Annotated in this window: 57 protein-coding genes and 4 pseudogenes (1 of these 61 running past the window's edge); 17 read left to right on the forward strand and 44 right to left on the reverse strand. The window is 30.1% G+C overall.

The annotated features are described in order from the left end of the window. Positions 1–303: 303 nt before the first annotated feature. Positions 304–549: an Rpn family recombination-promoting nuclease/putative transposase gene (locus ACREV6_RS15455; protein WP_431578943.1), complete on the forward strand. Its 246-nt coding sequence runs from the start codon at positions 304–306 to the stop codon at positions 547–549. A 68-nt stretch (positions 550–617) separates the two neighbouring features. Here the strand turns inward: ACREV6_RS15455 and ACREV6_RS15460 are convergent, their stop codons facing one another. From ACREV6_RS15460 to ACREV6_RS15485, 6 genes are all read right to left on the reverse strand, one after another. Further along, a complete protein-coding gene (locus ACREV6_RS15460; protein ID WP_431578944.1) occupies positions 618–1,199 on the reverse strand; it encodes a DUF4878 domain-containing protein in 582 nt (193 codons plus the stop codon). A 316-nt stretch (positions 1,200–1,515) separates the two neighbouring features. After that, positions 1,516–1,692, reverse strand: coding sequence for a hypothetical protein (locus ACREV6_RS15465; RefSeq protein WP_431578945.1), 177 nt, complete (start codon positions 1,690–1,692; stop codon positions 1,516–1,518). Positions 1,693–1,864: 172 nt separating this feature from the next. Beyond that, positions 1,865–2,032, reverse strand: coding sequence for a hypothetical protein (locus ACREV6_RS15470; protein WP_431578946.1), 168 nt, complete (start codon positions 2,030–2,032; stop codon positions 1,865–1,867). Positions 2,033–2,209: 177 nt separating this feature from the next. Then, complete coding sequence (locus tag ACREV6_RS15475) at positions 2,210–3,079, reverse strand: DUF7713 domain-containing protein (protein ID WP_431578947.1); 870 nt, start codon at positions 3,077–3,079, stop codon at positions 2,210–2,212. A gap of 340 nt (positions 3,080–3,419) precedes the next feature. Further along, complete coding sequence (gene fmt / locus ACREV6_RS15480; RefSeq protein WP_431578948.1) at positions 3,420–4,373, reverse strand: methionyl-tRNA formyltransferase; 954 nt, start codon at positions 4,371–4,373, stop codon at positions 3,420–3,422. 66 nt (positions 4,374–4,439) lie between these two features. Next, positions 4,440–5,288 carry an MBL fold metallo-hydrolase gene (locus ACREV6_RS15485; protein ID WP_431578949.1) on the reverse strand — a complete coding sequence of 283 codons (849 nt, stop codon included), beginning with the start codon at positions 5,286–5,288 and terminating at the stop codon, positions 4,440–4,442. A 351-nt stretch (positions 5,289–5,639) separates the two neighbouring features. Between ACREV6_RS15485 and ACREV6_RS15490 the strand changes: the two genes are divergently transcribed. Next, entirely contained in the window at positions 5,640–6,632 is a 993-nt protein-coding gene (locus tag ACREV6_RS15490; RefSeq protein ID WP_431578950.1) for an Rpn family recombination-promoting nuclease/putative transposase, read from the forward strand. A 299-nt stretch (positions 6,633–6,931) separates the two neighbouring features. Here ACREV6_RS15490 and ACREV6_RS15495 read toward each other — a convergent pair whose 3' ends face one another. The 23 genes from ACREV6_RS15495 to murQ form a co-directional block, all read right to left on the reverse strand. Beyond that, complete coding sequence (locus ACREV6_RS15495) at positions 6,932–7,093, reverse strand: hypothetical protein (protein ID WP_431578951.1); 162 nt, start codon at positions 7,091–7,093, stop codon at positions 6,932–6,934. Between the two features lie 157 nt (positions 7,094–7,250). After that, the gene (locus ACREV6_RS15500; protein WP_431578952.1) at positions 7,251–7,820 is read right to left on the reverse strand and encodes a DJ-1 family glyoxalase III; all 570 of its coding nucleotides are present in this window, start codon (positions 7,818–7,820) and stop codon (positions 7,251–7,253) included. 37 nt (positions 7,821–7,857) lie between these two features. Then, entirely contained in the window at positions 7,858–8,010 is a 153-nt protein-coding gene (locus tag ACREV6_RS15505) for a hypothetical protein (RefSeq protein WP_431578953.1), read from the reverse strand. A gap of 210 nt (positions 8,011–8,220) precedes the next feature. Further along, positions 8,221–10,998: a calcium-translocating P-type ATPase, PMCA-type gene (locus tag ACREV6_RS15510; RefSeq protein WP_431579049.1), complete on the reverse strand. Its 2,778-nt coding sequence runs from the start codon at positions 10,996–10,998 to the stop codon at positions 8,221–8,223. A gap of 323 nt (positions 10,999–11,321) precedes the next feature. Next, complete coding sequence (locus tag ACREV6_RS15515; RefSeq protein WP_431578954.1) at positions 11,322–12,290, reverse strand: sensor histidine kinase; 969 nt, start codon at positions 12,288–12,290, stop codon at positions 11,322–11,324. Between the two features lie 33 nt (positions 12,291–12,323). Then, on the reverse strand, positions 12,324–13,100 hold the full coding sequence (locus ACREV6_RS15520; protein ID WP_431578955.1) for an ABC transporter permease: 777 nt from the start codon (positions 13,098–13,100) through the stop codon (positions 12,324–12,326). Then, positions 13,097–14,023, reverse strand: a complete 927-nt coding sequence (locus ACREV6_RS15525; protein WP_431578956.1) for an ABC transporter ATP-binding protein — start codon at positions 14,021–14,023, stop codon at positions 13,097–13,099. The genes ACREV6_RS15520 and ACREV6_RS15525 overlap by 4 nt, the downstream gene beginning before the upstream one ends. 120 nt (positions 14,024–14,143) lie before the next feature. Beyond that, positions 14,144–14,833: a response regulator transcription factor gene (locus ACREV6_RS15530; protein WP_431578957.1), complete on the reverse strand. Its 690-nt coding sequence runs from the start codon at positions 14,831–14,833 to the stop codon at positions 14,144–14,146. Positions 14,834–14,841: 8 nt separating this feature from the next. After that, entirely contained in the window at positions 14,842–15,102 is a 261-nt protein-coding gene (locus ACREV6_RS15535; RefSeq protein WP_431578958.1) for a hypothetical protein, read from the reverse strand. A gap of 617 nt (positions 15,103–15,719) precedes the next feature. Beyond that, positions 15,720–16,250 (reverse strand): DUF2500 family protein, encoded by a 531-nt coding sequence (locus ACREV6_RS15540; protein WP_431578959.1) that lies wholly within the window; start codon positions 16,248–16,250, stop codon positions 15,720–15,722. Positions 16,251–16,273: 23 nt separating this feature from the next. Continuing rightward, positions 16,274–16,705 (reverse strand): hypothetical protein, encoded by a 432-nt coding sequence (locus tag ACREV6_RS15545; RefSeq protein ID WP_431578960.1) that lies wholly within the window; start codon positions 16,703–16,705, stop codon positions 16,274–16,276. Positions 16,706–16,764: 59 nt separating this feature from the next. Beyond that, positions 16,765–17,055: a hypothetical protein gene (locus tag ACREV6_RS15550; RefSeq protein ID WP_431578961.1), complete on the reverse strand. Its 291-nt coding sequence runs from the start codon at positions 17,053–17,055 to the stop codon at positions 16,765–16,767. A 36-nt stretch (positions 17,056–17,091) separates the two neighbouring features. Beyond that, positions 17,092–17,847: a PD-(D/E)XK nuclease family protein gene (locus ACREV6_RS15555; RefSeq protein ID WP_431578962.1), complete on the reverse strand. Its 756-nt coding sequence runs from the start codon at positions 17,845–17,847 to the stop codon at positions 17,092–17,094. After that, positions 17,834–20,074 carry an ATP-dependent helicase gene (locus ACREV6_RS15560; protein WP_431578963.1) on the reverse strand — a complete coding sequence of 747 codons (2,241 nt, stop codon included), beginning with the start codon at positions 20,072–20,074 and terminating at the stop codon, positions 17,834–17,836. The genes ACREV6_RS15555 and ACREV6_RS15560 overlap by 14 nt, the downstream gene beginning before the upstream one ends. Further along, complete coding sequence (locus tag ACREV6_RS15565; RefSeq protein WP_431578964.1) at positions 20,067–21,056, reverse strand: hypothetical protein; 990 nt, start codon at positions 21,054–21,056, stop codon at positions 20,067–20,069. The genes ACREV6_RS15560 and ACREV6_RS15565 overlap by 8 nt, the downstream gene beginning before the upstream one ends. Before the next feature lie 11 nt (positions 21,057–21,067). Next, complete coding sequence (locus tag ACREV6_RS15570; protein WP_431578965.1) at positions 21,068–22,132, reverse strand: hypothetical protein; 1,065 nt, start codon at positions 22,130–22,132, stop codon at positions 21,068–21,070. A gap of 58 nt (positions 22,133–22,190) precedes the next feature. Next, positions 22,191–22,469 carry a hypothetical protein gene (locus ACREV6_RS15575; protein WP_431578966.1) on the reverse strand — a complete coding sequence of 93 codons (279 nt, stop codon included), beginning with the start codon at positions 22,467–22,469 and terminating at the stop codon, positions 22,191–22,193. Next, on the reverse strand, positions 22,441–22,998 hold the full coding sequence (locus tag ACREV6_RS15580) for a gamma-glutamylcyclotransferase family protein (RefSeq protein WP_431578967.1): 558 nt from the start codon (positions 22,996–22,998) through the stop codon (positions 22,441–22,443). Before ACREV6_RS15580 ends, ACREV6_RS15575 begins: the two co-directional genes overlap by 29 nt. 263 nt (positions 22,999–23,261) lie before the next feature. Continuing rightward, the gene (locus tag ACREV6_RS15585; protein WP_431578968.1) at positions 23,262–23,720 is read right to left on the reverse strand and encodes a GNAT family N-acetyltransferase; all 459 of its coding nucleotides are present in this window, start codon (positions 23,718–23,720) and stop codon (positions 23,262–23,264) included. A gap of 317 nt (positions 23,721–24,037) precedes the next feature. Then, complete coding sequence (locus ACREV6_RS15590) at positions 24,038–24,892, reverse strand: MurR/RpiR family transcriptional regulator (protein ID WP_431578969.1); 855 nt, start codon at positions 24,890–24,892, stop codon at positions 24,038–24,040. Positions 24,893–24,989: 97 nt separating this feature from the next. Beyond that, positions 24,990–25,838, reverse strand: a complete 849-nt coding sequence (locus tag ACREV6_RS15595; protein WP_431578970.1) for a PHP domain-containing protein — start codon at positions 25,836–25,838, stop codon at positions 24,990–24,992. 15 nt (positions 25,839–25,853) lie between these two features. Further along, a complete protein-coding gene (locus ACREV6_RS15600; RefSeq protein WP_431578971.1) occupies positions 25,854–27,254 on the reverse strand; it encodes a PTS transporter subunit EIIC in 1,401 nt (466 codons plus the stop codon). 300 nt (positions 27,255–27,554) lie between these two features. After that, on the reverse strand, positions 27,555–28,463 hold the full coding sequence (gene murQ, locus ACREV6_RS15605; RefSeq protein ID WP_431578972.1) for an N-acetylmuramic acid 6-phosphate etherase: 909 nt from the start codon (positions 28,461–28,463) through the stop codon (positions 27,555–27,557). 264 nt (positions 28,464–28,727) lie between these two features. On the opposite strand from murQ, the pseudogene ACREV6_RS15610 reads away from it, so the two are divergent. Both ACREV6_RS15610 and ACREV6_RS15615 read left to right on the forward strand, forming a co-directional pair. Continuing rightward, a pseudogene (locus tag ACREV6_RS15610) lies at positions 28,728–29,230 on the forward strand (peptide deformylase). Positions 29,231–29,594: 364 nt separating this feature from the next. Further along, a complete protein-coding gene (locus ACREV6_RS15615; protein ID WP_431576893.1) occupies positions 29,595–29,768 on the forward strand; it encodes a hypothetical protein in 174 nt (57 codons plus the stop codon). Positions 29,769–29,883: 115 nt separating this feature from the next. Here the strand turns inward: ACREV6_RS15615 and ACREV6_RS15620 are convergent, their stop codons facing one another. Beyond that, a complete protein-coding gene (locus ACREV6_RS15620; protein WP_431578973.1) occupies positions 29,884–30,012 on the reverse strand; it encodes a hypothetical protein in 129 nt (42 codons plus the stop codon). 588 nt (positions 30,013–30,600) lie between these two features. On the opposite strand from ACREV6_RS15620, the gene ACREV6_RS15625 reads away from it, so the two are divergent. Next, positions 30,601–31,011 carry an NUDIX hydrolase gene (locus tag ACREV6_RS15625; protein WP_431579050.1) on the forward strand — a complete coding sequence of 137 codons (411 nt, stop codon included), beginning with the start codon at positions 30,601–30,603 and terminating at the stop codon, positions 31,009–31,011. Positions 31,012–31,200: 189 nt separating this feature from the next. Here the strand turns inward: ACREV6_RS15625 and ACREV6_RS15630 are convergent, their stop codons facing one another. From ACREV6_RS15630 to ACREV6_RS15660, 7 genes and pseudogenes are all read right to left on the reverse strand, one after another. Beyond that, on the reverse strand, positions 31,201–31,851 hold the full coding sequence (locus ACREV6_RS15630; RefSeq protein ID WP_431578974.1) for a hypothetical protein: 651 nt from the start codon (positions 31,849–31,851) through the stop codon (positions 31,201–31,203). Beyond that, positions 31,838–32,344 carry a hypothetical protein gene (locus ACREV6_RS15635; RefSeq protein WP_431578975.1) on the reverse strand — a complete coding sequence of 169 codons (507 nt, stop codon included), beginning with the start codon at positions 32,342–32,344 and terminating at the stop codon, positions 31,838–31,840. Before ACREV6_RS15635 ends, ACREV6_RS15630 begins: the two co-directional genes overlap by 14 nt. 16 nt (positions 32,345–32,360) lie before the next feature. Continuing rightward, the gene (locus ACREV6_RS15640; protein ID WP_431578976.1) at positions 32,361–35,867 is read right to left on the reverse strand and encodes an AAA family ATPase; all 3,507 of its coding nucleotides are present in this window, start codon (positions 35,865–35,867) and stop codon (positions 32,361–32,363) included. Between the two features lie 649 nt (positions 35,868–36,516). Further along, positions 36,517–36,903, reverse strand: a pseudogene (locus tag ACREV6_RS15645) (HIT family protein); the annotation flags it as partial. 23 nt (positions 36,904–36,926) lie between these two features. Further along, on the reverse strand, positions 36,927–38,315 hold the full coding sequence (locus ACREV6_RS15650) for an MATE family efflux transporter (RefSeq protein WP_431578977.1): 1,389 nt from the start codon (positions 38,313–38,315) through the stop codon (positions 36,927–36,929). Positions 38,316–38,430: 115 nt separating this feature from the next. Then, positions 38,431–38,961 carry a hypothetical protein gene (locus ACREV6_RS15655; RefSeq protein ID WP_431578978.1) on the reverse strand — a complete coding sequence of 177 codons (531 nt, stop codon included), beginning with the start codon at positions 38,959–38,961 and terminating at the stop codon, positions 38,431–38,433. A gap of 298 nt (positions 38,962–39,259) precedes the next feature. Then, entirely contained in the window at positions 39,260–39,511 is a 252-nt protein-coding gene (locus ACREV6_RS15660) for a hypothetical protein (protein WP_431578979.1), read from the reverse strand. A 231-nt stretch (positions 39,512–39,742) separates the two neighbouring features. Here ACREV6_RS15660 and ACREV6_RS15665 point away from each other — a divergent pair, with 231 nt between their 5' ends. Next, positions 39,743–40,405: a helix-turn-helix transcriptional regulator gene (locus ACREV6_RS15665; RefSeq protein ID WP_431578980.1), complete on the forward strand. Its 663-nt coding sequence runs from the start codon at positions 39,743–39,745 to the stop codon at positions 40,403–40,405. A 48-nt stretch (positions 40,406–40,453) separates the two neighbouring features. Here the strand turns inward: ACREV6_RS15665 and cls are convergent, their stop codons facing one another. Further along, positions 40,454–41,935, reverse strand: a complete 1,482-nt coding sequence (gene cls / locus ACREV6_RS15670) for a cardiolipin synthase (protein ID WP_431578981.1) — start codon at positions 41,933–41,935, stop codon at positions 40,454–40,456. 533 nt (positions 41,936–42,468) lie between these two features. Between cls and ACREV6_RS15675 the strand changes: the two genes are divergently transcribed. Next, entirely contained in the window at positions 42,469–42,696 is a 228-nt protein-coding gene (locus ACREV6_RS15675) for a hypothetical protein (RefSeq protein WP_431578982.1), read from the forward strand. A 253-nt stretch (positions 42,697–42,949) separates the two neighbouring features. Next, entirely contained in the window at positions 42,950–43,324 is a 375-nt protein-coding gene (locus tag ACREV6_RS15680) for a hypothetical protein (protein WP_431578983.1), read from the forward strand. A gap of 49 nt (positions 43,325–43,373) precedes the next feature. On the opposite strand, the gene ACREV6_RS15685 is transcribed toward ACREV6_RS15680, so the two are convergent. Further along, positions 43,374–43,895, reverse strand: a complete 522-nt coding sequence (locus ACREV6_RS15685; protein ID WP_431578984.1) for a hypothetical protein — start codon at positions 43,893–43,895, stop codon at positions 43,374–43,376. A 206-nt stretch (positions 43,896–44,101) separates the two neighbouring features. On the opposite strand from ACREV6_RS15685, the gene ACREV6_RS15690 reads away from it, so the two are divergent. Beyond that, the gene (locus ACREV6_RS15690) at positions 44,102–44,392 is read left to right on the forward strand and encodes a hypothetical protein (protein ID WP_431578985.1); all 291 of its coding nucleotides are present in this window, start codon (positions 44,102–44,104) and stop codon (positions 44,390–44,392) included. Positions 44,393–44,901: 509 nt separating this feature from the next. Further along, complete coding sequence (locus ACREV6_RS15695; RefSeq protein WP_431578986.1) at positions 44,902–45,315, forward strand: hypothetical protein; 414 nt, start codon at positions 44,902–44,904, stop codon at positions 45,313–45,315. Between the two features lie 523 nt (positions 45,316–45,838). On the opposite strand, the gene ACREV6_RS15700 is transcribed toward ACREV6_RS15695, so the two are convergent. Then, positions 45,839–47,389 carry an RNA-guided endonuclease TnpB family protein gene (locus ACREV6_RS15700; protein ID WP_431578987.1) on the reverse strand — a complete coding sequence of 517 codons (1,551 nt, stop codon included), beginning with the start codon at positions 47,387–47,389 and terminating at the stop codon, positions 45,839–45,841. Between the two features lie 259 nt (positions 47,390–47,648). On the opposite strand from ACREV6_RS15700, the pseudogene ACREV6_RS15705 reads away from it, so the two are divergent. The 3 genes and pseudogenes from ACREV6_RS15705 to ACREV6_RS15715 form a co-directional block, all read left to right on the forward strand. Then, positions 47,649–48,490 (forward strand): annotated as a pseudogene (locus ACREV6_RS15705) (AraC family transcriptional regulator). A gap of 286 nt (positions 48,491–48,776) precedes the next feature. Continuing rightward, positions 48,777–49,652: a cell division protein gene (locus tag ACREV6_RS15710; RefSeq protein ID WP_431578988.1), complete on the forward strand. Its 876-nt coding sequence runs from the start codon at positions 48,777–48,779 to the stop codon at positions 49,650–49,652. A 94-nt stretch (positions 49,653–49,746) separates the two neighbouring features. Next, positions 49,747–49,872: pseudogene (locus ACREV6_RS15715) on the forward strand (IS110 family RNA-guided transposase); the annotation flags it as partial. A gap of 85 nt (positions 49,873–49,957) precedes the next feature. Here the strand turns inward: ACREV6_RS15715 and ACREV6_RS15720 are convergent. From ACREV6_RS15720 to ACREV6_RS15730, 3 genes are all read right to left on the reverse strand, one after another. After that, positions 49,958–51,862, reverse strand: a complete 1,905-nt coding sequence (locus tag ACREV6_RS15720; RefSeq protein ID WP_431578989.1) for an aminopeptidase — start codon at positions 51,860–51,862, stop codon at positions 49,958–49,960. Positions 51,863–51,984: 122 nt separating this feature from the next. After that, on the reverse strand, positions 51,985–52,245 hold the full coding sequence (locus ACREV6_RS15725; RefSeq protein ID WP_431578990.1) for a CD3324 family protein: 261 nt from the start codon (positions 52,243–52,245) through the stop codon (positions 51,985–51,987). A gap of 482 nt (positions 52,246–52,727) precedes the next feature. Further along, positions 52,728–53,390: a hypothetical protein gene (locus tag ACREV6_RS15730; RefSeq protein WP_431578991.1), complete on the reverse strand. Its 663-nt coding sequence runs from the start codon at positions 53,388–53,390 to the stop codon at positions 52,728–52,730. 322 nt (positions 53,391–53,712) lie between these two features. Here ACREV6_RS15730 and ACREV6_RS15735 point away from each other — a divergent pair, with 322 nt between their 5' ends. Next, positions 53,713–54,195, forward strand: a complete 483-nt coding sequence (locus ACREV6_RS15735) for a class I SAM-dependent methyltransferase (protein ID WP_431578992.1) — start codon at positions 53,713–53,715, stop codon at positions 54,193–54,195. A gap of 188 nt (positions 54,196–54,383) precedes the next feature. Here the strand turns inward: ACREV6_RS15735 and ACREV6_RS15740 are convergent, their stop codons facing one another. Further along, positions 54,384–54,923, reverse strand: a complete 540-nt coding sequence (locus ACREV6_RS15740) for a GNAT family N-acetyltransferase (protein WP_431578993.1) — start codon at positions 54,921–54,923, stop codon at positions 54,384–54,386. Between the two features lie 684 nt (positions 54,924–55,607). Here ACREV6_RS15740 and ACREV6_RS15745 point away from each other — a divergent pair. The 3 genes from ACREV6_RS15745 to ACREV6_RS15755 form a co-directional block, all read left to right on the forward strand. Continuing rightward, positions 55,608–56,366 (forward strand): hypothetical protein, encoded by a 759-nt coding sequence (locus ACREV6_RS15745; RefSeq protein ID WP_431578994.1) that lies wholly within the window; start codon positions 55,608–55,610, stop codon positions 56,364–56,366. A 38-nt stretch (positions 56,367–56,404) separates the two neighbouring features. Beyond that, positions 56,405–57,181 carry a protein-glutamine gamma-glutamyltransferase gene (locus ACREV6_RS15750; RefSeq protein WP_431578995.1) on the forward strand — a complete coding sequence of 259 codons (777 nt, stop codon included), beginning with the start codon at positions 56,405–56,407 and terminating at the stop codon, positions 57,179–57,181. A gap of 107 nt (positions 57,182–57,288) precedes the next feature. Further along, positions 57,289–57,671, forward strand: partial view of a hypothetical protein gene (locus ACREV6_RS15755; RefSeq protein ID WP_431578996.1) — the 5' portion only. It continues 175 nt past the right edge of the window; 383 of the gene's 558 nt are visible here — the first part of the coding sequence; it begins with the start codon at positions 57,289–57,291; its stop codon lies beyond the right edge, outside the window.

Consider the following 57,671-nt stretch of genomic DNA (forward strand, 5'->3'; position numbering starts at 1 on the left):
ATGGGTCTCATTTTCATTAGCTTTTCTATTTGTATCTTGTTTAATATGATAACCCCACCTTATAATGTTGGTGTATTACCATTTTTTAATTTCCACTATTAAGATGGGTTACGACGCATTTTTTTACCAATCCGACGTAACGTTTAGGAATATCATACCATTAAACCCCATTTTTATAAACTAATCCAGCCTATCTATATACATTTCATAATTTAAATAGAAACGCTGTATAAATGCTTATGTTATGATTCATGCGAATATATATTATTTCAGACAAAAATTTGTATACTTAGGCGCGTGGACATGAGTTTTAAAAATAATTTAAACAACATTCATGATAAAAGTTATAAAGATTTATTTTCTACAAATGATGCTTTTTTATCCTTTGTTAACACCTTTATTCAAGGTGAATGGATAGATAAATTAGAAAAGGATAAATTAATACTTGTTGATAAATCTTATATTTTATCTGATTATGAGGAATTAGAATCAGATATAGTATATCAAGCCACTATTGGAAAATACCGGCAAATATATGTTTTCATCTAACTGTAATTGCAGCTCTCCCTATTTAAGCTTCTTCATTAATAAAACGAACTTTTGGATCTGCTTTTATATTAGGGAGCTACTGTTGTACTCGGATCACTAGCTAAAGCTTTACTCAGATTTCCAGTAAGTGCATTTAGCAAATCATCACTACCTTCAATTAACCATCCTTTATCTCCTTTTATAAGCTTAATATCAACATCTGTAGTAGTTTTTGGTGCATTAGGATCAATAATATATTTGTTAAAAGATGTCATTATTTGAGCCTGTGGATCACTTTTCTGGCCTGACATAGCTTGTTTTAGTAATTCAGGCAACATGTCAGTGATTAACTTACCATATATTTTAGGTAAATCAATGGATGTTACTTTAGTTTTTACTACTGCATTCTTGCCAGTAACGCTAGAAGATACAATAGCATAGCTGACTTTTGAAAGAACCGATTTAACTATTTTCTCCTGATTCGTATCTGTATATTTGAAACTATCTTTAGTTTTATCTTTGCTAATATAACTTTCCATAGAAACGATATCTGATTTTTGAGCACTGGTAAAGAACTTCTTCACTGTAGCATCAGGTTTCGCACCACATGCTACTAGTGAGAATGAAAATAGTATAGCTACCATGATTTTCAAAGCTTTGTTGTTTTTCAAAATTATTGCCCCCTTATATTTTAGTACATTGCTACTAACATTTTTTCTATGATTATATTTATATGGTATCATTCTCCAAAGGTAAAAATTTGCCTTGTAAAAATTATAACCTTTCATTTCTTAAATCCATTCTATCATGCTAACTTGGCTAAACTAGGGGAATCCTGTCACATTGGAAATTAAAAATGAAACAAACCCTTGTGGATTGACAAAAAAATATAACAGATAAGCAATAAATACCTATCAGTTATATAAATGATCAATTTGTTTAAATATTTTTAAAATATTTTCTTAAGCCACGCTTTAACTTCTTCTTTCACCCTTTCTTTATTATACCATCCCAATTATGGAGCTGCTCTGGTAGCTCTAAAATCCATTCCCTAAGCTTACTCAAATTCTTTTTCGCTAATTCTTCAAGATCAACTGTTGATAGTTTTAATTTCTTTTTAACATATATAGAAGTTATCGTTGTTTTATGATTCGCACATTGCATTGTAAATCCGTCTGGTGCTGTTATTCCATTTATAATTCCATTAACAACAAAATATGCAGAATAAAAGGAATGTAATCTATGCTTTCATAAGGTATGAAGCTTTTCTCTAGTCCTTTTAAAAGCATACCATCTATCTCTTTTCTTTTTTCTTCAACTGTAAAGTACCTTGCACTTAAATCATATTTACCAGCATCTCCTTTGTCTTTGCTGTTCCCTGTAGATATTTTATAATATCTAGTTGCCTTTCTATATCCGATCCAAAGACCTTTCTATCCGGGCAATGCCTCATTGTATCCTCTACTGCATCTACAAATATATATTGGTGCCACCCACGTGGCAAGTGGCACGTTGTTATATTTCGTGATTATATTTATATGTATTATGTGCGAAAGGTAAGGTGTTTTGTAATTACGGTTCTATAACCTCTGCATGGGATAGGACTAGAAATTCATATGTATTCTTTAGAATTATTTCGAACTCGCCTTAAATTCCGAAAAGTTCGAAATTTTACATATTATTATGCAATTCCAATCACTTGGTCAATCATATTCAGAAGATACTCCGGAAAATCATCCGTGTCATTATCAATAGATATGAGTCGTTTCTTAATTATTTCCCCAACCTGAGCAGCCTTATCTGGGCTACCGAACTTATAAAGCAGTTCTAATTCTTCTACTCTTTCAAGCAATGCCTCTACACAAGCACTTTCTCGCTTGTAGCTTAAAAAATTATGCTCCAAAAACCATCCTAATGTTCTCTCAAAATGCTCTATAATAACATCATAATTGGTCATTACCTGTTCTAGTACCATATCTTTTCCAAGAACCGCCTCCGACAGATCCCTTATCTGGAAATCCATATTAAAACCCTCAAATGCTGTGAGTGCCCGTCCAAAATCATGCAAAGGAATATTCTTGCCATCTATAACCAGAGAAACGGCATTTTCTTCTTCATCAAGTTGAATCCTACATGTTCCAACACTATTAAGGCTATATTGCTCCTTGCTTATGCGAATTGCATTATTCACAAAATACCTATCCGAAATATGTGTAAGCGTTTTATATCCTAGCCCAGTCAATATCTTCTGATGTAATTGTTCAATTGCCACTACCTGGTTTTCTTCCGGCTTTGCGAGTACCTCAAACTGATAAGCGCCCCCCATTTCTTCTGCTTTCCATACAGAGAAACCTGGTATAATCATATTTGAAATTTCAAATCCATGCATAATTCCATCCACATCATAGACTGATATATTCTTTGAAAAATCATTTGTCTTATTAACACCAATCATTTCTGCCATAAAATCATTATGACAGTCCAAACATAACTCTCCCACATTAGCCACATGAATAGTAGCTTCACTTGATTTGCATTTTTTACATTTCATGAATCTAACTCCTTTTAGATGCTTTTATTCTGTTATATTTCGATCAAATATAGTATGTTCTGTTATTCCAAGATTGCTTTTTCATCTTACGATTGCAATCACCACTTTTTATAAAATACGTATTATCTACACCGACTAGGGTTTAGTATGATAAATACCATTTTAAAATATACAGTGATTTGCAGTAAAACTAATTCCCGGATAAGATGACCCTTTTCTTTCATAGTAAGAGTTATTCCATTCCTTCTACACTTCTTTCTACTACTGCCACCATGTCATCTTCAGCACCGAGACTGAAGTTAAAAACAATATGTGTGCGTGTTTCAGTTATCAATTATGATTATGATAATACAATGCCTTTTTCGATTTTATTTCCTTTTAAAAATTCTTTTATCTCAAGAGGTTTCCCCCCTGGAAACTGTAATATTTCTATAATCAGAATACCGTTATTGGTGGCGACTGTAATTCCTTCATTATTTGCATCTATGATATAACCAGGTGGTTTAATAATATTTGACTCTAATGACTTGGATTTGAATATTTTAATTGGAATATCTTTATAATAAGTATGAGCAGTTGGCCATGAGTTTATATTTTTATATGGCCAAGAACTCAATCCTCTTATTAAATTATGTATGTTAATACTACTGTCATTCCAATTAATCTTTGCCATTTGCTTGTTTAACATCTGTACATAAGAACTTCCATCACTCTGTTGTTTTACCCCACAAATTTTACCTGTGATAATTCCATTTATTGTTTCCTCTAACAGTTCAGCACCGTTTATTTTTAATAATTCATACAATTCTCCTGCTGTCATAGATTCAGATATGTCAAACTCACTTCTCATAAGCATATCACCCGTATCTATACCAGTATCCATTAGTATAGTTGTATTTCCAGTTGTTATTTCCCCATTTATTAAACTCCAATTTATTGGTGCTGACCCCCTATACATTGGGAGGAGAGATGCATGTAGATTAATACATCCGAGTCTTGGTATGTCAAGTATATGCTTAGTTATGATTTGACCATATGCTACAACAATAATAAAATCAGGTTTTATTTCTTTTAATTTATCAATAATTACAGAGTCTGTTCTTATTTTTTCGGGCTGAAAAATTGGAATTTGATTCGATAGTCCGACCTCTTTGATTGCTGAAATTGCTACCTTTTTCCCTCTTCCACTTGGTTTATCAGGTTGTGTTACAATCGCACTTACATTATATTTCTCTATCATTTTCTTCAATGAGGGAACTGCAAAATCAGGAGTTCCCATAAAAACTATTTTCATTGTTGATACCTCCCTTTGATACTACAAAATATATTTTGTAGTATCACAATATTCTACTAAGACGCATTAAATTTCTATATTCAATCCATCATACGCAAATTCTATATTGTCATAATTCTTTGCTTTTTTCAAATAATCATCATATGATAATCCCCAGTCCTCATCTAAATGAGTGATAATAACCTTATTGACATTATACTGTTTTTTTAGTTCAACAATTTCATTCATAACAAACAAATGTTTTCTCATTTCATTATCGTTATCAATAATAAAATTATCTTTTGCTACTTCTGAAGTTATTGTATTTCCAACTATCAATAAATTAGCATTATTAAATAACTCGTCATCTGGAAAAGGTTTTACATTACATGGTGCATAAATAACTTTTTTATCCTTTTGCTCAAATACAAATACTGAGCTAAGCTTATTACTAACAGGTATGATTGTAATTTTTATATCATTTATATTTAGTTCTCTATCAACAACATTTATTTTTATTAAATTATAGTTTTTTTCGTAATTTTCAACATATGGTCCGAATTTATTTTTTATTGAACGTATATCTTCAATTATATAATCCAATCCAAACACATTTATAGGTTTCTTATTTTTAATTCCAACCGATAATTCACACCAATTTATTTTTATCTGTTCAAAAACTCTCATCCCTAGAGTATGGTCGGGATGCCAATGACTATAAAGCACATTATCAATACTCTTTATATCAAATTTATTTAGTGCAATATTAATATCCTCTGGAGTATCAATTAACAAATTGATATCCTCTATAAATAATGAACAACCAAAACGCGAGTATGGTGTTCCCTTCTCCCTCGCTTCTTTACATACTCTACAACTACATGTTGCTCTAGGTATTGACGTACATCCTCCAGAACCTAATACTTTAAATTTCATGTAACTTCCCTCCAATAATTTCTTTTTTCATCAAGCATAAGCTTTTTCTTTATGTTCTCAATCTTTTTAACTGCTCCCTTTACATTACTAAAATACTTTTTATAGGTATTGGTATATCTTCAAGCGTAGGTCCGTTCTACTCTACCAATCCGACGTAACGTTTAGGAATATCATACCATTAAACCCCATTTTTATAAACTTGTTTAATCTTTCTTCCATTGAACTTAATTACTCTACCAATTCCATACAAATAAAAACTTTTCATGCGAATATATGTTCTTGTTTCGGAAATAATATTATTATAATATATATTATTTCAGACAAAAATTTGATATACTTAGGAGCGTGGACATGAGTTTTAAAAAAGATTTAAACAACATTCATGACAAAAGTTATAAAGATTTATTTTCTACAAATGATGCTTTTTTATCCTTTGTTAACACCTTTATTCAAGGTGAATGGATAGATAAATTAGAAAAAGATAAATTAATACTTGTTGATAAATCCTATATTTTATCTGATTATGAAGAATTAGAATCTGATATAGTATATCAAGCAACTATTGGAAAAGATAACGTAATATTTTATGTCCTTCTAGAACTGCAATCTAGTGTTGATCAAAGCATGCCTATACGATTGTTAATGTATATGGTAGAACTATGGAGAGAGACATTAAAAAATAGTGAAAAAAAAGAAATCAAAAGAAAAAGCTACAGGCTTCCTGCAATTGTTCCGATAGTTCTTTATAATGGCACAAAAAAATGGACCTGTGCTAGGAGTTTTAAAGATATAATAAATGAAAGTCAATTATTCGGGGATAATATTTTAGACTTTAAATATATACTAGTAGATATAAACAGATACTCTAAGGAATATTTATATGAGTTTAAAAACATTGCCGCAGCCATATTTCTATTAGACCAAGATATAAATGCCATGGAGTTTTTGGAAAGATTGAAGAATATAGTAATTAATTTTAATAACCTAACTTCCGAGGAAAAATTATTATTAAAAGGATGGATCAAAAATACAACTAATAGTAATGAAATATATAATATGAATGAGTTAGTAGATGATATATTCAATGAGAATAAAAAAGAGGAGATTGAAATTATGGTTTCTAATGCATCAAACATCTTTGATAAATTAAAAAGTGATGGAATAAAAGAAGGTAAGAAAGAAGGTAAGACCGAACTCCTTATAACGCAGCTAAAAAAAAGATTCAATGGTCTTTCTGATTATTATACAGTTAAGATTAGATCTTTACCCGAGGGTGTTATTGATCAAATAGCAACAGATATATTTGATTTAAAAAAAGTTGATGATATAAAAAAATACTTATAGGAAAACAAGTGAAACATCTATGAGAAAATTCATAGATGTTTCACTTGTTCTTTTGTGTAAGCATATGGGCTATTTAGAAATCATAGATTTTGTAAAATTTATTATGTCATTTATAGTTTCTTTATTACCTAGATCATTGTAATACCTTCAGTAAATGCATCACATACATGGCTACCGCAAAATTATTAGATATAGACTCATTTTTTATAAAAAGAAAAGGATTACAGCATTTTGTGCCTTAATCCTTTTCTTTTCACTTATTGAGAATCAGTGTGACTTATTTAAATAGTTAATGTCTCTTATTTGTCGCTTAGGGCTTTTTTAAGGGCCTTAATTTCATCTTGGTGCATTTGCTTACTTTTACTGTCTCTTTTCTTACCATCTATAGGTAATTGACTCTGTAAGGCTTTAATTTGTCTCTTTATTTCGTCTTTATCCTTTGGAATTTCTAATTTCGGCATTTATTGGGCCTCCTTTAAATAATCTTCCATATATATATTCTGCATTTAAAAGTAGTTTCCTTCTAAATGGTTGTTTTTTTTAGATAAATAAAAGCATTATACTAAGTTTAAGATTGGTAGAATGCTTTTACTAATAAGTTTAATCATTGCATATTTTCTACTGGAATTTGCTTTCTCTTACCATATTATAAAGCATTCCTTCCTTTAACGAACTACTATCGCCGCCTAATGCATCTACTAATGTATAAGCAAATGGTAGGATTGTAGCTGGTCCTCTGCTGGTGATCAAATGATCATCCACCACAACGATATCTTCTACATAATTTGCCTCTTTAAACAATGTAGTATATTCTTCTCCAGGATATGATGTTATTGTGCGTCCCTTGATAATTCCTGCTCTTTCTAAAATTATCGGTGCTGCGCAAATAGCAGCAACAAATTTTTCTGGCACTTTATCAAAATACTTTACTAATTCAATGACCCTTTCATCATCTCTTAAATTTATTGCTCCCGATAATCCACCAGGTAAAACAATCATATCGCATTCTTTTATTTCATCACTTATAATTTTATCCGTAAGTACCACAATATCATGAGACCCTTTTACCATTTTTCCATTGATACTTACCAAATCACATTGAAATCCTGCCCTTCTTAAAACATCAACTACAAATAATGCTTCCCCTTCTTCAAATCCTTCTGCTAAAAAAACTGCAACTTTTTTCAATTTAACTCTCCCTTTCTTTTACCAATATAATCTTGATTTATTTTGTACTTGATGATTCTTCCAATATATCTACTGTTTTTGTTAAAGAATCAGCGAATTCTTCATTATGGTGTAATGCCTGGGCAAGCTTTTTCGAGATATAAGTTTTTCCATTTGCTGGTGGTGATGTTACTAAAATCAGTTTTTTCACAACAATCCTCTCCTAATTAAAAAATTAAAGTGTAATACTTTTTATGTTCACAGGTTTATTATACCTCTTTTTTTGTTTTAAGTTAAACAAATAGCACTAACTTAAGTCAGTGCTAAAAATTTCTAAAATTCGAATGAAATACACTTAAATATTTATAATTTTAAACAACAATTTATAACAGGAGGGTATTTTATTTAAGTCTCTCCATGTCTAAGCTGCTATCTTTTCTTCTGCTTCTGACACGATTTGTTTGTTCTTTTTTACAAATAATCTCATACCTAATTTCACTACTTCGTTTACTACTATTATAAGTGAAGATAAAATAATTATCTTTAACCACATACCAGCACTTAAAGATACTGCATTAAAGAATTTTGCGAACACTTCAGTTACAAATATTTGCACTACTGCTGTGACCGTAATTATCTTTAAAAATATGGTATTTTTTGTAATGCTAGGGATAATACTATCTGTGCCAAATTCTCTACAGTTAAAGGCATTAAATAATGCACTAAAAGCAAATAATGCAAATAATACTGTCTGCATTTGGTTTGGTCCCGTAACTCCCTCTTTTGGGAATCCTGCTCCTAATATGTCAAATTTCATCTGAATCATGATAACTAAAGTTATATATATAGCATTTGAAATCATGCTTTTCATCATTCGTTTAGTTATAATACTAGCATTTCTATTTGTAGGTCTTCTATTTAAAACAGCGTCTCTTACTGGTTCTAGTCCAAGTGATAGTGCTGGTGGTCCATCCATTATAATATTTACCCATAAGAGTTGTATTGTAGTGAATGGCATTTGAAAGTCGAATACCACTGATAAAATAGCTGTTAAGAATGCAATTATATTAACAGTTATCTGGAATTGTATAAATCTTTGGAAGTTTTCATAAATACCTCTTCCCCACTTAATTCCCTTAACAATAGTTCCAAAACTATCATCTGTTAAAATTATATCCGCTGCATTTTTGCTAACCTCTGTTCCAGCTATACCCATAGCTATACCTACATCGGCTTTAGTAAGGGCTGGAGCATCATTTATTCCATCTCCAGTTACTGCAACTACCGCACCAATACTTTGAAGTGCAATAACTATTCTCATTTTTGTATCAGGTTTTGAACGTGCTACTATTGAAATAGTAGTTATTTCATCTTTAAGTTCCTCGTCTGATAATGTATCTATATAAGTAGCCTCTACTGCCCTATTCTTGCCTTCTAGCAAGCCTAATTCTTCACCTATAGCAATAGCTGTATTAATATTATCACCTGTAAGCATTTTTGTAGTAACTCCTGCATGTCTAGCAGTTTCTATAGCTTCTTTAACGTCAAGTCTTAGAGGATCTCTTATTCCTACAAAACCTGTAAACACTAAGTCATCTTCTAAAGTTCCTTGCTCGGTTGCCATAGCTACCTCACCACTTATATTCCCATATGCAAAACCAAGTACACGCATTGATTTTTTCTGGAGTATTTCGATTTCATCTAATATTTCTTTCCTTCTAGCTGCATTTAGTTCTACTTCATTGCAACTAATATGTTCATATTTGCATAACTCTAGAATAATTTCTGGGGCTCCCTTTGTGAGTACCGTAGACCCTTCCTCTTCTTCTATAACAGTACTCATTCTCTTGCTCTTTGAACTAAATGGGATCTGATGAACTATGTTTGCATTTTGTCTTTCTTGTACATAATCATAATCTTCATTGTATAAAAGAAGCGCGCATTCTGTTGCACTACCTAAATATTTAACTTCTGAATCATCCTTTTCAATATCTGCTGTTGAGTTTACAAGGCAGTTATCTATAAAGTAGTTATTGCTATCGCTTAGTTCATCTCGTCCTCTGAATTTACCATTTAAATAAACTTTTTCTACAGTCATTCTATTTTGAGTAAGTGTACCTGTTTTATCTGAGCATATTACACTTACAGAGCCTATTGTCTCGCATGCTTCCTTTTTAGTAACAAGCGCATTTATCTTAGCCATTTTCTGCATAGTAATTGCAAGTGTCATATTTATCATTGTTGGAAGTCCTTCTGGAACAGCTGCAACAATTAAGGCCACACATACAACAAAAGCAGTTTTTATGGGTTCAACAGACTGTAAAAATACAAATATTCCGGAAGTGTCTGGTGATATAGTCTTTGCTAATACCATTTTTATAATCATAACTATAAATAAAACAGCAGCTATAGCACTTGAAACCTTTGAAATCTTACCACCCAAATCTCCGAGTTTTGCTTGAAGTGGTGTTGGCAAATCACTATCCTCAAGATTTTTAGCTATTTCACCCATTTGAGAGCTATCTCCTGTTGCAGTAACTACAAAACTAGCTCTACCATAAGCAACTAGTGTTCCTCCAAAAACCATATTCAATTGTTTTGCTGGAATAGGGTCTTGGACAATATTTTTATCTTTAGATTTTATATTTTCCATTTCTATTATAATTTGGTCATCTTTGCTTACATCCTCTGATTCTCCAGTAAGCATGTCTTCTCTAACCATTAAATCTATGCTGCTTACAAGTCTTCCATCTGCTGGTACCATATCCCCAGTCTCAATTAATACTATATCACCAGGTACCAAATCATTTTTATTAACTTGAATAATTTTCCCATCTCGTGTTACTTTTACCTCTATGTTTTCTGTCATTTTTGAAAGTGCATCTGCAGCCTTTTGTGATTTTCCTTCTGTAAAGATTCCTATACCAATTCCTATTGCTACGGCACATACTATGCCAATAGCATCCTGGCCTTCCCCTACTAGCGCACTAATTACAGCTGCCACTAAAAGTATTATCATCATAGGCTCCATTATTGCTTCCTTAATGCTATCCCACATAGATCCTCGTTTTTGTTTAGTAAATTCATTAGGACCATATTTCTCTAGTCTTTGTTTAATCTGAGAACTGGATAATCCTTTGCTACTGTCAACCTCAAAATTGTTTAAAACCTCTAAGCTTTGTTTATTAAAATATTTAATATTGTCCACCCCTTTATTTTTTTAACTTTATACCTTGATTAAAATTTTAATATAATTATTCCTCCTTTACACAAATTTATATATAAAAAACAAATACCCTTAACACACTGAAAAAAATTTTAAAAAAATAAAAGACTTTTAACACAACGATCCATTTATAGATCATTGCGCTAAAAGTCTCACTTGACTGGAACTCGCCACGATAAAGCCAGACCTTAAGGTCGGGTATGTTGACTTTATCACCTATAAATAGGTAGTTACTCCCTTTTAACATTCATAATTGTTATTTAATTAATAAAATTATAGTATCATAAAATTTATGACTATGCAATACCAAATTGTGATAAACCTTGTTTTTTTGTTACTTTTATGCACAATTGAAAGCAAATAGTGAATTTATACTTTTCAGAGTTTAACGATTCTTTATCAATAATACTAACTTCCAATATTCCTCCCATTTCTTCTGCCAGCAATTTTGCAACTGTCAACCCGAGTCCTGTACCGCCTTGATTTCGGGAACTATCCTGCATATAAAATCTATTAAACAAATGTGGAATATCATCTTCAGAAAGCATATTTGTATCATTGATGAATGAAATTAATACATTTTCGTCCTCTTCTTTCATTGAGATTCTTAGAAAACTATTGGCATATCTACCAACATTTTGTAATAAATTAAGAAATATTCTTACTAGCGCAGACTCTTCACCCATTACCCATATGGGGTGTTCTGGTATATTAACCTCTATTTCTAAATGCGATTGCTCCAAGACTTGGTAGTTACCCATAAGAGATTCCTTTAAAGTTCTGGAAATATCCACATTATTTAGTGTCAATCCATAATCTCCTGCATTTAAGCGTGAAAAATCATAAAATTGAGTTACCAATATTTTCATGGTTTCCGCTTTATGCTCCATAATTTCTAACACTTCTACCAGTTCTTTGTCCATGTTAAGTTCTTTATCCGTTTTTTTGATAAGTCTTAAATAACCCAGGATTACAGTTAAAGGAGTTCGTAAATCGTGACTGATATTTTCTATTTGCTTCTGGAAGCCTTTTTCTCTTTTTTCATAACTTTGCCGTTCTTTTCTGATTTCCTCTAAAGTAGAATTAAAGGAACACAAGACCTTCTCTAAATGCCTATTTGGTATGGGCAAATGAAGAATTTGGTTTTGGGTAAGGTCCTTTTGTATTTCCCTTATCTCTTTAGTTATCTCACGAAATGCATATAGGATTGAAAGATAGTGAAATGCAAAATAACCCCCCATAATAGCTAAAATAATATACAGCATTTCGCTCCTCCTATCCAAAATAAGACATATAACTTACACTTCTCTTTTTCTCAATAATATGATACCCAACAAGGAAAAAACAAGGATTCCAATTATGCCGGACATTAAGCATTTGGCCATTCCGTATGCTGTACCCCATGCAGTAATACTCTGTGACATATTGACGCTCATTCCACTTATACCAAAAAAATTATCGGGCATCCACATAGCAATGTTGCGAATCATATCAAAACGAAGACCCAAGTAAAAAAAGATTTTAGGAATAATAAACCAAATTGTAAACCAAATGATAATTCCAGTAGAAGCTTTCTCAAATGCTTCTATACATACAATTCCCGAAATCAACGAAGCTACAGCTATAAAAAATACGGCTGGTATTTCTGTCAATAAATCCATCAGATTTACGGGGCCTGTATGTTCCAAAAAAACAACTGCACTTATAATATAAACACTTATGACTATAATCAGTGAAAAAATAGCTGAAACAGTGGCTACAATACATTCTCCGGCAAATACATTCGTTCTGGTAATACCAAAAGCAACCGTATTTTTTAAATTGCCATATTTTCTGTTCCCCTCATAGAGAAAAATTCCAATAACAGCACTCATAACACAAAAAATCATTGGATTTGCTACTAAATTTGAATATGAAAACGAAGTTGTATCGTATGGAAAACTTAAGCCATCCGTTCTTCCAAATAAGGCTAATACAGCATTCAGCAAAAATGACAGAATTGCTAAAATTGCAATTAAACAATAAATACCTCTGCTGTGGGATACCCGATAAAATTCACTTTTTATATAATTCATAATTTTTCTGCACCTCTTTTCTTTAATTCCATATAATAATCTTCCAAAGAAGATTGAATTGTTCTCATACCTGTTATATAAATCCCGTTTTCAGAAGCTAATTTGCTGTAAGCTACTCCTTGATCCTGTGGTCTATCGATACGAATATTGTTTTCTGGAAGAACTTTGAAGGTTTCTTTTGGAAAATCCCTTTCCAATAAAACAGAATATTTTTCCACATCTGATACTGTAATTTCAATACAATCCGAACATTTCTCAAGTAATTCATGTGACGAGATTTCTTCAATCAAAATCCCTTTGCTTAAAAAGCCATAGGAGGTAGCAATTTGTTGAAGTTCAGACAATATGTGGCTAGACAGTAAAATTGTAATGTTCTTTTCCTCATTCAAGCGATGTAGCAAATTACGAAATTCAATAATGCCGCTAGGGTCTAGTCCGTTGATAGGCTCGTCCAGAACTAAAAGCTGTGGTTCTCCCATCATGGCAATCGCAAGACCTAATCTCTGTTTTTGCCCCATTGAAAGATTTTTGCATTTAATGTTTCGCTTTTCAGTAATATCCATTAGTTTTACCATTTTATCAACTTTTTTTCTATCTGGAATCCCCTTTTGAATACAATAATACTTTAATATTTGTTCTACGGTCATGTTGGGGAAAAAACCCGGCTGTTCAATCATGCACCCTATTTTTTTCCGGGTACACTCTAACTCATTTACTCCATATTTTCCAAACAGCTGTATTTCTCCATCTGTTGCATAGATATGTCCAGCTAACAATTTTAAAAGGGTACTTTTTCCGCTACCATTATCACCAACTAGTCCATAAATACTCCCTCTTTTCACATGAATATTTACATGATCTAATGCAAGGAGCGAACCGTATGCCTTTGTAACTTGTTTTGTTTCTATAACATAATCATTCATTGGCCTACCTCCATAAAAAATAAGTTTATCAACTATAAGATTTCCTCATTGAACAAACATATTATAACAATTCAGTCTTTAATAAGTCATAAAAAACTTATAAAGAAGTCATAAAGTTTTTTATTGGAGTTTAAATCCAATGCCATATACGGTCTGAATATAGTCTTCTTCGGAATCCGCTTCTTTTAATTTTTTTCTTAAATTGCTAACATGAACATTTACAGTGTTATTTTCACCGTAATATCCACCCTGCCACACCGATTCATACAAACTTTCTCTGGAATACACTTTCTCAGGGTTTTGCATGAAAAGGTAAAGAATCTCATACTCATGAGCTGTCAATAGGATTTCTGTTCCACCAATTGTTACCTTTCTAGATTGAGGATTAAGTTGTAAAGTCTTGTATGTTAGAATTTTTTTAGAGCAAAATTCTTTTCCTGCACGTCTTAAAGCAGATTGAACTCTTGCAATCACTTCCTCTGGTTCAAAAGGCTTAGTGATGTAATCATCTGCACCATCCTTTAATAAAGATACTTTGTCCCCTAAAGAATTTTTTGCTGAGAGTACCAAAACAGGAACATTATAATGTTTATTCTCCCTAATATCATGCAATAATTCCTCTCCCGATATTCCAGGAAGCATAAGGTCAAGTAAAATAAGGTCTGGAATTTCTTTCTCTAATAATAATTTTGCTTCTGTACCCGAAAAAGCCTGTACAGTCTGGTATTCTGCTTTTTCTAATATCTTAGCCAGCAATCCATTTATATCTGATTCATCTTCTACAATCAGTATCTTGTATTTCATTTTCATCACTCCCTTCACATATCAAATATAAGTTTTTTTCTATACTCATTGTCAATTGAAACATTAATATCACCAATATCCAGCCCGAATGGAATACAAATCACTTCCGATGAATTGCCACCAACCACCTTTCCATTAAACATTTTTTCTAACTCATCTTTACTTGGTTTCTTCCCAATCCAACCTGTTGCACCATTATCAAAATCAGGTTTTCGATAATTCTTTGCCGCTTTCATAGCTCCGCATTCACTTTCCCCAAACAATACTTCTATCATAAAGGTTCCCCTCCAAATTACTATTTATTGATTTGTTTACATCATTCATATGTCGCCATATTTTACTGTTCCAACACAAAATATTTGTTTAATTATACCATTGTTACTTTAAATTGGAGTACAAAAATGTATGTATGATATTCTACAAAAGATTACAATTGGTTAGAACGTAATATAACTTATGTACTCATAATCATGAGAAGTCAAAGGCTAGTATACAAAATAATTTGTTTTTTGAATTAAAATTACTTTAACAAAAAATTATATAATACCAAAGAGAGATGATGAGATTGAAGAAAATAAATATTGGACTATCACCTGCTACAATATTTTACCATTAATTTTTCTTTTGTGAATTTGAATGGTGTATTTTAAGTGCATATTGGGTGTTTTTGCCTACCCCCCCCAAAAAGGTATATTAATACGAGGCAATACCGGCATCCATTTGTACTTAAAAGTAATATATTACATAACAATATCAAATATTAGTATTAAGTAACATTCAAATTGACATTCTATATAAAAACGCAAAAAATCGTTGGTAAATAAGGAAATCCAGTTTAGATAGACTATTTTTAAGATTTGATGTAAGATGCCGACTACAGCAAAATTCAATATTAATCCATTGAAGTAAAATAAAAATCTTTAAAATTTTTAATTCTTCCCTGTTTATATTTCAAGATTCCCCTATTCCCTTCAATAATTGTCCAATAATATTTAGGACAAACATGAAAAGTTATTAAAGCTCCATTTTCTACTTCAAATGTTAAACTATAAGCATATCCAATATTTGAAAATCCCCTATGGTCACCATTCATCTGCATAACTGATTCTTTTGATTTTAATCTAGCGTTAACTTCAATAATAGGTTTGGTGCATAATACTATCTGATCGTATATAACTATTGTAATCATAAAAATAAGTACAACACCTAAAAAAGAACCTATAAAAAAGAACATTACATTGTCACGATTAATAGACGTTATAATTTCATTTCCAGATGCAATAAGAGGCAGGTTCAGATCGTTATTTGCAAGCTCCAGTGGCTTATATAAACACGTAAAGTATACGATTATTGTTATACAGTATAAAATTAATATTATTATACCTCGCTTTACGGTAAAAAAAACTTTTTGGTTGTCTGACACATAAATCTCCCCCTCTACATTTACTAAATATCAGAATCCTTAAAACTATTTTCATAAATATCCAAAAAAACACTTACCTTTCGGGCCTGTCTTACTGCCTCTGCATCCTTTATCTTTACTAATTGACATCCATATGTTCCATATTGTTTAAAATTCCATCTTGATATTGGACGAAATTTATATTCTTTTTGAATTGCTACAATTCCTTTTGCAAAATCAATCTTCATCTGTCTAAATGCTTTCTCTGGATTTTTAAAGACAGCATATCCTTTCTTAGTTGCTCCAATTTCATATGCTGGATTATCACCCCACTTATCAACACTACCTTTTATTCCTTTTTCACCAGCAACATACTCACTAACATGTTCCTTGTTTTTGCAATATTTTGGATACTTCAAATAAATGAATACTGTAGACAGTATAATTAGGCAAACAATAATATTACGTTTCTTCATATACTTCACCTCCATAATAGGAAAATATAATTTCCTTCGCAGTTTTCTACAGTTGTGTCTTAATCATCATTTACTTTGGATAATAAAATTTTATTATTTTTGAAATATATTAAAATGGTAGCGCCTGAAACAAAAAGAATTTCATGAGATAAAATATCTTCATTTACTGGAATTAATTCATCATATCCCCAATCATCAAAGCCTATGCAAGTACCCTCACCTTCCCATTGTTCATAATTCATACTAAATTTCACTACATTTTTATAAGTGATTTTCCATGTAGTAGTTCTATATGTAATAAATATAGAACTACTACATGGGCTTTTTGCCCCATTCAGCGTATGATTCATCCATAATTTTCTCAGAACCACTATTAATCCCTGATTCTATTTTATGTTAGCTAACACAAATGCATCACATACATGGCTATCGCAAGCGAATTCACAATACTTACACTTCTTCCTATATAATTCAATATTAAAATCTAAACTAAAATCATAATTATTAAGTCTAAGTATTAACTCCACAATTTTCTTCTCATTAGTTCTATGAATACTCTCTGAATAATTAATAGTGATGATATCATCTTTATATTGTGGTTGCCAAAATTTCATACTTATATTTTCAAAGGGTATATCTTTATCAAAGATTTGTAAAGACCTTTCACCTAATATGTACATGTATACAATAGCTTGCATTCTCTTAATTACTTCCTTATAATCTAGTTTTCTATTCTCCGTTTTCCAGTCCCATATTTCTATTTTGTTATTTGGCTTAATAATTATTAAATCATACTTTGCTTGAATCCTAATAGTATCTTTTCTCATTTTAATTTCATATTCCGGCAAATATATGTTTTCTTCTATTATAGGAAACTTTTCTCGGAGTGACTTTGTAAAGTCTAGCAATTTAGTATTACTCTCATTTATAACCACAGGAATATTTGAAAAATATCTTTGGGCGATAAGATGAAAATCCAGTCCCATATTCATATTCTCATAATAATCCTCATCATTAATTGAATCTTTTTTCCATCTAATATTATCTAAATATTTTATTTTAAATTTATATGGACATTTATCAAAAGTATTTAAAAGATTTTGACTATAGTAGACATGATTTGATTTTCTAATGTCTATCATTTAAAGCACCCCTTTGACCATTTATATAATCTTGAAGAACATAAAAATACTTTGATGGTTTATCTTCATTCCATTTTCCTTCATTAGACTGGTTTGCCATTAAAATTAAATATTCTTTAGCCCTCGTTATTCCTACATATAAAAGCCTTATTTTCTCATTTATTATTTGTATTTTAGCTTCTTTTAATGGATCTTCACAAACATTATCACCTAGAATTTTAGAGATTTCGGCTCTGCAAAGAACTGTTGGGTTTTTAAATTCATCCCTCAAATAATAATAATCTTTAAATTTATCAGTTGTCATATATGGGTATTGATAGGATGTAATATTTAATATTAATACACAATCCCATTCCAGCCCTTTAGCTTTATGGCAAGTAGATACTGTTACTCTATCAGGAGATGGTTCATATCCTTCTAAATCGTATATTATACCTGAAATATGATCGAGTATACTATTCTTTCCATCTAGCAATTGTTCTGCTACATAACCTAAGGAAAATTCACTATTATCTTTAGATGCAAATCTAACATAGGATGAAACTGCCTCTGCCATTGCTCTATCTTCAAGACTGAAATTTAGAATATCGCTAATATATAAAATCAGTCTATCAAAATGTGTCTGAGGATATTCAAAGATTGTTTTTATTAAATCCAATGAACTTAGAAATTGTTTATACACCTTAAAGTTTAATATTTCTCCTGGAATGTCCAGTTCATTTATCTTACCTCCGCTTGGGTAAAGCAGCTTCTCAACATCATAACTGCAAATAAAACTAAACAATTTTTCATTTTCTTCATTATGGTCCTCTATAAATACATTCACAATTAAATCTTTAAATAAAACACTATCTTGTGGCCTTGAAATAAATTGCAGCATATATCCTAGAGTCCTTACAACTTTAATTTTTTTATTTGATTTATTTGATAACTCATCACATTCGATATTAGAATCTCTAAGATTATCTGCTATTTCTCTAACTTGATTATTAAAAGGAACTAATATTGCGCAGGTTTTCCCAGGAAATTTCTCTTTAAATTTCATAGCCACGCTAACTGCTTTTTTAGTTTCTTCTTCTCTTGAATTACACACCATAGTGCTTATACCATAGTTATCTTGGCTCACTTTAACTTTATCCTTCAAGCTTTTAATCTTTTGATCTACTAATGCAACTCTGCACTTTTCCTCTCCATGTTGATTGTTTGTAAACTGGACTAGTTCATTTGCTAAATCAATAATATGATTTGTACTACGCCCTGCCATGAACATTTCAAAAGCATTATTTGCCTTACCACAAAACTCCCTAAAATATTTAGGGTCTGATGCTGTAAATGTTCCTGTTATACTTTGATTAACATCTCCAACTCTTACTAGATTACCACTTTTGCCTGAAATTGTGCTTAGTATTTTCCCTTGAATTAAATTAGAGTCTTGGCATTCATCTTCAAAAACAAAGGTATATTTTTTTTGCAGCTTTTCTCTAACTGTGTCATCAGATTTTAAAAGTTTATACGCAAGAATTAGCAAATCATTGTAATCTATATACCCCTCGCTTTTTAAAGTCTTAGTGTAAGTATCATAAATTTCAGATATATGTACTAAGAGACTATTTTGATCTAATAATTTTATATCTTCTTTTAATTTTTCAGGAGAAATATCATTTATCTTTAATTCACCAATAATTGTATCCACTGTGGTAAAAAAATCATTCCACCACTTATCTTGTTTCCCTGCGTAATTATTTAAGGCTTTATCCGATATCATCCTCTTAAATGCAGCCTCTCCTCCCTTCCTTCGCCACATTGATATGCAGTTATTTAAGTATAAACTTTTATTAACATCATCCAATATTTTAAATTCCTCATTAACCCCCATTACATCCGGTCTATCTTTTAAGATTTTTAGTGCTAAACTATGAATAGTCATGACTTCATAATCGCTGGTTGCATTTATGCCCTTATTTTGTAACACCTTGGATATTCTATGTTTAAAGTTGTTAACTGCACTATTCATGAAAGTTACTATAAGTATTTTACCAGGTTTATGGACCTTATCTTTTATAATTTCACATACTAGGTTACATATTATAAATGTCTTTCCCGCTCCTGGAACTGCTGGAACTGCCATAGTTCCTCCTCGATACTGCATTATAGGCAATTGGTCATCTCTATAAATTATTTCTTTAACTTCATTACTAATATCTTCATCATTCATCTCCTTAGTCAATAGTTTCACCTCTTTCGCACAATATTTCTATAAGTATATCTGCAAATTTACTTTCTTGCTGGAAGCCACTTAGTGAATATTCACTACCATATATGTATACTTCACCTCTACATTTTCTTAATAGGCAATTAACTAGGGACATCAGAATTCCATAAACATTTTTATTTTCTTCCTTTTCGGTATATATATCATCAATATTCCAATTCGTCTTTAATACATGTGAATTTGATAATTCCTGGGCATTTCTTGGGGACCACATATTACTATTAATATCTGTCCATATCTGAACCTTGCTGCTTAAATTAGAGGTCAAATAGGTATAAGGAGATGTTAAAACTATACTATTATCTTGTAATAACATTTCCTGAATCTCATTCATAGAATAAAATCCACTTCCTTCGCCTCGAATAAATTCTATAAACCTCTCCTCAGAAGATTTCCCTTTAAATTCTAATTTATCTAAAGTATTTATGAACCCTTCACAGCTTTCATATAAACCTATATAGTCCTCTATATGCTTTTTAACATTTGGTAGGCTTATAAGAACCTGTGAAAATGCATTTCTAAAAAATTCGCCAAGGGAACCCTTGTGCTCCATTAAATTAACTTTATAATTTTCTATCCATTGTTTCAACTCATTATATTTACCTACTGCGTCGCTTCCTACTCTATCTTCAATTTCGATGCTAAGATCTTGCAGGCCACTCTCCTGTGCTAAAGGGAGCAAGGAACTTCGAATTGCATCTAGCCTTAACATAAAAGAAAAAAAGTTTTTATAATCTTCTTTTGTTAACCTTATACTTTTATAATCATTACACAATACTGCCAGGACTATTAAAGGGTGTAAATATTCATTATCTATAAATCTATCCTTTTTTGAAGTCTCCATAACTGATATACCTAATTCCTTTGCTTTTTTCAAAAGCTCATAGGAAATAATAAAATCATTAAATGGACATATAATTGCAATGTCCTTTGGCATAAGTCCCTGCTTTAAGAGATCTTCAACATTAATAATATCTTCTGGACCATTTCGGCTCTTAGTTGTGATGACGTATCTATAAAGGCTGGAACATCTTCATTTATTCTGTCTGACCTATAGGAAGTGTGTGCCCTGCTATCTATTACACTAGCAAGGTTAATAAAATCATCATTGCAGCAAAAATGATTATCTAAGGTAATTTCATCATACTCAATGTTTAATTTGCTCTTTAAATAATCAGTATTAGCTCCATAATAACTACACAAGCCTCCTTTAGGGTTATAAAACAAATATGCCCTGTCTACATTATTAATAATCTTAAATATCAATTCTTGCTCTGCAGGTGAAGCCTCATCTATATCATCTACTATAAGATATTTTATATTATTTATACCAGTATATCTTGAATCATGAAGTAAATAATTATTATATAAATAAAAGGATAGTCCATAATCGCAAACACCATTACGCAATAATTTTGAAATATAATACATAGTTACTTCATCTAATTGATTATATGTTTCTTTAATTAAAAAATCCTTTACCTCTAATGAATTATAAAGTCTAGTTCCTATTTCTTCAAAAGGCACTAATGATAGAGCAGCATTATTAATGTTCGCAATTAAATCTGATGCTATTTTTGAAGAAGTTGACGTTATATCTTGAAAATATCCCTTAGAATTTCGAAAGTGCTCTACTAGGGCTTTCATAGCATAATTGGTAGCATCAAAAGATGCGAACTCAGGCTTTAATATATTAACTTTTATTTCCTTGCAATTTTCTACTACATATGGCCAGTAGAGTGATAGTTCTCTCCTAATAAATCCATAGTAGGAGCTTTTTCTGATTTCAGAAACAGTGTTAAAAATCATATCTTTGCTCCATGTTATATTTTGATATTTATTCATAAATAAGCATAATATATTTGAGCTTTTAATGTTTTCATTTTCTATCAGATTCCTGTATTTAGTAGTTGCAAGAGTTGTTTTACCACTTGCTGAATTCCCTTTAACAAGGATACATTTGTGACTAAATTCATTTTCATTCAATTTGTCTTGGGCCTGCGTATAATTCATAATATCAACTCCGTGTAAGGTATTATTTTTAATTTCAGGATATTACAACAGCATCAATCTATATGTTTTGCTCTATATTTTTCAAAAATCTTCTCATCAGATAAGCATCAATATCCAATTCAGCCATGTCAGGATATGTACCCTGAATACCTTTTTTGATTACTTCAATATAATCATCAGACGGCATAACATCTTCCTTAAGTCTCTTTGAATTGGTAATTGTTATAATAGGAATTCCTGCTTTACTTCCTAAAATTTCAGCTTTGTCATACCAAGATGGGTGTTTTCCTTCCTGCTCATGAATGCTATCAAATTGTTCTCTTGTTATCAGATACATCTTCCCATGGCTGAAACTTAAACTCAACCTTCGTTTTGCCAGTAACAGATTTATTATAGATATATGCATACGCCTCTATTTCATAATTCCCAGCACAAGACACTTTCACCATTTTTCTTTTATAGAGCGTACCTTCAGCCTCATAAATATCAATCTCAGAAAGCTTATCTTTTGGGACCGCATATAATTCTCCTTTTACTCTTTCTTCAATGTCTTCCACTATCCCAGGGTAGTATCCAAAATCATACAAAGCAAAGCCATTCAAAGTGCATTCTCCTTTAAATTCCGCACCATCCAAATAAGTATGACCTTTTCTATGACTTCTCATAAGCGTTCCATAAACAAATAAATATACTTTATCTTTTTCATTCATCATATTTAATACCTCCTCCAACCGTAAATGAAATTCCTCATCAAAATCAAACTTTGTTTTTCCTGTCTTCAATGCTTTTTCTATTTCTGATTTATTGAAATAGAAAATATCACTAAATGCAATAAGATTAAGATTTCTACATTTTATTTCTTCCACTACTTCTACTATTATAACATGTCCAATAAATGGGTGAATTCAAAAGTATATTAACTCACATTGTAAATTTTCAAGATAACGGGTTTACTTTAGAGGTGCAAACAGAGAAATTACACCGATTTTTACGACACTTTTTACAACATAAAAGGTATGTTAAATTTAATATTTTAGCATACCTTTTTTACATTAATTATTTAGTTGTTGATGCATAATATGAAAATTACGAAGTAAAACAACATCTGATTATGCTTATTTTGCGGGAATTAGAGGAACTTATTCATTGATGTATAAGTTGATACTCGAAATCCGAGATTTTCATATAATGGTTCTCCTTTTTCAGTCGCCATTAAATCAACTGCGGCAACGCCTAATAGCTTTGCTTCCGATAAAAGTGCAGTCATAACTTTCGTCGCAATTCCTTTTCCTCTATGTTGAGGGTATGTAAAAACATTATATACCGTACCGACAAGATATGATGAGAACGCTATTAGCGGAGGTCTTTCCACGATTGACATAAATGCAGTTGCTAATACTTCATTTTCATTCTCGGCAATGATGGCAATAAATCCCTTGTTAAGGTGTTGAGTAAAATATTCTTCTAACTTCGTTCTAATATCTTGCACTTCTTCCGAAGAAAACACACCTTTTTCTGCAAACAGGTATTCCATACGAATCTTTATGAGGAGGTCAATATCCTCTTTAACCGTTTTTCTTACTTTCATGTTTTGCACCACCTTATATTGAGTGCAAAAATTATTGTAATTTCGCACTCAAAAGTTATTGTATTTTTTTCTTTTGCACCTCTAAAGTGAACCCGTTAATTTTCAATAATACGGTGTTTTAAAAGAATTATTAAATTTTTATAGTAAAGTCCAATTTAACTGTACCTACAAATTATACTAATCTGTTAAGATAAAGGGAATATATATTATGCAAGTATTCCTTATTTCTAAACGATTGATACATTGAACCCGATAAAACAAAACCAAGGTTTTCCACAAGACGGGTTGACCTTTGGTTATCAATATAAATACATGCACTAACTTTGTATTTTAAGATCATTAATCATATTCCCAGTCTTTGTAACATATTCTGTAACTGCTTCGTAATCTTGTTTTATTAGATTTATAAATAAAATATCTATTACAGTAAGTTGAGCTATTCTAGAAGATATTGCTCCCATTCTAAGATGTTTTTCTACTTCTGTTGTATAAAGCTTTATGTCAGCGATTTGACTAATAGGATTTTCACCAAACCTTGTTATAGATATTGTTTTAGCTCCTGCTTTTTTAGCAGCTTCTAGAGCAGCAAATGTTTCCCTTGTTTTACCACTATGTGAGATTGCTATGGCCACATCATTTTCATACATATTAGAAGCTGATACTAATTGTAGATGATGGTCTTTATATAAATTAGCTTGTTTTTTTAATCTTACAAGCTTATATTGAAAATCCTCAGCAACTAATGAAGAGCTCCCTACACCAAATAGATTTATTATATTAGCATTACGTATTGCCTCTACTGCCAATTCGATTGAATCAACATCTATTAATTTTACTGTATCTTTAATTGCTTTCATACTTTCCAATGCTACCTTTTCTATAATACTACTTGTGGAGTCATTAACCGTAATTGCTTGGTATATTTCATTTTTATTAATATTATTCTCAAGTGATTCCTCAGCTAATGAGATTTTCAATTCTTTAAATCCTGAGTAACCCACCTTTTTTGAAAATCTTATTATGCTTGCTGGACTTGTGTCTGTTTTATCCGCTAATTCTGATGCTGTTAATCTGTACACCGAATCTATATTATTCATTATAAATGTTGCTATCTTTTCTTCTGATCCAATAAAGCTATTCATTAAACTTTTTATCCTTAACATACTACTCATACTATTCTCTCCTAATTTCAAATTTCTTTCACTTTCTATTAATATACCACAAAAATATGATGACTACCTAAAGTCACCATATTTTTCTAAATATCAATTAAATTATATTATTTTGCAAATAAGGAGACAAATTTTTAAACACCTGTTCTGGCAATTCTATTCCCCCCATAGGTGTTTTGTACTTATTATAATGTCCATGATAATCTGAACCGCCTGTAATTATCAATTCCTTTTCCTTAGCTATATTAATTAGCTCTTTTCGGATATCTATATTATTTGCAGTATGATATACTTCAACCCCATCTAATAAGCCACTATTAATAATATCCCAATATAAACTTTCGCTTTTACCTTTTATTTTCCCAGGATGAGCTAGAACTATTATTCCATTATTGCTCTTTATTAAATTAACTATTTCTTCAAAACTAGGATATTTAATATCATCTTGTATATAAAATGGAGCACCTTTAGCAAAATATGCTTTTAATGAAGTCATTATATCCTCTTCATTTAAATATCCATATCTACTTAAAACCTTTAGAATCTTTGCCCTATATAATGGTCCCCCTTGACCTTCTTTAAAAAACTCTTCTTTAGAAATTCCAATACCATTATCCTGCATTAATTTTATTTGTCTTTTAGATCTTTCATTTAGTTTATTCTGTATATCCTGCGAGTAATCTATTAAGTCAGGGGACTTATAATCTATACCATATCCTAATACATGAAATTTTGTCTCTTGTTCAAAAGCTGTAAATTCTGCTGCAGGTACAAAAGGAATACCATATCTTTTACTTAATTTATCTGCATTTTCTAAGCCTAATACTGTATCATGATCTGTTATTGCTATACCAGATAAATTAAGTTCTTGGGCAATATGAAATATTCTTTCAATTGTAGAACTCCCATCTGAATAAACAGAATGCATATGAAAATCAAATTTCATAACGCTTCCTCCTATCTAATTTAAATGTAATACATCATTTAATACTGAATTTACTTCCATTCCTCCTTCTGCGTTTTCTTCCATATCCTCCCACTTAGTAAAGTAGGTTAATAAAAATCCTCCAGCATAAGCTAATATAGTTCCTATTATATAATGTATTACCTGGTGTGATGGAATTAATAATGTTAAAGGTAACCCAGATAATCCAATACCAATAGATGCAACTTTCATAGCTGATACGTAAGCTCCCCCAATGATAGAACCAAGGCATGCAGTTATAAAAGGTTTACCTAATGGTAATGTAACTGCAAACATTAGTGGTTCTCCTATACCTAACATGGCGACTGGAAGTGAACTCCCTATTATGTTTTTAAGTTTCTTATTTTTCGTTTTTAAATATATAGCAATTCCTGCTCCAACTTGTCCTGCTCCTGCCATTGCAAGTATTGGTCTTAATAGGTCAAGTCCCGTTTCTGCTAGCAAACTCACTTCTATAGGCGTTAATGCTCTGTGTAGTCCTGTCATAACCAATGGCAAGAAGGTTCCCGATAACACCCCTCCTATTAAGAATCCACCTCTACCAATTAAAATGTTTACTCCAGTACTAATTCCTTTAGTCAATACTACGCCTAATGGATGTATTATATATAAACTACCCACCCCTATGACTAGTAAAACAATGGTAGGTGTCACAATTAAATCTATAGCTGACGGGATATAACTTCTAACCTTTTTCTCTAGCTTTGCTCCTAGCATACAAGCTATTAAAACAGCAATAACTCCCCCAGCCTCAGGTATTAGCTTCTCCCCATTAATTATAATTTTAGCTAATCCAGGAGCACTTAAAATTCCTGCTATAGCACCACCTAGAGTTACACTCCCACCAAACTCCTTAGCAGTATACATACCTACCATTATATTCATATAGGTAAAAACAGCCTTACCTATAACCCCTAATATTGCATTGGTATTTGCATCTATTAGACCTATATTACTAAGTAACTTTGATAATCCATAAATAACACCACAACCAACGAATGCGGGGATCAGCGGTATAAATATATTGGATATATGTTTTAAAAATCTTTTAAGAGGCGTATCATTTTTTATCTTAAGTTCTTCTTTTCTAGATTGTACTTCATCTACATGTTTAATATTCATACCTACAATTTTAGCAAATTCAGCTCCGACTCTACCTGCAGTTCCTGGTCCTAAAATTAATTGCAACTGTCCACTCTGTTCAACTATTCCTAGTATCCCATCTACACCCTTAAGTCCCACTCTGTTTACGATTTCATCATTTTTAAAAGTCAACCTCAACCTAGTTGCACAATTGGCAACTGATAAAACATTTTCCTTACCACCGATGTTTTTTAAAATCCTTTCTGCTAATTGCTTAGGTAATAATTTAGCCATAAAATAAACCCCCTTATTTTTTGGAATTATATTTAAATAATAAAAGTTAGTTTACTCAATTTATTCCCTAACTTTATTTATTTTCTAAAAAAGCCTCATATACTAAAGAAATAACACTTCCATATATACAGAATAATTAGTAAAGAGCGTGAAAAGCATTAGAAATGATAATAAAAAAACAGAGAACCTTATTTTAAAATTTCTTTTCATTAAGACAACCTCCATATCATTTTAGTTTATTTTAAAATAACAAAGTTATTTAAAATACATATTAAATATTTAGTTTGAAGCTGCTCAATCTTATCTACCAACCGATTTCAATGCCTTTCTGATATGACCTTTATACTTGTCTAATATTTCCCTTGCTTCTATTTTGTTTAGTTTTGTTTTAATCATAAAAATAGATAACTTAACGTCATAGTCTGTCAACTCTAAATACTCCTTAGCTCTCCCTTCATCTACAGAAGTCGCTTCCATGATTATCTTTTTACATCTTTGTTTTAACTTAAAATTAGTCGCTTCTACATCCACCATTAAATTCTCATATACCTTACCTTGTTTAATCATAGCACCTGTAGTTAACATATTTAAAACCATCTTTTGAGCAGTTCCCGCTTTCATTCTACTTGACCCAGTAATAACTTCACCACCAACTTCAACAGCAATACATACCTCTGCAATTATTGCAATCTCAGAATTGTTATTATTTGTAATCCCTATTGTGACAGCACCTAAATCTTTAGCATATTCAAGTCCACCTATAACATATGGAGTTCTACCACTGGCTGCAATCCCAACTAATACATCATTTTTATTAAAATTAATACCCTTTAAATCATCAACTGCGTAATTTTTACTATCCTCCGCCCCTTCTACTGCAGTAAGTATAGCTTGGTGTCCTCCTGCTATTATCCCATGTACCATCTCAGGAGAAACTCCAAAAGTTGGAGGACATTCTGATGCATCTAATATACCAAGTCTCCCACTTGTTCCTGCCCCTAAATAAATTAACCTGCCCTCTTTATCAAAACCTTCAGAAATTAGATCCACGGCCTTTACTATATTAGCTAACTGTTTTTCAACTGCATTAGCAATCTTTTTATCCTCATCATTTATTAATTTCATCATTTCCTCAGTTGATACCATATCTATACACATGGTAAGTGGGTTTCTTTGCTCGGTACTTAACTCTTCAAGATTAATTGTCATAACCATCACTCCTACACGGAATTTTATTTCATTAATTTCATTATATAACAAAATTATATTTTGTCAATGTTTTACACAATAAATAATTACACAATAGTATTATTATGTAAAGCAAGCACAACTTTGAATCTCGTGGTTTAAAGAGATATGTTTAGAAAATCAATTAAGTATTTAACTGAAAACAATGTATAATAGAGAAGTATGGAACGAAGCATATGCAAGTCTATATATAGATTTAAAAAACTTCAAATGGAGGAGAAAATTATGGCTATAAGAGAAATATTATTATTAGGGAATGAAAATTTGTACAAAGTTTGTACAGAAGTTTCAATAGATGAAATTAATAAGGCACGAGAAATCGTTGAGGATTTACATGATACAGTGATGGATTTCAGAGAAAAATTTCGTTTTGGAAGAGCAATAGCAGCTCCTCAAATAAATGAACTATATAGAGTAATATATATAAAATCTGGTGACACCTCTATTGCGTTTATAAATCCTAGACTGGAATTTATAGACGGTGATAAATTTGAAATGTGGGACGATTGTATGAGTTATCCAGGGTTAGAAGTAAAATTATATAGATATAAAACCTGTAAAGTTTATTACAAAGATTTGGTTTGGCAGATTGTAGTATAGAATTTACAGGAGATTTAGCAGAGCTAATTCAGCATGAATATGATCACCTAGATGGTATACTTGCTGTACAGAGAGCAATTGACAATAAATCATTTAGAATAAATAAAAACAAGTCAGGTTGTTTCTAGTTTTTTAATAAAAACAACACATAAATAACTTTTAAATTGATTTTTTTAAAACCTATATCTTCTTAATATGGGTTTTGTTGTGACAACATATGAAAAAGAGGCGACGTAACTATTGAAATTGAAAGTGCGAACAATGGTCTTTGAAAATTGAATACTACGGTGTTTAAATATTAAAGCATTTACTATTATAGAAATATAGCAATGTAGAAATATGTATAATATGCTATAATTTCTATATAGTTAGGCCAACGTTGTAAAATATTATACATTAATTAAGATGAGGTGATTTTATAAAGATAAATCTAATACGTCACAGTAAAATAAGACGGAGCAAACACTATCTAACGAATAAAGGGGATAAAATATGAAAAAGAATAAATTATTTGCATTAATAAATTTTTTGAGTATTGTCTTAACATTTTTTATAGGATTTGAAGTTATCAAACTAAAAAATAATTTAATTAATTATTTTATACTTGCAATAATAAATGCATGTTTAATGTACTTATGCCAGAAACTATTGGATAATAAAAATTAATTCATACCCTTCGTATTATGCGTCACAACTATTAAAATCGAATAATCCTTTAAAATACCGTATTATTCATAGCTTCATAAGTTCAATTACATTACTTTATATATTCAGTAACTAATTAGTCTTTCATATCTTTTAAAAATGTATCACGACACTTAATTGCAAAATCATTATTATAAATAAAAGCATTAGGCTCATTATTTAAAACAGTAAAATTCGAAAATGCTTTTCCAAGCCATATGTTCATTTGCAATAATAACTTCACCCACTATCCATTTTGTTAAATTTAATTAGATTTGACAGCATTCTTAACTAAGACTTAACTCCATAAAAACCAGTGGTTTCAGTGTATTCTCAGATATTCAAGTTGATTGTTTAATTAAATTCTTGTTAAATTTAACAAGATTCTAATTAAATTAAAATTCGTTATAAGTTATTTGTTTATGGATATTTTAAATGATCCACATGAAGTTTTATTTTTATTTAAATGTCATCGTCTTCATTGTACTCAAACTGAACTAGCCATGATTTCTTTAACTTCTTTCAAAGGTATATCAATTTCCTTAAAAAATAAAATTTGTTGCAAGGTCTCAAGAGCTTCATCCTCATAAAGTAGTGACGACATATGAGAAATATACAACGTAACTATTGAAATTTAAAACACGAACAATGTTCTTTGAAAATTGAATAATACGGTATTTAAAATGGAAATGAAGTAATTATCTATTATGGGAATATATCAATGTAAACATATGTATAATATGCTATAATTTATATAGAGTTAGGTGGAAGTTGTAAGATATTATTTATAAAGGGGTGGTTATAATTGAAAAGAGTGAATGTAGCATATTGTTTAATATACAATAAAGAAACTGAACAGGTGTTACTGGTACATAATAAAGATGTTAACTCTTGGTCTATGCCAGGAGGTAAAGTTGAAGAAGGTGAAACATTAGAGCAAGCGGCTATAAGAGAGGTAAAAGAAGAAACAGGTCTTTTAGTTAAGATTAAAGATATAATTGCAGTTAATGAATGTTTTTTTGATAAAAAGGAAGAACATGCTATTTTTATTACATTTAGAGCAGTAATTATTGGAGGCAATATTTCAATTGACAATCCTGAAGAAATATCTGAAATAACATGGGTAGATATTTCAAGAGCAGATGAGTTAATGCCATATCATAAGTGTGGTATTAGTAAATTAATTCATAATTCTTCTACCTACTGTTTTCAAGGTCAAGCATGATTACTTTCACTTATTAATGAGTTAAGTCTTAATTTTCAGATCTTGCGACACAACAGTAAAATATAAGGTAAAAAAATTTATTGGCTTGTCTATTTTACGACAAGCCAATTTTATATTCTTTTATCCTTAATGCATCGTAGTTTCCGCTAAGTTTTTTTACAAGAAACATTTACATTTCTTACAATTAATCTATTTAGCAGTTTTTAAAGTATATATATTTGCTGAATTCAAAGGTGCTTTATTTAAGTATGTTTCTCCAGTTTTATTAAAAAAAACTCCATATGTTATTCCTTTTCCATTTCCATCTCGTACCCCTCTAATTTGAATTACTGCTTTTGATGGAACTGATATTTTCCTTTCTCTATGTCTAATCATAAATGGATCTGTTTTTGCTACACCATCCACAAATACCTGAACATAATCTCCATCTTCCTTATCAAAATCCCAAACTGATATTTCTACATTCCCAAAATTATCTGATGGCATTTGAACTTCATAGTTACCTGACTTCGCTATATATACACTATCTTCGCTTAAAATATCACCTGAATTTACTCCGCTAATCATACCACCTTTAATGTCTTTTTTATAATTTTTGGTACTGCCATTAGAAGATGTAATACTATATAAAACTACACACAAAATAAAACTTATACCGAGTATCATTCTAAATCTTTTAATATGCAGGTTGATAAAATCTGGTATTTCTGATTTTTCTTCAAGCTTTTTTAATTTAGTTATATCATCTGATTTTTCTCCAGACTCTTCTGCTCTATTGGTTTCCTTATCTTTATTTATCAAATCCTCATTGTTAGATTCACCCTCTTTAAATTTTTTCATTTTCTATCACTCCCTGCTGACCTTCATTTTTATACTTTTGAATTTTTTCTTCAAATAGTTCTACCAGAGGGTTTTTATACTTACTAATTGATATCACAATTCTCCAAATCACTATAGATAGAATAAAGCAAACAATACCTAATAATCTTCTTTTAGGATTAATCTCAATGTAACTCCAGTTTAATATTATTTGGCCAATACCTATAAACGCATAAGCAACAATTGAATACTTTAAAAACTCATAGAGCCATGGAAAAATTAAATATATTTTTCTGATTTTGTTCATTCGTAGTGAAAAATAAAAAAGAAAAAGCATACACATTAAAATTTCAAATACCCCACCAGATACAGTGTAATTCGATAAAATAACTTTAACACCACTAATAAAAACTACTATTGGTCCAAAAACACAAAGTAAAAATAATATTGGCATTATTAAAACCCAATAAAATGCAGCAATAATATATCCGATTGTATTAAAAATCAACTTCATTATACATCCCCCTCGCTTAAATTTCTTCTATATCTTCTGCTGTTATAGTAATTAACATATCTCTATTTAAATCATCAAATTTTGCAAGTCTTAGTGATTGGTTACGTATAGATTTTTCCATTATATTTCTACTGTATCTACCATTTCCAAAATTTGAATTAATTAAGGCTATCTCAAATATAGATTTAAGCTTATTTATACCATCTTCCGTAACAATATACCCATTATGGCTAAACATGTTTGAGCATATAGTTATAAGGTCTTCAGCGGTGTAATCTTCAAACTCGATTATATTTGGGAATCTAGATTTAAGACCAGGATTCATATTTAAAAATTCATCCATGTCATTATTATATCCCGCTAAAATAATTAAAAGATCATCTCGGTTATCATCCATAGCTTTAACTAAAGTATCTATTGCCTCTTTGCCAAAATCATTTTCACTTCCTCTAGAAGCTAATGCATATGCTTCATCAATAAATAGAACCCCACCTAATGCCTCGTCAATCTTAGTTTTAGTTTTTAGGGCTGTTTGTCCAACATAACCGGCTACAAGGCCACTTCTATCAGTTTCTACTAATTTTCTGCTTCTTAAAATCCCTAAATTATATAGTACATCAGCAACAATTCTTGCCATAGTAGTTTTTCCGGTTCCAGGATTTCCTTTGAAAATCATATGTAGACTTTGAGAAGTATCAACCAATAACCCTATCTTTTTTCTTTCATTTCGTATTTTTATTTGTGCTTGTAAACTTCGTATATAATTTTTAACTTGTTCTAGTCCTATTATATTTTCTAAGTTACTTTCAAGATCGTATTTTTCACTTATTACATTTTCAACTACAAAATCTTCTTTTTTAATTGTTTGAATATCTTTTTCTTCTATTACTTCGGTATCAGCAATTCTATTTGACTGACTTCTAATTAATTCCTCTACAATATTTCTTACCATTCTTCCATTACCTTGGTTAGAACTAGATATTCTTTTTTTACTGTCTATAAAATCCAAGAAATCTTCTTCTGCTGCTTTTTCAAGTTTGAATCCTTTTTCATTGATCATTATCATACCAATACTATAAAGCTCCTCAAGACTATAATCAGGAAAATTAATCTGAAGTGGAAACCTGGATTGTAACCCTGAATTAGTATTTAAAAATCCACTCATTTCTTTAGAATATCCTGCTAAAATTACAACAGTATCTTCTCTATGTTCTTCTACAAGTTTAACCAGTGTATCAATTGCTTCTTTACCATAGGGATCATTACTATTTGAAACTAATGCATATGCTTCATCTATAAATAATACTCCACCCATGGCCTTTCTAAAAATCTCTGTAGTTTTCTTAGTAGTCTCCCCTAAATATTGACCAATTAAGCCACTTCTATCAGTTTCTATTACTTGTCCAATTTTCAAAATACCCATATCCCTCATTAACTCAGCAATCACTCTTGCTATAGTAGTTTTACCTGTGCCTGGGTTACCAGTAAATATCATATTTAAGGATTGATTATTGTTTAATGAAATCCCCATTTTCTTTCTTTTATTATTTGCTATAAGCTGTTTTTGTAGCCCCTTAACAAAGTTTTTTATGGATTCTAGCCCAACGATGTCATTTAATCTTTTGTCCAAATCAATTTCTATTTCATTTATTATCTCAAAATCTAAAAGGGTAAGCTGACTTAGCTTGTCAAGGCTTAATTTTCCAATGTCCTCATTTGATAACCTTATAGTTGAATTTGTTATTGCTTTTTCAACTAAATTTCTTACTAATCTACCATTTCCACTATCATTCTTACCACTAATTCTCTTTCTTTCAAATAGCTCTAAAAATTCTTTATCATCAGCTTCAGAAATGCTATATCCTTTACCTTTAACAGTTACTTTTAATATATTTAGTAATTCTCCATTATTATAATCTCCAAACTCAATTTGATTGTTAAATCTTGAAAGTAATCCACTATTAGTTTCTAAAAAAACTGCCATTTCTTCTTTATATCCTGCCATTATAACTATAAAGTCATCTCTATAATCCTCCATATACTTTACCAATGTATCTACAGCTTCAAGCCCAAATATATCATTTTTGTCTTTAACAAGTGAGTATGCTTCATCTATAAATAATATTCCACCCTTAGCAGAGTTTATTTTTCCAAAAGTTTTTTGAGCTGTCTCTCCAACATACATACCAACTAAATCATTTCTTGTTATTTCTATTAAATGACCACTGCTTAAGTAGCCTAATGTCTTTAGGTATTTTGCTACAATTCTTGCAATAGTGGTTTTTCCTGTACCTGTATTACCTGTGAAAACCATATGAAGTGATATATTTAATTTCTTTTCACCATTTATTTCTCTCTGTCTTTGTATTCGAATATTATCTTTTAGTCCCCTAATAAATTCCTTTATATTTTTAAGCCCTATAACATTATCTAATTCCTTATCAAGTTCTAACAGAATCTCTTCTGTATTATCTTTAAACATATTACTAATAACCTTTTCATATCCATCACAAGTAAGTAAAAGATTATTACCCTTTGCTGAAATCTTATAGACATTATTAGATGATATTTCTTTGTGAATTACAAGTTCAACTAATGAGTTATAAATATTACTTTCAATGTACTCAAAAATACCCAAGGCCCCTTTACTACTATCTAAATTATCAACAATATTTTGCATCACATTATCTTCAACCGTAAGAACAATATTTAAATTTTTACTTATTTTTTCTAATGTCTCTTCAATATGGTATGAAGTTATAATTTTAAGAGCATTTACATTCAATTCACTTGTGCTTAAAATATCTCTTACTTTATTTAAAAATTTTGAGGGGAAAGTATTTTTAATATAGCTTTCATTTTTTTCTGTAATAAAAAATATATATTTATTATTTACTAAAATTTCATCTGTAGCACCAAATTCTAAAACACCCGTTATATCTGACATTCCATTGTTTTGCTCTTGGTACCTTTTACTCATTTTCAATTTTTCATCTACTACAAGCTTGGTAATATAATCAGTAACCATAGGATGGCATTCTGAAAGATTATCAAATACTATTACTTGAGACCTACTATATAAAGCTCTAAAAATATCAGGAATAAATAGAGCCTCAACATCTTTTTCTAATTTATATTTTGCTAAATCAATTATATTTATTTCTTGAGAAATAAGTAGCTTCTTTTTACTTAGAAAGTTTGTTGCAACTTTTACGGATAAATGTCTACCAGTTCCTCTAGGTCCAGTAATAAAAACCACATTTTTAATACCCTCATTCTTTTGATATAAAATTGGTCTTTTGAAAGCAATGCTCAAGTCACTGAGAAAATCCTCCTGTGCAATTACATATTGAGGCAATTCCTTCTCTAATTCTATAAATATTTCTTCAAATGTGTTTTTATTTGCATTGTCATCATTTTTATTCAACTTTACATTAGTTCCAACTGAATTCTTAGTAGGCCTAACCTTAGAGCCCTCATTTGATACTGAAGTAAAACTTTGTTTGATATTTCCGGATATCATATTTACTTTACTTTTAGCTATTCCACTTTTGCACTTTCCTCTAAAAGAATTTATATCAATAGCTTTAACACTTTTAAAATACTCAATAAGCTGCAATTCCGGGAAAATAATTTTTAGATATGAACTTGATTTTAATGTTTTCTTCAGCTTAATCCTCTCCCCATTAATCTTGAATTTATGTTTATAATTTTTTTATCTTCAACAACTGTATGTATTTAATAATACTATTCTCCTCGCATAATGCCTGTGAATCATATTAAGATAATCTATATGTAAATTCAATATCTAGTTGTTTTATTATATCATTTATATTTCTACATTAATTAAATATTTTCGTATGGTTTAATTTTCCAAGTCTGCTATGCTCTCAATTTAAAACTATCATCTGGTGACACCCACGTGGCAAGTGGAAAGTTCTAAAGGCATTGCAATATCCCCATAACCCTTTGTTGTTATTTGAAAAGTTTCTTCAACACATCAAAAATACTAAAACTAGTACAAAAAATTTTAAATCTAAAAAAGTTATCAAAATGCTTAATACATTTTGATAACTTTTATAATGATCTTATAGGTGTCTATTATATCATATTACTGCCTCTTTAAATCAATAGAATCACTTACGATTATCCCCTTATCAATTATATCTGCATCAACCATCATACTCCACCAACGCCTCTTTTAAATTTCTAACTCCGCCTCTTGGATCAGCAACATCCCCTACATACCTAGGAATTAAATGCACATGCAAATGCTCTATAGTTTGCCCAGCATGAGCTCCTATATTTATACCTATGTTATATCCCGCTGGTTCATACTGAATATCAAACATTTCTTTTACCTCGTGCAGCAAACTATATATTGCTTTAATTTCTTCCTCCGTTGCCTCAAAGAAATTAGGAAAGTGCCTCTTAGGTATAATCAAACAATGACCTTCATTTACTGGAAAATGATCCAGTATAGCAAAGGTGTATTTATTTTCTGCTATTATTTCTGATTTATTGTAATTGCAAAATATACATTCTGACATAGTTTTCTCTCCTTTATTACCTTTTTCACTTGCTAATTATCTATTTTCACTTTTAATTTAGAAAAATCAATAAGTTTCATCCCTTTTATTTCCGGATGTCTTTTTAGAAATATGATAAACCAACTTGTTAATATTAAACCTTTTAGGATACTGCTAATGCTGATGCTCCACCATACCCCACTAAGTCCCAAAAACATTGACAATAGAAGTGCTCCTGGGATTCTAAGCACATTTAGCACAATACCTACTATTGAAGGAGGCATTGTCCTTCCAAGACCGTTAAAGGCTCCTGCTGTTGTCATTTCTATACACATGAAAAGCTGTGAAATTCCAAGTATTCTCAAATACACTATTCCATCCTTTATTACCGCTTTTTCCGAAATAAAAACAGAGAAAATGGGACTAGGGAAAAATATTAAAAGACAGGATGTAATTGTTCCAATAATTGAAATAATAGCTAAAGCTATAAAATACCCCTTATAAATTCTGTCCCACTTTTTCGCTCCAAAATTTTGCCCTACAAAGGCACTTAATGCAGTTTGAAACCCTCCAGCTGTCATCCATGTTATTGATTCTATTTGTGACCCAACGCTTTGCACCGCAATAGGAGTTGATCCCCACCGTGATAGTATCCTAGCTATAATCATTGCTATAAACGTAAATACTCCACTTTGCACCGCAACAGGCAATCCAAACTTAACAATCTTTCTCATATGAAGCCAATCAGGTTTTTGTAGAAAATTCACTCCGTGAAAATAATCAGTTTTCTTTGTTATGACATAAATAAATATTACTGTTACAACAAACTGCGCAAATATTGTTGCAATAGCTGCCCCTTGAACTCCCATTCTCGGGAATGGTCCTAGTCCTAATATTAAAATAGGATCAAGTATAATATTAACAATAAGACCCACTACGTTTATTCTAAAAGGCGTCCGACTGTCTCCATGACCATTGAATATTGCTGTAAGTACAGGCGGTAAAAAGAAAAATATCATTCCAGCAGAAACTATAACAATATAACTTATTGCCATACTAACAATATCCTCACCCTTAATATTAAAAAAACCTATAAGCTGTTTTCTAAATATTATCAATGTAGCCCCATACAAAACAGCAAAAACTATATTCATCTGCACTGAATGTCGTATATAGCTTTTGGTCTCTTTTATATCTTTTTTCCCTACAGATTGGGATACTCCAACCGCTGCTCCTATTTGAGGGATTGTAATAAAAGCGAAAGCAAACCAAGTAAAAAATCCCGCCGCGCCTACTGCCGTAACAGCCCTAGCCCCTAATCTACCAACCCATATCATATCTGTCATGCTATAGGCTGCTTGTATCAACGATGTTCCCATGATAGGTATTGCTAGAATTATAAGTTTCTTATAAATATTTCCCTTAGTTAAATCAATTCTCATTAAGTAATCCCCCCGCTTAAATCTCATAAAATATTTATAACTTCACAATCTATTGGTCCTGTTCAGATAATTGAAAACCTATAGATTTGTGTAAATTAGATTGTTCCATAAATAACTATTTTTTAAAAGGATTAACTATTTTTTCTTTGATTTTCTTAATAGTAGATTCAGTTAGTGATTCCAGAATATTTTTAGGTTCCATACTTGTTATTTCCCATGAATTAGATTTACATAAATTCATTATTTCATATATTATGTCTCTATTTTCCCTGCTTTCAGCTCCCCAGCTCACCATAAATACTCCATTTTTACCCCCACTAATAACTATCTCTATTTCTACCTTATTATTATCAATAAATTTCATAATAATAACTGACATAAGGGTTGATGCAATTCTATCATAGTAAGACTCTCTCATTAGTATTGATATATCTCCGTCTTTGTAAATATGTGGTTCATCTCTACTGGATTCAGCTTGGTTCTTATATAAAACATCGCTTATTCTTCTGATATTTTCCCCTTCTACGACTAAATTAGCTACTTTCATATGTACCCCCCTTGTATTTTTCGCCTCAAAAACCTTGCCATCCACGTGGCAAGTGGCAATCTCCTGCAAACTACAAAAGCATCCTTTACATTTAATCATTTTAATGCTTATAGCAGTAACCATAGTATATATGATTTTTATTGTTTTCTCAAATTTTAAACATTTCCAAGTACTGAATATTTGTTACATATCTCAGAAATAAAATATCCCAGTGTGTATGTAATACTTGTAGCTGCAGATAAATAAAAATGCAAACTCCCTATCAAAAGATATGTAGTTTGCATTTTTTTATATGGAGCTGGTTTCTTCTTGCAATCTTTCAATTTCTTTATTATGAAGTTCCATACTAAAAAAATTTCTCTATTTCTTTCACTTCTTTCATGTCAAATAATTCAAGTTACTTCATTAAGGGTATAAATGTTAAACCTAATACCTCTTCATCTGTAAGTTCTTCATTACTATCAATTTTATTTTTTAAATAATTATATTTTTCATCACCATCTATATTACTCATATAATAGGCCTCTATATTATATTTGATACTTCCTGCATCTATATAACTTTCAGCCTTTTTAATATCTGAAGAATATACTACTACTGTTCTTATTTTTCTATTCCCTTTATAATGCAACGATGCATCATAAAACATAAATCTTCTTATATCCTCTTGCTTATTTGTTGTTTGGAATTCCTTTATTATATCATAATATTACCTGTTTATAGTATTAGTATAATTTCAAATTATATGCGAACATTCGTTCTTGTAATTACTGATAAGTAGAGGGCCTTTCTTCTGAAATATCATTAAAAGCTCTATTTTCTAACTATATCACCGCCCACTAAGAGAAATGAATTATATAAGTGAAAAAGAGGAGACACCATGGATTGGCTTATGGGCATGAATCAAGCACTTAATTATATTGAAAATAACCTTGATGGTGAAATATGTTATTCTACTGCTGCGAAATTTGTATGTTGTTCTACACCTGAATTTCAGCGCATTTTTTCATTTATGTCTAGAGTTACCTTATCTGAGTATATTCGAAAAAGGCGTTTAACTCTTGCGGCACACGATATTCAGATAAGCGAAGAAAAGATAATTGATGTAGCGATGAGGTATGGATATGACTCACCTGCAGCATTTTCTCGTGCATTTAGCCAACTGCATGGAACTACCCCTACATCTGCACGAAATGAAGGGGTATTACTAAAAACATGTCCTCGTATCTCTTTCAAATTAACAATTCAAGGAGTAGATGCAATGGAGTATAAAATTGTACACAAGAATGCATTACAAGTTATTGGTGTTAATCGAAAGATGATTACAAAAAATAAAGAACATTGGAAAGATATTTCTAAATTTTGGGATGATTTTACACAAACAGACTTGCATGAAAAACTAAATTGTTATGGTTTAGATGATGTAATTTTCGCAATAATTTCATGGTGCATGAATAGATATCTTCTTTATAAAATAATGTTAGATAGAACAATAATTGGAACATTTTGGTTAGACCTAATGTCCTCTATGAAAAGATTATAAACGACTAATGATTATTTAATAGTAAATACTTAATTCTTATTTTTCTTATTAAGCAATTGGAGCAATAAAACGCCAAATAGATTCATAAATTTTTTTCCACAAACCACGTTTTGAATAAGTTTCAATATCAAATATTGTACAGTCTTTCATATCTTTTAAAAATGTATCACGACACTTAATTGCAAAATCATTATTATAAATAAAAGCATTGATCTCATAATTAAGGCTAAAACTTCTCATGTCAATATTTGCAGTGCCTACTGTTGAAACGTGGTCATCTATAACAAGTGTTTTTGCATGAAGAAAACCTGAATGCAAATATACCTTTACACCGTCCTTTAAGAGTTTCGCTACATTTAATAGTGAAACGGCATAAATAGATTTTTTATCGGGTACACCTGGAAGCATTATTCTAACATCAACACCACAAGCTGCAGCAATTCTTAGAGCTTCTAATAGTGTTTTATCTGGAATAAAATATGGTGTTTGAATATATAAATATTTTTTTGCAGTGGTAATCATTTTAACATAACCATCTTTTATAGTCTCATTACGAGTACTAGGTCCACTTGAGACTATTTGTACTCCTATATCCCCTTCTTCAATTGGACAATAAAGGTTTTTCAAAAACTTTTCATCGAACATCAATGTAGCTTTGTTTTTCTTACTAAAGCTTTGATTTTGCAAAAAAACCAAATCAGTCCAAAATCTTGTTTGAAGTGAAAGTACACAGTTACCAGTCAACCGTATTGTTGTATCCCTCCAAGGTTTATTTATCTTTTTTAAACCAAAGTATTCGTCGCCCACATTAATTCCGCCAGTATGAGCAATTTTCCCATCAACAATAACTATTTTCCTATGTAAGCGATAATTTACATGTAAAAAACTTTTTAGCATTGATGGCAAAAATCTGTACACATGTCCACCAGCTTCTTTTAACTCCTTAAAATCTCTCATATGAGTACCTAAAGAACCAATGCCATCATATATTAGAGTTACTTCTACTCCCTGACTTGCCTTTTCTATTAATAGAGAAACAAATTCTTTACCAATATTATCTTTTGCTTTAAAAATATAATATAATACTTCAATACTTTTAGTTGAATTTTTAATATCTTCAAAAATACGAGAAAAATTTTGCTCTGCATTTATTAAAAGCTCTACATTATTATTTTGAGTAAAATAACTCATTGCATTTTTTGAATTCAATGCTATTAAATCTCTGTAGTTTTCAGTTTCTACTTCTTTAAACTGTATTTTATCTGCTGCAATGTCATGAATTTGTTTATCAAGAGCCTTGCTGTGTTTTTCCTCAATTTCATTCATACCATATTTTTTTGACATAACACGCATTTTATGTTTACTGCCAATAAGAAAGTAAAGAATAAAACCGATATATGGTAGAAAAAAGAATACTAAGAGCCAAGTAAATATAACTCTAGTATCACTTCGTTTTACAAAAATCAATGTAAAAACAGATGCGATATTAAATACATATATAAATATCAGAAAAAAAGTTGATAAACTCATGTCTCTCCCCCATAAATACTATTATTTTAGTTGATTGCTCAAATCTTCTTTAATCATTATTATGCTTTAAGTAACCATCTTAAATTCAGATTCTTTATAATATTAAAAAAATTATAAAGATTTCCAACTCAGTTATAAGAAATGCTAAAGAATCTCTTGCTGATAAAAACCTTACATTATCTCATATGAATTAGCAAGTATAATTGTGGGAATGCATTAACCTGTTTTTACATGAGTGTTTCGATATTAAATTTTTATTTCCTTATTTCTTTATTTTTTCTAAACTTTGGTTTTAGATTTATTAAGATAAAACTAAAAAATATTCTTAGTCCTGTTTTTCAGAAACTGCAACTACAAATTGCTTTTTACTCTCTTAATTGACTTAATTCTCTTAGGAAACAATAATTTGATTATATCATACCTTTGAATAAATAAATAAAGCAGTAATTTTGGTTTATAAAAATTGAATATATATAAAATGCTTATAGAATCATCTACAATTAAACTCTTACTAGTTGTTTAAGTAACTATTAATGGATATAATTATAGTAAATACTTTTGGCTTTATCTCTGCAAAGGATTCTAAAAAATTACAAGGTATTATTAAATTAAGAAATAGATATACGAATGACTATTATCAAAGAAAATTAGCAAGAAAAAGGATTTTAGAAATATGTAAAACTGAAATAAAAACTTTAGATATGTTTTTAGATATATCTGCAGAAAAAATAACCCTAGTATTAAATGAGAATATTGAATAAGGATAGGCACTAACACTGCCTATCCTTTAAAATCATAAGTTTTCTTCAGTCTTTGAATTAAATGTCTCCATATGTATCTGTAAACTCAACTCCCATTTCAACATATGGGGAGCTTGGAACCGAATTAGCATATCCAATTTACGGTAATAATGGTATAATTAAATATACATTTTGTGTAGCAGCAGTAAAATTTTGCGAACTATGTGTTTATTAAAATGAATTATGCAAATCTGATATTGAGAGGGATGACTAAATGATTTTTTTTGCGGCCTTAATTGCGTTTGCTATACCCTTGTTGTTAAGGAATTTCTTAGAGCTACTACAAGGGCTTATGGCGATTGTATGGATAATTCTACTCGTTAACATGTCTAATACATTACCAACAAGCGATTTTGAATTAAAAATGCACATAATACTATTTGTAACTTTACCAATGTGGGTTTTTGGTTCTTTTATTGCTTTGAGAATACGTTCTGAAAAGGTAGAAATAGAGGAACAGCCTAAGTCAAATAGCTTGATTATTGATTATGATATCTCTAAGGCGGAAGAAAATGAATGTCCAAATTGCTTTATTAAAAGAGAGAAAAATCAAAACAAGTGCACTAATTGTGGCTATATTTTTGATTGACCATTTCTAAAGAAGATAGAATTTCACAGTATTCATATTTGGTGTATGGCTATCTATCTGTTTTAATGATAAATGCATATTCACATTCATTTTGCCCCCAAGAAGCAGTTATTCTATAACCTCTAAAATAAGTCATATTTAGTACAAAATACGAATCCAATTCCGCTTCTATGTTTTTCTTAATCTCAAAGGAATATTTGCCATCCTTTATTTCAAATGGAATATTAATTATTGGGGTAAAATACCTCTTACTTCCGTCTTTATCGATTAAAATATCAGATAAAGTGAATTTGTCTGGAGGATTATTTTTAAAATTAATCACAACAATTTTACCAAACTTAAAATATGGAGTCTCAATGCCAGAGCCTTCTTTTAATATACTTTGAAATGTATTTTTCCTATCATATATAGCACCATCCCATTTGTTTTTTGCAGTAACATATTGTAATCCTTTGTCTCCAATAGTTATTGTTAATTTAGGTGGTTCTTGTGATGATTTCTGTGAAGTACATCCAATCAATAGTATGTTTGATAGTAACGTAATAATAGTCAGGAATATTATTTTTTTCATTGTAATTAGTTCCTTTCTTTGAAGTTCTTATTATTAAGGAAATCAAACTTATTTTCTTAAACTATAATTATATTTATAGTAGTTACTTCGCCTTAAATTTCAAGTATTTACTAAATTATAGTTAACTTATACACTAATAATAACATAAATTTCAAATATAAGGAATTAGTGGTGTAACTTTTAAATAAAGAAAGGAGAAGATTTTTATGAATCTTTTAGAAACAAAGAATTTATACAGAATTGAAATTACAGAAAGATGTTACTGCACACTGGTGGGTGCGACAGGTAATGCAATGCCAACATTTGAATCAATTGAGAAAAATGGAAATTATGGTTCAATCCCTAATGGAATTGAAGGATGGGTGGTACAAAAGTTTGGGAGAAAATATTTTAGACCTGATGAAAACCAAGAGGGAATAGATTTGTTTACACCTGCAGATCAACCAATCGTTCTAATTCCGTATAATAAAATAAGTGGGCATTATAAAAAAATATAGAAACTGAATAATTTTCTAATTAAGCGTCACAATTAATAAAACCGAATAATACCTTTCATCACCATTTTGATCCAATGCTTGTACTACTATTTTTTCAGGTATGTTTAAGCATTCCAAATGTATTTGGAATGCTTAAACATACCTCTATAACTTCTTGAATACCTTCCTGCTATAACCAGACTTTTAACCCTTCGATTTTAGTGATTTTATCAATTTCTTCTCTATCCTCTGTTAATATATGCCTTTCGTATTCATGTGAAGTGTTAATTAGCCAAGGCTTATTATTTTTTATAAAAGACAAGTCCTCTGGTAAGTTTGACTGAACCCAATCATGTAATGAATTTGATACTTGCTTTAATGTTTCTTTAGCATGATTATCATAATTGAATAATACGGTATTAAAAAATTAATATTATAAAAATACACTAATGTATAAATATGTAAAACACGTTATATTTTTATAGAGTTAGGTAGAAGTTGTAAAATAAAACGGATAAGGAGAATAAGAAATGCTTGATAAAATTAGACAAATAAACATAAAAAAAGCAGGAGTATGTTCTGTTACTATAGGAATAATAAATATTATCGTTCATATTTTGATTATTACACAAATAATGCCATATACATGGGTTAATGGAGGAAGGTCAGTATCATTTGAATTAGCAAGACATACATCGTTATCAAGCATCTATATGACTATTTTTAATAATATTATTGCACTTATAGCCAGCAAAATAATTTCTGTGAAAATGAATAAATTTTGCTCAAAATTTTTAACGGTATTTTTAGTGGTGACATTACCTTTAGGATTAATGGGTATTGTTGTACAATTTTTAGGTACAATGTTTGAAAAATGTTGTATGAGTATAGTAGCAATAATAGGCTTCTTGTCAGATACTCGTATTGCAGTTGAAAAACGTTAGTGATATGTAATAATTTTTTTAATTATGACTAGTCATTCCAGTAGACAAGCAAAAAATAAACTCCCCATTAAAAGATGCGGAGTTCTTATCTTTTAATGGGGAGCTTGGAGCTGGATCAGTATATCCAATTTACGGTAATAACGGTATAATTAAATACATATTTGTGTCACAGCAGTAATTTGCTGTACAGGTTATTTAATAATCTTTCAGCCAAGACAAAACATAACACAAAAAGTCGGGAACAACCGCTTGAAAAGAGATATGATATATTTACAGACAGGGGTGATGATTATGGAGTGGATTGAAGGAATCGGTGAAGCTCTGAATCTCACATGTCTGAAGACACGTGGTTCTTATCTCTTTAAACTTCCATAATACTCTCATTTATAGGAATTATATTTCATCTATATCTTACAACATATTATGACTCATCTAATTATAATAAGACTTTTACTACCAAAGACTACATTTAGCCCATTAACGATAGCATAATGGCTCGGTTCAAAACCATATTTGTTAGTATTTATATTCCCATACTGGCTATTAATTTATTACCATTTTCTTTTAATGTTTTAAGTCTATTTATTTCTCTATCATGTAATTGCTTGAAATTATCATAACTCCTAAAACATAATTTTCTATTAATACTTTCTAAATCATTACTGACATTCATTATTAAAAATGCAGAGTAACAGTCTCTTTGAATTCCAGTAGAAACATCCCATCTATCCTTCAATTCTTTTTTTATGTATTCATTAGTAAAATGATTATACATACTAGCCTTCACTTTATGTGTATTTATTTTTAATATTTCCAGTTGATCATATTTAAGTTTTCTATTAATTATCTCTATTAATTTAGAAGGTGCTTTATTTCCTAAAGACTTCCCAAATCTTTTTTTCTTATTAAACTTACCCGTCCTCTCATTAATTGTGGTTTTTTTACTTCTTTTTTGCAATCCTTTATAACTCATTGTTTCAACTAGGATTCTATCACCTAATGAAATTATATAATTTGCTAACTTTTCATGAGATTGTTTTCTAATATCAGTTTGTTTCCTCTGAATATCCCTTAATTCCATTTGAGTTCTAATATATTTATTAGACTTAACCCATGTTAATTTCTCTTTTTTTCCATTAAGCATAATACCAAATTTGATAGTTCCATCATTATTATAATTATTTGGGTTATTCGCACGTCTTTGTCTATCTAATTTTCTTGATAATTTAGTTTTTAACCCCTGAATATTATTGATTTCAGGACATAATTCTAATAATTTAACATCATACTTACTCGATATTGCAATTGTTTGAGTTCCTATATCTATTCCAACATTTCCACTTCCAACACTTCTTTTTATATCACTAGTTTGTTTATTATATTTTACTGGTGGTGTACCTTCCATTATTAATTGCACATAGTATTTATACTTACCATTAACAAATTTTCTCAGCAATCTACAATATTTAATTTTATCTCCAATAGCTTTTTGAGCATAATAATCATTAGATTTTATAATTACTGGAATCTTTAATCCGTTCCATTTAATAATTCCGTCTCTATAAGTTATCCCACTTTTATTCCATTTACCTTCAACACTTTTTAATTCATCATATCTAATAAAATTAACCTTTTGCGCGTCCTTAAATATTAATTTTTCTAAAGCTTTCCACGCCCTACTTGCTAATGCTTGAGCAGTTTTATTATCTATATTTTTATTAAATGATTTATACATTGGTGTCATTTTATTTATAAGTGAATATTCATTAATGCCGTATTCTCCTAATAAATCAGTTAACTCTTTGTATTTTTCTTTTCTTAGTTCATCATTTATTTTAGATTTTTTACTATCTTCATCTTTAAAATATAATTTATTGATTTCTGCTAATTCTTTTCTTAGTTTTTTGTATACCTTTAATTCGCTTAACGCATTAAATTTCTTTAACCCTAGTCCTAAAATAGCATTGTAAAGTTTTCTACATAACTCAAATCTTTTATTTAAGATTATTTCATCTCTATTATTTGTATCTAAACTAAGAGTTAAAACATAATTAGGAGTTGTTTTTTTTGCCAATGAATACTCACTCCTTTGCTTGATACTTTTATTTCTGGCTATTTATATATTTCTTAATATATTCTTCTGTTTTTTCACTTATCGTAACTATAAAATAATTGCATCTTCAATAAAGTAAGCTCATCGTTTTCTAATATTATTATGTCCTACACATGCATTTATTATAACAAATATCATACGAACTTATATTCTATTTGTAAATTGTAAAAATGTTTTTACTAACGTAAAGAACCACTAACTCATCACTTAAGTAACGAGTGTGCGTGGTTCAGTTATCAACTATATTGAGAAGAATATCACTGAAGAAATCGCAATAAAAAATATTGCAAAAAAGCACTTATATCGACCTTCTATTTCCAAAAATGCTTTGCCATGCTTTGTGGTTTTACGGTAGGAGAGTACATCAGACAACGCAGGCTTACCCTTGCCGGCAGTGAGCTTGTTTCTACTCATGGAAAAATCATTGATATTGCACTGAAATACGGCTACGCCTCACCAGATAGTTTCACAAAAGCTTTTACTCGATTTCACGGTGTCACACCTACTGCTGTTCGAAAAGATGGAGCAATGATTAAATCGTTTGCTCCACTTAAAATCAAATTTTCATTGGAAGGCGGTTATATTATGGATTACAAAATTGTTAAAAAAGATTCGTTTACTGTCATGGGCGTATCAAAGGTATTTAAATATGATAGTGCAAGTACAGAAATTCCACAGTTTTGGACAGAGCATTATCAAACAGGAAAGGGAAAATTTGTATGTGGGATATACGGAGTAAGCATAGATGAGAGCATGGGTTCAGATGAGTTTGAATATTTGATTGCAGACAATTATAATCCGTCCATAGAAATATCTAATGGTTTTGTTACAAAGATTATTCCTAAACACACCTGGGTTGTTTTTGCTTGCAAGGGCGCAATGCCGAAACCTCTGCAAGATGTGAACAGAAAAATCTTCTCAGAATGGCTGCCTAATTGCCGTGATTATGAAATTGCAGCAGGTTATAATATTGAAATGTATACCAATACGGCTGATTATCCACAAGGTAATCAAGATGAAAACTACTACAGCGAAATTTGGATTCCTGTTAAGAAAAAATAACTACGTAAAGGAGAACAATTCGGAGTTCATCAAATTCCAATTTGCAAAGTTGATGTAGAATAATTTTAGATTTAGTTTTTGTCGTATCTTTCATATTAGGCGTCACAAACAATAAAAGTTTGTGGCGTTTTTACTTGTGACGACTTAGGAAAATATGTTGAAATTAAAATGCACGTATCCTACTCTTTATCTTTATGTTATATTATAGTATTATGAAGACGGAATCGTATTATGTTATTCATTAATTTAAATTTCAAAATAATATTTATTTAGTAAGGAGTTAAAAATGAAAAAATTAAGCTTGTTAAATTTTATACCCTTATTAATGGCATCACCACCAATAATTATTGGGGTGATAGCAATGTACACCAATAAAGTTCCAATTGCTATTTTGGGTCAAAATATTTTTTATTTATTATTATCTGGAATCATTTCATGTTTTATACTATCTAGAAAATCTAAAGTTAAAAAAAATAAAAGCACTAATCTCACTACTATTATAGTTGCAGTAATTCTTTTATTTCTAACTTTTATTAGTTCAGGAATAGAAGGAGTTCATAGATGGGTTTCTGTTGGGCCAATTAAGTTTTATGTTGCAGTAATTGTCCTACCTATTATAATTATAGAGCTATGGAAATCGTTACAAATAAGAGATTGGTGGTTTTCAGCTACTATTACAATAGTTATATCAATTTTGCTTGCGCTACAACCTGATGCTTCTACTCTAACTGCATTTGCTATTCCAATGATAATATTGTTATGGAATAAGATTAATAACAATATTTTTCGTTTTTGTATTGTATCGTTACTTTCTGCATTGATTATTACTTCATGGGTTTTTTTAGATGGATTACAACCTGTATCTTATGTTGAAAATATAGTTAGTTTAGTAGCGAATATGGGAATAATATGGCTTAGTTTAGGGGTTATTTCTCTTGTACTATTGCCATTGCCATTTATATTTTTTTCACCAAAAAAATATAAATTGTTATCATTAAGCATCGGTTTGTATTTTATAATTATTTTAATTTCTGCTCTATTGGGAAATTTTCCAGTTCCATTGATGGGGTATGGTGTTTCCCCTATAATAGGTTATTTTATATCTATAACTTGGCTCACAAAATCCAAAATTAATTCGATATATTCTTTAAAGACGAAGTAATTATTCTTGTATTTTGTGTATTGATATGAGATAGGTGACTGTTCTAAAAGCAAACTGAAGACAACCTTTATTTAGAGAGATGGAAATTAAATAGTTTAAACATGATCTTGTAAACGTAAGTTTTATTCCGCCACTTGCAATTCGTCAGATTCACGATTTAATAAGGTATCGAGTTAAGTTAGCCAACTTTAAATCAAACGAGAAGAATAGAACCCCAAACGCTCCATAGCATTTATCTATGGAGCGTTAAATTAATTATATTTCTTTTTCTAATTTCTGAAATCTTTCTTTATAATATCCTCTAGTTAGAATGGTTTGTTTAATTCTTCAGTTCCCAGAAGAACAAATCTTCCGTTTTTTATAATTTCAATGCTTTCCCCAGCTTTTGTAAAGCCTGTTACAAATTCTAGATTATCATATAAAACAGGTATATCAGTATGACACTGAGTGTATGCTTTATCCTCATCTTCACTTCTAAGACTACTTTTTTCATTATCCTTTGCAACAATATACTTGCCATTTATATGACTTTTTATATCACAATCCTCTACATAACTAAAGCAAGTATCTCCTATAGCAAAATGAGGTCCCATTTTTTCTGATATTAGCACCGGTAATTTATCCATTATTCCATATTTTTTAGCTACTACATATGCAAGGGTGTTGGTTCCTATTGCAAATTCTCCCATAGGTAAAGTACTATTGTTAAATAAAAGATTCTCTTCGATGTATTCTAAATTTTTAGCTTCATCCTCAAAATTTTTACATGAATAATCTGAAACATACCCATCTTCAAATACAACTATTAAATCTTTATAACAGAGTCCCTCTAAAAATGTTTCTTCAAGGTGTAGAACTCCATTTGTTCCTTTCAATACAGGGGAAGTATAAATTTCTCCAACTGGAATATTAACATTTGCTCCGCAATTTGCATAAAGAGTCTCCCTCTCCGGATTTTGTAACTCGTGCATTTTCACTCTAATATCTGTTTTATTGGTACCCTTTCCTTTTACTTGAACAAAATCTGCTTTATCTAGGGCATCAATGATTATTTGCTGAATTGTTTCATACTTATCAACATCCAAGGTGTTTATTTTCATAATTTCTTCAAATATTTCCTCAAAATTTTGTCCTATCTGAGGTGAAGGAAATGCTATCATTGTATCACTTGAATTAATATCTGGTATGTAGGTTTCTTTAGCTCCTGCATATGTTTTTCTTATTTTCCCCATACATTCACTTTGCAGCTTTGTAAATTTTAATGCATGCTTCTTGTCAATAGGTGAAAATGGCTCTTCTCCAAAGGTCTCAAAGAAAATAATCCCTCCATGCCTAAGCAGTATTTCTTCCTTTTCTTTATACTCCTGTTTAATTTTTTCAATGAATAGGTTCTTATATTCTTCATCAAGTATTAGTGCATTATTAAATCTATGATCATAACTCACTTGCTCATTCTCCTCAATCACAAAAGGTAGAGGTGCAAAGCCATAATAGCCTTTTTCCTTTAAAACCATAATAATATCTCTAACTAATAGTTCTTGACCCACATTAAACCTAATTCTAATTTGTTTTCTATCACCAATTTCTTTATTTTCAACCTTAAAGCCCTGAAAATAAGCATTTACAATTAATTTTGCAGTATCTCTTATTTTTTCTTTGTCATAGGCCTGAAAAAATTTAGCCACTTGAATTTCATATTTACTAATTCTTTTCCCATACTTATAAAGGTAGTTTAATTCCTTCAGATCAGAATTCTCAATAATATCATTTATATAGTAGTTGTTAATATTATATCTATTTCCCATAGCCTCTGAAACCTGAAGCCCTATGGTTTCTATTTTATATTCTCTGTAGATATCTATGAAAGCATTTTCTGCAACATTCTGAGACATCATTTTCTTAATTAAGACTCTTAGCCCAAATAGATTATTCTTTTCATGAGAAAAAGCATATTTTATGGAATTAAAGATGTCAAAATATATACAACAGGTAAGCTGTCCTAGTTTGTCCCCTAGTATTCCACAGGCATAATCAGGATTTAAATAGCTCTTTTCATATCCTTCCATTGTAATTTCATAAAATAATTCATCATTCTCCTGTTTTAGTATATCAAGGTTATTATTTTTTAAAAAATCATCATTAAGAACTTCTTCCAGTTGAATTAGTCTTTCCACTAAACTAGAAGCCTTTTCCAAAAAAATCTTAAACATTTGTAACGCCCCCTTTTTTATCATTATATACGCAACTCAATAAATAATAAATTCAGACTTTATCTATAATCATTCTACACCTAAAAAAAACTGGGGTTGGTATATACCAAACCCCAGCCATATCACTTTTTATATAAAATTTTTCGTATTGTTTCAAATGCTAATCCATATTCTTGTGATATTTTTTCTAGATCATCGCCATTTTTATACTGCTCTTTTATCTGTTTATTTCTATTTTCAAAATAACCTCTAGAACCATTTTTTTCTCCCCATCCTATTTGTTTATCTCCACTAGGTATATATAAGATTTCACCTTTTATATGCTTTTGAATTTCAAATAACAAATATTTCGGTAATACTTCCGCTGCATTTAAATATTTCATAATATCCGCTCCTTATTTATCTTATATAAATAAAGTGCAGAGTTAAGCAGCTAGTTATTCTCTTGCCCCATACAAAAGTAATTTCTACTATCGCTTACTCTGCATGGGATAATTCCAGACTGTCTTCCAATATGATTTTCTTTGTCATTCAATTCTCACCTCGATTTAATATATAATTTTATGGGTATGAGCATATCACATTACTAAACAATATAACTCTGTGTGTTATATTAATACTCTTTACTTCTCAATATCCAATAATACTTCATTTGTCTTATTATAGAATAAATTTGTAATGATTACAATATTAGGTTTCACCCACTATATATCCTATGCCTTTTTTTGTCCTACTAAAATCCTTAAGCCTTAAATAACAAGTTAAAGATTGGAAGAATTTTTTAAGATAACCTACGCAATTACAAAATATACATTCTTACATTATTTTATCTCCTTTATTTATATTATGCTATGAATTCAATGTATCACAGTATATACATCCCTGATTCTAATTCCACTACTTCATTTTTACCTATTCGTCCATAAGCCCAAACACGTTCATTTAACTTTTTATATTCATCCAACTCATAATTATTCAAATCCAATCTCAGTATTCTTTTGCTACCCATATCAGAGATATACAAATAGTTATCATATTTAATTATATGTTCTGGATAACATAACGGATAGCTTTTATCATTTATATAATCACAATAACCTATAGACATTTCTTCTTCTCCTGTTAATATACAGCTTTTCCTTATGACATGAGCTGTTGGGAAAGCACCCCATATTGAATTACCATCTACTTCAATACTATAAAGCACCTCAAAATTTGATAATACATTTCCCTTATCTATTTTTATCAAGTCCCCCTTATTATCAAATCTTTTTATAATAGATTCTTGGTAGTAGCTTAAAATTTGTGAACCATCTAACAAAGTAATGCATTCTGGTTCAGCATTTTCAAAATATTTTAAAATTTTATCATGATTTTCACCATACTTTATTTTTAAATACTGATTTTCACTTATTTCATTTATTTTATTCAAATCATGCTTATAATACACATTTTTACAAGTATCATGATTTACCATACAATCTTTATTTTTAATAATTTTAAAATGCTCATTAGTAATATGTATCATGCACGTCCCCCTAATTTATATATATTATATTTCTTCCATATACTTAAGATATTCATTATTTTTTATTATTTTAAATACAATTTTACTAACTAATCAAGAAAAATACAATCACATAAATACAATTACTTTACTCATTAAGTCTGAAAATCAGATTGTTTTTATAATTTCAAAGATTAAATTCTTATGTAATAATTTAATCTTTTGGTTAAAATCATACATTTTTTCCTATATCCAATTTAAGGTAATAATGGTATAATTAAATATATATTTTGTGTCGTAGCAGTAAAATAGTGCGTTTTTAATGAGGATGGAGGGAATGCAAATGAGAGTAGTAGAAACTATAGTGAAAAGGTTAGGTACTTATTTAAATGGTAAAAAAATTTTAGAAATTGCTTGTGGGGATTCGGAATTTAGTTTAAATGCTTCAAGGTATGCAGAAGAAGTTCTTGCAACTGATATTACATTAGAAAGACTAAAAAGAAGAAATATAGATGTAATTCCAAAGAATGTTGAGTTTAGAGAAATGAACGCAACTAATTTGGATATAGTTAATAACTCATTTGATGTATCAGTTTGTTATAATGCTTTAGGTCATTTGGAAAACTTATTGAACCCTGTCTTAATGGAAATGATGAGGGTTACTATACAAAATGGGTACTTGATATTTATTTCAACATGGAAAATGGATAAAAAAATCATACCTGAACTCAAGAATATTATTAGTGATTATAGTAACTTAACAATATATGCTGATATTGAAAATAGCACGTATAAGGCTATAATTATAAAAAAGGAAAATATTTAATGACACAATATTCATTAATTGAGAGATAAATATAGGAGGACTACATATGAAAAAGTGTGATAAGTTATTTATTAGAATTGATTATAAAAATCCGGAGTTGGAAACCAAAACGCTCCATAGCATTATCTATGGAGCGTTAAATTAATTTATTTCTCCCAAATATGTGTTAATACTTTGTATTTATATACTTAATACTTAAAGTCATTCCAATCTACTGGGGTAGTTTTACCATTTTGCCAATCTTCTTTTGTAATGCCATAACCAATTGCATCATATGGTATTCCATCTTGACCTACCCATGCTTTTCGATGGTGTGCTTCTTTAGCAAAACCACTCTTATGGAATACACATCTCATAGCATAATTATCCTGCCTCGTATCCGCTTCTATCCTTTCTTTATCAGAAAAACTATTAAATATATAATCAACAAGCCACTTTACAGTAATTGTCCCAATTCCCATACCTTTGAACTTGCTCAAAATTCTTATATCAAACAACGGGTCACCATCTTGTAAATCATATATCCTTATCATTCCCACTTTTGTAGCCTGGTCTGAAATAACCCAAAATGTTTTGCAATCATCCCCAGTATAATGCTGGTTTTCATAGCTCGCTCTAATCCTTTCTGGATTTAGGTTCGGTGTTCCATAAAATTCCCAAGTATCTGATGTTAAAAATTCTACAAGAGTATCAATTTCATCTTTAAATTCTTCAAAACGTATATTCATTATTTTATTTCCCCCTCGTGATTTTAAATGTTTTACATGTGTACTGAATTATAGATTATTCCTTTGTTATCATTATATACGCAACTCAACAAATAATAAATTCCGACTTTATCTATAATCATTCTACACCTAAAAAAAACTGAGGTTGGTATATTTCCAAACCCCAGTCATATCACTTTCACCTTTTATACGCTTTTGAATTTCAATATTAAATATATTCTATATTCTTTTTTGCAATATATAGAATATATTTAATGAGATGTTTCCTATTTATAAAAGATGTTAAATAACTGAAAGAGGTGAGATAAAATTGAGTACAACATTCATGATAATGCTTATGAGCATAATTAGTATACTAGGATACGCCGTTATAATCTATTTAGTTTACTTGCTAATTAAGGCATTAACAATATATATCAAGAAAAATTCGTAATCTTCGTTTAATTAAGCAATATAAATTTCAGAAATAAATAATTTGTTGTTACTGATTTTGAAAAAGCAAATAAAGAAGCTATTAATGATGAACTATATATACATTTCATTTATTTCGTCGATATCCTCTATAACCATCTTTACTTTTCCTTTGTTTCAATACAATATCTTTAACATTATGCCTACATTGATAGTATTATATAATATGGTTTTTTATTTATATTAAAATTCTAGAAATGAAGGAGGGATTATATGTATTTAGATAATATAGATACCTCAAATTTTTCAAAGATTCAATATTTATATTCTAAACATATGGAACTAGGATATCCTGCTCTGAAATGTATGTTTGAAAGAGGTATCGCTAAGCATGGGTTAAGCAATGAAGATGATGAATTTTTAGATGTTGTTGCCCTACTTTTAATAAAGATTCACAAGGATAAAACAATTTTACCTATTATAGTAGACATGATTTTTTTTAGAAACAGAAAAGGCCTTTTTACTCATGACCTAATCTGGGCTTTTTTTCAAGCAAGAGATCCATATAGCTTAATGCTAATCGCTAATTATTTAATTTCAAAAGACATAAATGATGTTAAGTTAGCATGCAAACTTCTAGATTTTGTACCTTCCATAGATATGACCATGGGAAAAAGTAGTGAGAAACAATATATTGCTTTTTTTTATTGGCTTGAAGAGAATTATCCCTTTTTATATTTTACAGGGGAAAGTTTTCAGAGAACCAGTAAGCCTATACCTTATATTGTAGCTTTAGATGCCAAATATCTATGCAAACAGGTATCACTTTATAATTCAAAACCCTTCATACCATACACTGCAAAAGAAAACAACTTATTATATTATTTTAACGACTTAGATGAACATAACAAGCTACTTTTATCAAGCTTCTCACGTGCAATCCATTATGAAAATATATATTTATGGAAATCATGGATTAACCATTCCATAATTAAGCAAATAGGCATTGCTGAAGCTAGGCTCGGACCCTAACAATTGATAATTGTTATAATTAGTTAAGGAGGCTTGTAATGATCATACTTTCTAACAATATTCTTAACATCGATACTTTCATAAATAAATATAAACCAAATGATATTGAGATAGATATCATTACTAAGATGAGTTTAAGCAAAGACCTGTATGAGTATAATTCATTAAATGGATTGCAATTTGAGTTAAAATTACGAAATAATATTGTTATTGCTGCTAAAAAGCTCAATGAAAGCTATATGACCTTTACAACCTTTCGTAAATCAATGTGCAATCTTTATTATTGGGATCGTACTGATGAAGGTGGATTTATATTAAAAAAAGGAATAACTCCCAGTGCGGCTATAAATGATATTTCTATAAATAGTTCAAAATATGGTACTGAATGCGCTACCGCAATGATTATTATATATTATCAAGCATTGCTTAATATATTTCCAGAAAAATATTTCAATGAATTATTTCCTAAAATACAATTAATGAATTGGCATTATATAGATGATCTACTGGAGGATGCAGGTTATTTAGAAAAACGAAGTGATTATTTACCAGGGGATAGAAGATACTTTGTTAATCCTGATGTAAACCCATTAAAGCCTGAATGGCAAGGAGAAAACGTTATAGACCTAGGTAATGAACTTTATTTTGGGCATGGTATAGGAATAGGAAATGCTGAAGAAATAATTATTGAATTAAATAAATTTAGAATAAAGGAAGCAAAATCATCCGCTTATTTACTAGATTCAGCTGCACGCTTAGACTTTAAAAGTTTAGCTGATATATATTTTAAATTTCTTTCATCATCTGCCAATTAAATTAATGAGAATAAATTATGGATAGTGAAAGAGAATGAGACAGACTACAGTAACAAAACAATAAAAACAGAATAGTATAAATGGTGAATATTATTTTGGAGGTACTTATGTACACCTACCGTAGTAAAGATTATGAAAATCTTGGACAGAATATTCCCATGAATGATATGCCTATGAAGGATATACCCATGACGAATATGCCTATGACAGATATGCCTATGATGTATATGCCTATGAAGAATATGTCCATGACGAATATGCCTATGATGCATATGCCTATGATGTGTATGCCCATGATGTGTATGCCTATCTATGATGAAGATGATGAATATGATGAAGATGATAAAGATTTAAAAAACATGTATCCTAAGATTTATATGATGATACATCCCATGGTAAAGCATCATTGTGATATGCTGGAGTCCATACATGGCACCATGTATTGCCCTAGTAAGGAAGAAATGGATCATATGTGTAAAGAAATATGTGA

The sequence above is a fragment of the Clostridium sp. genome, from assembly GCF_050717515.1.
GTDB lineage: Bacteria > Bacillota > Clostridia > Clostridiales > Clostridiaceae > Clostridium_AD.

Excerpts from the sequence above, each read along its gene's own strand:
- murQ (WP_431578972.1), bottom strand. The coding sequence starts at position 28,463 with ATGACAATTAATCTTGAAGAGTTAAGTACCGAGCAAAGAAACCCACTT.
- ACREV6_RS15735 (WP_431578992.1), top strand. The coding sequence starts at position 53,713 with ATGAGAGTAGTAGAAACTATAGTGAAAAGGTTAGGTACTTATTTAAAT.
- ACREV6_RS15745 (WP_431578994.1), top strand. The coding sequence starts at position 55,608 with ATGTATTTAGATAATATAGATACCTCAAATTTTTCAAAGATTCAATAT.
- ACREV6_RS15455 (WP_431578943.1), top strand. The coding sequence starts at position 304 with ATGAGTTTTAAAAATAATTTAAACAACATTCATGATAAAAGTTATAAA.
- ACREV6_RS15740 (WP_431578993.1), bottom strand. The coding sequence starts at position 54,923 with ATGAATATACGTTTTGAAGAATTTAAAGATGAAATTGATACTCTTGTA.
- ACREV6_RS15530 (WP_431578957.1), bottom strand. The coding sequence starts at position 14,833 with ATGAAAATGAAATACAAGATACTGATTGTAGAAGATGAATCAGATATA.
- ACREV6_RS15685 (WP_431578984.1), bottom strand. The coding sequence starts at position 43,895 with ATGAAAAAAATAATATTCCTGACTATTATTACGTTACTATCAAACATA.
- ACREV6_RS15680 (WP_431578983.1), top strand. The coding sequence starts at position 42,950 with ATGATTTTTTTTGCGGCCTTAATTGCGTTTGCTATACCCTTGTTGTTA.
- cls (WP_431578981.1), bottom strand. The coding sequence starts at position 41,935 with ATGAGTTTATCAACTTTTTTTCTGATATTTATATATGTATTTAATATC.
- ACREV6_RS15485 (WP_431578949.1), bottom strand. The coding sequence starts at position 5,288 with ATGAAATTTAAAGTATTAGGTTCTGGAGGATGTACGTCAATACCTAGA.
- ACREV6_RS15750 (WP_431578995.1), top strand. The coding sequence starts at position 56,405 with ATGATCATACTTTCTAACAATATTCTTAACATCGATACTTTCATAAAT.
- ACREV6_RS15695 (WP_431578986.1), top strand. The coding sequence starts at position 44,902 with ATGCTTGATAAAATTAGACAAATAAACATAAAAAAAGCAGGAGTATGT.
- ACREV6_RS15575 (WP_431578966.1), bottom strand. The coding sequence starts at position 22,469 with ATGTATCTGATAACAAGAGAACAATTTGATAGCATTCATGAGCAGGAA.
- ACREV6_RS15660 (WP_431578979.1), bottom strand. The coding sequence starts at position 39,511 with ATGTTTTATGATGCATCGTTGCATTATAAAGGGAATAGAAAAATAAGA.
- ACREV6_RS15590 (WP_431578969.1), bottom strand. The coding sequence starts at position 24,892 with ATGAGTAGTATGTTAAGGATAAAAAGTTTAATGAATAGCTTTATTGGA.
- ACREV6_RS15675 (WP_431578982.1), top strand. The coding sequence starts at position 42,469 with ATGGATATAATTATAGTAAATACTTTTGGCTTTATCTCTGCAAAGGAT.
- ACREV6_RS15585 (WP_431578968.1), bottom strand. The coding sequence starts at position 23,720 with ATGAAAGTAAGAAAAACGGTTAAAGAGGATATTGACCTCCTCATAAAG.
- ACREV6_RS15525 (WP_431578956.1), bottom strand. The coding sequence starts at position 14,023 with ATGAATGATTATGTTATAGAAACAAAACAAGTTACAAAGGCATACGGT.
- ACREV6_RS15555 (WP_431578962.1), bottom strand. The coding sequence starts at position 17,847 with ATGATAGACATTAGAAAATCAAATCATGTCTACTATAGTCAAAATCTT.
- ACREV6_RS15520 (WP_431578955.1), bottom strand. The coding sequence starts at position 13,100 with ATGAATTATATAAAAAGTGAATTTTATCGGGTATCCCACAGCAGAGGT.
- fmt (WP_431578948.1), bottom strand. The coding sequence starts at position 4,373 with ATGAAAATAGTTTTTATGGGAACTCCTGATTTTGCAGTTCCCTCATTG.
- ACREV6_RS15570 (WP_431578965.1), bottom strand. The coding sequence starts at position 22,132 with ATGAATTATACGCAGGCCCAAGACAAATTGAATGAAAATGAATTTAGT.
- ACREV6_RS15515 (WP_431578954.1), bottom strand. The coding sequence starts at position 12,290 with ATGCTGTATATTATTTTAGCTATTATGGGGGGTTATTTTGCATTTCAC.
- ACREV6_RS15635 (WP_431578975.1), bottom strand. The coding sequence starts at position 32,344 with ATGAAGTTGATTTTTAATACAATCGGATATATTATTGCTGCATTTTAT.
- ACREV6_RS15665 (WP_431578980.1), top strand. The coding sequence starts at position 39,743 with ATGGATTGGCTTATGGGCATGAATCAAGCACTTAATTATATTGAAAAT.
- ACREV6_RS15620 (WP_431578973.1), bottom strand. The coding sequence starts at position 30,012 with ATGAACATATGGCTTGGAAAAGCATTTTCGAATTTTACTGTTTTAAAT.
- ACREV6_RS15725 (WP_431578990.1), bottom strand. The coding sequence starts at position 52,245 with ATGAAATATTTAAATGCAGCGGAAGTATTACCGAAATATTTGTTATTT.
- ACREV6_RS15475 (WP_431578947.1), bottom strand. The coding sequence starts at position 3,079 with ATGAAATGTAAAAAATGCAAATCAAGTGAAGCTACTATTCATGTGGCT.
- ACREV6_RS15535 (WP_431578958.1), bottom strand. The coding sequence starts at position 15,102 with ATGATAGAAGTATTGTTTGGGGAAAGTGAATGCGGAGCTATGAAAGCG.
- ACREV6_RS15595 (WP_431578970.1), bottom strand. The coding sequence starts at position 25,838 with ATGAAATTTGATTTTCATATGCATTCTGTTTATTCAGATGGGAGTTCT.
- ACREV6_RS15730 (WP_431578991.1), bottom strand. The coding sequence starts at position 53,390 with ATGATACATATTACTAATGAGCATTTTAAAATTATTAAAAATAAAGAT.
- ACREV6_RS15720 (WP_431578989.1), bottom strand. The coding sequence starts at position 51,862 with ATGTTTAAGATTTTTTTGGAAAAGGCTTCTAGTTTAGTGGAAAGACTA.
- ACREV6_RS15495 (WP_431578951.1), bottom strand. The coding sequence starts at position 7,093 with ATGCCGAAATTAGAAATTCCAAAGGATAAAGACGAAATAAAGAGACAA.
- ACREV6_RS15710 (WP_431578988.1), top strand. The coding sequence starts at position 48,777 with ATGAAAAAATTAAGCTTGTTAAATTTTATACCCTTATTAATGGCATCA.
- ACREV6_RS15565 (WP_431578964.1), bottom strand. The coding sequence starts at position 21,056 with ATGCCAAAGGACATTGCAATTATATGTCCATTTAATGATTTTATTATT.
- ACREV6_RS15615 (WP_431576893.1), top strand. The coding sequence starts at position 29,595 with ATGAAAAAGAATAAATTATTTGCATTAATAAATTTTTTGAGTATTGTC.
- ACREV6_RS15650 (WP_431578977.1), bottom strand. The coding sequence starts at position 38,315 with ATGAGAATTGATTTAACTAAGGGAAATATTTATAAGAAACTTATAATT.
- ACREV6_RS15655 (WP_431578978.1), bottom strand. The coding sequence starts at position 38,961 with ATGATTAAATGTAAAGGATGCTTTTGTAGTTTGCAGGAGATTGCCACT.
- ACREV6_RS15465 (WP_431578945.1), bottom strand. The coding sequence starts at position 1,692 with ATGCAATGTGCGAATCATAAAACAACGATAACTTCTATATATGTTAAA.
- ACREV6_RS15490 (WP_431578950.1), top strand. The coding sequence starts at position 5,640 with ATGAGTTTTAAAAAAGATTTAAACAACATTCATGACAAAAGTTATAAA.
- ACREV6_RS15640 (WP_431578976.1), bottom strand. The coding sequence starts at position 35,867 with ATGATATCCGGAAATATCAAACAAAGTTTTACTTCAGTATCAAATGAG.
- ACREV6_RS15545 (WP_431578960.1), bottom strand. The coding sequence starts at position 16,705 with ATGAAGAAACGTAATATTATTGTTTGCCTAATTATACTGTCTACAGTA.
- ACREV6_RS15600 (WP_431578971.1), bottom strand. The coding sequence starts at position 27,254 with ATGGCTAAATTATTACCTAAGCAATTAGCAGAAAGGATTTTAAAAAAC.
- ACREV6_RS15690 (WP_431578985.1), top strand. The coding sequence starts at position 44,102 with ATGAATCTTTTAGAAACAAAGAATTTATACAGAATTGAAATTACAGAA.
- ACREV6_RS15630 (WP_431578974.1), bottom strand. The coding sequence starts at position 31,851 with ATGAAAAAATTTAAAGAGGGTGAATCTAACAATGAGGATTTGATAAAT.
- ACREV6_RS15550 (WP_431578961.1), bottom strand. The coding sequence starts at position 17,055 with ATGAATCATACGCTGAATGGGGCAAAAAGCCCATGTAGTAGTTCTATA.